Raw genomic sequence first — 52,388 nt, forward strand, 5'->3', positions numbered from 1 at the left:
GCAGATCGATCGATTTGTCCGAATAGATCGGCCCAAGCGCCCAGATAAGGATGCGAATTTCGAGCTCGGGATTTTCCGCTGCCAGCGCATGCAGCAGGTCGGCCAAGGTTTCGTCGGACTTTTCGGGCTCCATCCGAATATTGGGATGGAAATCCCACCCAATGATCCACACATTGCGGCGGGCCTGCCGCAGCGCCTGCGAAACTTCGGCGAAATATGTGTTGCCATTGATCAGAAAGGCGGCTTTGTCCGCACGTCCCTGGAGCCGCAATGCCGTAGATCCCTCTTTTTCGCCGCTCGGATGTTGCGCTTTTGTTCGGGTTAGGTACGGTTGATCGGACATGGTTTGAAGTGCGGTCATGTTTGCCTCTGCGATTTGACTGAATGCAAACGCCTGAAATTTCGCGCGGTTCCGATCAGGACGCTGCTGCCGGGGCGGACGGGCATAGAAGATGTAGGAAAAGAAATGTCACGACGAGCAGGCAGTGCCGACCTTCCCCTTCACGGGGGGCGCGTGCCGCATTGGCTTGGCGACCGGATGACGCGGCTGGGAACGCTGATCACAGAAGCGATCGTTCATCATTATGGCCGCGATGAATTCCTGCGCCGGCTCGCCCACCCTTTCTGGTTCCAGTCCTTCGGCGCGGTCATGGGCATGGATTGGCATTCCTCCGGCATTACGACAAGCGTTCTCGGTGCATTGAAGCGCGGGCTGAAGCCGCGCGCCGGCGAGCTCGGCCTGCATGTCTGCGGCGGACGCGGGGCGCATTCGCGCAGAACCCCGCAGGAGCTCGTCTCGATCGGCGAGCGCGTCGGTCTCGACGGCGAGGGGCTTGCGACGACGAGCCGCCTCATCGCCAAGGTCGACAGCGCCGCGCTTCAGGACGGCTTCGACCTTTATCTTCACGGCTTCATCGTCGCCGATGACGGCCACTGGGTGGTGGTGCAGCAGGGCATGAACGGTGACAGACGGCAGGCGCGGCGTTATCACTGGCTCTCCGAAGGGCTTGAAAGTTTCGTCGACTCGCCGCATGCAGCAATTGAAGGCAGAAGTCAGGGCGAAATCGTCAATCTCGCCGACAAACGCGCAGAGCGCTCGCGGCGCGGCCAGCTGGATCTGCTCGCGACCCTCGGCCCCGACAGAATCATCCGCGAGGCGGCCGCGCTGATGCGTGTGGAGGAGCCGGCGCCCGAACCCGCTGCACAGCCGATGCTGCCGCATCTCATCATGCCCGCTCATCACGACGTGCGCGAGAGCGATGTCCACATGCGCCGCCTGCATGGAAATCTGGCGGCAGCGGCCGACCGCGGGCCGGTGGATTTTCAGGAGTTGCTCCTCGTTCCAGGCGTCGGCGCCCGGACGGTGAAGGCGCTGGCGATGGTGGCGGAAGTGGTACACGGCGCGCCCTGCCGTTTTTCCGACCCGGCGCGCTTCTCGATCGCCCATGGCGGCAAGGATCGCCATCCCTTCCCGGTACCGCTCAAGGTCTATGACGAAACGATCGGCGTGATGAAATCGGCGGTGCTGAAGGGCAGGCTCGGGCGTGAAGAGGAGCTGCAGGCGCTGAAGCGCCTGGACGAGCAATCGCGGCAGATGGAACGCTATGTCACGGGTCCCGATCTCAAAGAGATCATCGCCGGCGAATTCCGCCAATCCGCCGATTTCGGCGGCCGCAGCGTCTTCGGCTGGGAGCCTCCCGGGGGTGAGGATTAGGGCATGACGGCGAATGTCTCAGCGATTTCGGGCGGCATCATGCCATCGATTCGGATTTTCAGGCCGATGCGCTGTTCAATCGCCCGGTGAAGGCACACCCTCACGGATCACTTTCGAAAAATCGTCGGAGGCGCCGGCACCTTTTGCCCGTGCGGCGATATGCGCCGCCGCTTTCAACTCCTCAAAAGGTAGCTTCATGTCGAGTGCTTTCCGGTCATAGGCGAATTCCGGAAGGTAACCGTTCACGATCAGCCGCCAATCGAACGGAAATGCAGCGCCGACGGCCCGCATCATTTTGGCGGCAGTCGTGGTGCAGTTGGTCGTGAGCGAGTTGTAGAAGCGCGGGTGTTCGGCGAGCGTGTTCGCATCGCTCACATATTGCAGGAGAAGGCGAGTGGCATTGGCCGGCGGAACGCCCATGCGAAAAAGCTGAACGTCCTCGCCGCGTATGTTGGATCGAACAAGAATGACGTCGCTTTCGGTGGCCGCGATGATGACGAGGGGATTGCTTTTGAAGAGGTCGCCGATCGGAGAGAATTTACCCCCCGCCGTCCTCCGCACTTCGATCGACCATGCCAGGTATTGGTCGTCGTCGAACCCGAAACTCAGGATCATGTGTGCCATCTCAGGCCCTGCCCAATATGACATGAACAAATCGAGGCTCCTGAGCGTGTTCAGGTCGTAGGTGCGCGACTCCCATTTCTCCACAAAACCGCCATCCGTTTTCCAGGTGAAATTTCTGACATTGGTCAGCGTGAGGATGTTGTCGTTGACCGTGCCTGTCACCTGCCTGGCGACGTCTCCCGCCCAGTCGGACGTCACCGGCGGCTTGATTGAGTTCCACCACACGGCGATGCCTGCAAAGCAAAGGACGAAAGGAAGGATAACCAAGGAGCGTGGCTTCCAGATTATGGAAACTGCCGCGGCTACACCGACCGATGCGAGGACTCCTGCTGCGACCTGTCGGATCGGCAGGGAAACAGGCAGACGATAAAACAGCGCGAGAGAGGCCCATATGGTCGCCAGCAGAAACGCTAACCAGAAGACAGCCTTTGCAGCCCAGAACATTATGCGAACGAGCAGGGGCGCTTGCCGCCGTCCGCGGCCTGCAGATCTTGATGCACTTTGGCTGTTGTTGAAACTCATGACGCCTTCCTGGCCTTGGTTGAAGGTCAATCGATGAATTCGATGTCCCGGGCATGTGACGAGGGCCGAGAAGGCGTATTTATCCGGAGACGCGGCTCTCGTGACGGGCAGAACAATCTGTCTTGAACCGAGGACGCTTGTCCAGTCCGCATTGGACAAAACAAAAGGGTGTTACGAGCGGACGACCATCGAATATATCCGGGCGATATGTCCGTGCCCGTCGGAGCGGCGTCAGCAAGAGATGATCCTTCCCGGCAAGACGCCGATCCGGTTCGTCAATGCCCGTCCGGGGGGACGGCTTCCGCCGGCACTGTCTCCTTCAGGTTCTTTCGGTGGAAGATGAACAGGCCGGCAAAGACGATGATTGCGGCGCCGACGACGATCTGCATATCGGGAATATCGTTGAAGAAGATGTAGCCCAGTACGATCGCCCAGAGCAGCAGCGTATATTGGAGCGGCGCCAGCAGCGACGCCGGCGCGAGCTTGAGCGAGCGGGTGATGAGCAGATGCGCGCAGGTGGCGACGATGCCGAGCAGCAGCATGCCGGCCCAATCGATTGATGTTGCCGGCTGCCAGTTGCCGATGCTGAGCACGATGCCGGTGGCAAGGGCGGCGACCGTTTGCCATGTCACCAGCGTCGTGTCGCTGGTCGAGCGAAGGTAGCGGCTCATCACCAGTGACAGCGCGAAGGAAAAGCTGCCGGCGAGGCCGAAGAGCGAGGGAAGCGACAGCATCGCCGTCGAAGGGCGCAGTGCGATAACGACGCCGGCGAAGCCAACCAGAACGGCGAGCCAACGGCGCCAGCCGATCTTTTCCCCGAGAAAGAAATGCGAGAGCGCCGCAATGTAGATCGGCCCGGCCATGTAGAAGGTCATGACGTCGGCGAGCGGCAGATAGGCGACGGCCGCGTAGAACATCGCGACATCGGCGGTCGCCAAGACCACCCGCATGAACTGCAAGCCTTTCTGCTCGACGCGGATGAGCGCCATCGGTCCCTGCCCCAGGATCATCGGCCCGAGCACGATGAAGGCCCCGACCGAGCGGATCACCAGCACCTGGCCGACGGCAAAGCTCGCCACCAGCCATTTGCCCATCGCATCGTTCAGCGCAAACAGCAGATCCCCGAGCAGCATCAGCGCGACGCCCGTCATGATCAGGTTTCCGGCATTGGCGACAGCCGCCTTCGTCTTCATCTCTCGCATCCTCGCAAAAACGGCCGCGCGTGCGCGGCCAGGTGCGGATTCGACCCTAACGCTGCCGATGTCAACCATCCTGCGCTGCATTAGCGCATAGGTTCGAAAGGCGGAATCGGTTTTCGGAAAACACGATGCGTTGTTCTATAATATTAGAGCGTCCATCGTGCGTCCGAAGGACGCACGGCGCTTTATGCTGGCCAAACTGCGCCAGTGTCCGCCAGGTTGAGCGCGAGCGGGAGGCCCGGCCTGTCTTCAGTATTTCCAGCTTGTGTAATCGTCAGCAACGCATCCGAACGGAGCTCGATCCTGGCCGAACCGCTTCCGCAATTGAATGCATCCCCATTTGTTCAATGGTGTCGGCATGAGATTGTTGATATCCATCCCCGGCGACTGGAAAGGTGTGCTGGCACTCGTCACATGCCAAAGCCAGAAACCGATGAAGCCGGCCAGGATCAAAAAGAGGGTGCCGAAAAACAGCCGCAGCCGGCCCGCGACTGACATCGTTTTTCCGCGCTTGCCGATCAAGACCGGCACAGTCTGGCCACCGCCGTGCTGGGAGAATTGCGCAAGCGCAACCTTTCGCTCGTCATCCGTCAGCCCAATACGCTGCAGACGATCATCCAGAAGCACTGGCAGCGCTGTCCTGCCATGCCGGACCGCCAAGCCCACGGCTTTGCCGTTTGCCTCCCCCACAATCAAAGGCTCCTGACCTCCCTTCATCTGGGTGTAGGCTGATCGACCAGTCCGACCGTTGGCGATCTTGTCATTGTAGGTGACGGAAAGAATGTTGCGCTTGCGATGAAACGCAGCAATTTCCACCGGTATGGTATCCAAGAACGCCGGCTGGCGCAGATGCCGTTTGACCCTCCATATCCGCAGGGCCTGGAACAGTGTTCCAAGGCTCATGCTGCCAAGAAACAGGGCAAATACGATGAGGGTTATGATCCGGTTCCAGAGCTTGTCCAGACCGAGGCTCATTGTCGCCAATTCCGGATGATCGGCCGAGATCACCACGCCGGCTTCATAGTCGCCGGTATGAAAATCGACGAACATCACTTCGACTTCCGTGTCGTATTTGCAGCCGTCGTAATTGTAGACGATGCGCGCCTCACAGTCGGTAAAGAAGAGCTTGCGTGTCGTGCATCTCCCGCTTTGGACGTCACCATTCTCAAGGGCCAACGGATTTTGGCTGATCTGAAAATCCCTGATGATGCCGGGCGCTTGCCAGGTGACTATAAACACCGCCAGTGCCGCGATGACGGGAGTGGCCCAGAAGTAAGCCCGCGGCGTGGAGATCACATCAGGTGCAAGCGATAAAGGGCGGCTGGGAAGAACGAGGGCAGGCACGAGAATGACGTCTTTCGAATATTGAGGCTGAGGATACGCCCGATAAGAATTTTGATCGAAGCGGGTGACAGCTTCGCGGTAATGATCGCATTGATACATTGTGCGCGGGTCAAGTGTCACTCTGGTTGTCTCTCGAGGCCGGCACCTCTTCACAAAAAACTGAGGGCACTATGGAGCTACGCGGGCGGTCACCGTTGGGGACTGTGCACTGAGGCTGAAGCGGACTGCTAGCTTTTCTCTGGAAGAGGAGGAGAGCTAGACCCGACCATACATACGGCTAGCCCGCAGCAAGCGTAGCGAATAGGGATGTTCGACCGCGCCTTTCACAAGGCTTCAATATAGACCTGTTCGACGATCTCACCCGTTTCCATGATGGCGACGCGGCTCCACTGCGAAATCGGGATCGCGCTTCAGGATCGGCAGCCGGGTCGGCGGATACTCGATCTTCGGCAGGGAAGCCGGCAGCCCATGCGTATAGGGGTGCGGGAATGATGTTCGAATTCAGCCCGCTGCCTTGACGTCCCGCCAGTCTGTTTGGATATCGCCTTCGGCCTCCCAGCCTCGAAGCAGCCGATGCAGTTCGTCGCGATCCTGCGCGTCGAGCCGCGTCAATCCCGGCACGCGCACCGGGCCAGCATCGAGGCCGGAATAGGTGACGGCCTCTTTGACGACGGTGACGTTCGCGCCGTTGCGGAATTTGGTGCGCATCCGCTCGAAGGGTTCAAGCTTGTTGACGATCGCTCTCGCCGCGGCGAAATCGCCTTTTTCAAGCGCTTCGTGGACGGCGAGCGAAAGCTTCGGGGCGACGTTGACGAGGCCTGAGGTGAAGCCGCGCGCGCCGGCTGCGGTGAATGTCGGCGCCCAGCTCTCCGCCAGGCCGCAGACGAATAGCGCGCCATCCGGATGGGCGGCGGGGATCGCCCGCGACAGCAGCATCAGATCAGTCGTGGCGAACTTGATGCCGGCAATATTGCCGTGGTTGGCGAGGCGGACGATCTCGGCGACGGTGAAACCCTCGGCCCTGACGTAAGCGACGAGCGGCAGGGCGGATGCATCGGCGAGATTGCAGAAATAATCGATCTGGGCCGATGGTGCCGCGAAAGGATCGACGGGCTGATGCGACATGACGGCGGAGGCGCCGATCGCGGCTGCATCCCTGGCCATGCCGATCGCCTCGCGCAGCGACCGGCCGATCGCCGCCGTCACCGGCGCGCGGCCGTCGACGCCCGAAACCGCCGCCTCGTGGACGATCCGGATCTCCTGCGGCGTCAGGGCATAGAATTCCCCGGTATTGCCGGCTGCGACGATGTTGTGAATGCCGGCCGCGGCTACCCGTTCATAAACCTTCGCGGTAATCCGGGCCTCGACTTCGCCCCCGGCGTCATAAGCCGTGACGGGAACGCCCGACACGCCCCTAAGCGCCTTGCGCATGATCGCGATGCTCATTTTTCTCCCCCGTCGCTTTCCATCAGGATGATTGTTTGGCGAAGCGGAAAGGCGGCAGGCCCTCCGCATCCACGTCGAAGGCGATGACCGTGCCAGCCTCGAAACGTCCGGTGCGGTCTGTCGACAGGCTCGTGACGTAGAGGGTCCTGAAATCAGGCCCTCCGAAACACGGCATTGTCGGCGCTGCGACCGGCAGAATGTAGATTTCGACGATCTCGCCTTCGGGCGATATCCGGTTGAGACGGCCGGCAGAGACGCCGGCACTCCAATAGAACCCGTCGCGATCGGTGGTCGCCCCGTCGGGACGGCCTTGCTCTTCGGTGAAACTGCGCAGCTGCCGAGCCTCGCCGAGTTCGCCCGTCTCGGGATCGAAATCGAAGACTTGGAGGAAGCACTGCCGGCTGTCGGAGTGATACATCCGCCGGCCGTCCGGCGACCAGGCAAGGCCGTTGGAACTCGTCAGCCCCGTTGCCGCGGTCCGCGTGCTGCCATCGGGCCCGACACGGAAGAGCGCCGCGTCATTCACCTGCGGCTTGGCCTCGCTGATCGAGCCGACCCAGAAGTGGCCGTCCGGCCCAACCTTGCCGTCGTTGAGGCGGCCAATCATCTCGCGTCCGACCGGATCGCACAAAAATTGGAGATCACGGGACACGGGATCGAAGAGATGGATGCCGGTCCGGAGGCCGACAACGATCCGGCCGTCGCGGCAAAGTCCAAGACTACCGACCGCGGAAGGCATGTCGAAGCGTTCCACCTTGCCGTCTGCCGAGCACCGGATCACCGCCGGCGCGAGGATATCGACGAGCCAGAGTGCCCCGGTCTCCTCGTCCCACACGGGCGATTCACCGACCGTCAGCGGTTGCTGCAGGACCGAACGAGCCTTCGGCTCGATGAGCCGGGGCGCCGTCATGAGATTTTCTCCAGGTCTTTGACGAGGCCCTCGGCATCGCGCATGCGGATGTTGCCGTCGTGATTGAATTCGCAGAAACCGCCGCCCTGGAATGCAAGGGCGACCCGCCCCTCCGCTCGGTCCTCGATACGGGCGCGATCACGCGGCCGATCCTGCGGCTGGTAACCAAGCCGTGTCGCCAGATCGTTGTTCCACCATTTCGTGTCGGTATCGGAAACGCCGTAAACAACCGTTGCGGCGATCTGCGGGTGGGTGAGGCCGATCAGCACCAGTTGCGCCAGATCGCGGGCGCTGATCCAGATCGCGATCGAGCGCTCGCTGTTCGGGTAGGTGCCGGCGTTGCCGATGCGGATGGAAAGGGAGCGGATGCCCGATGTGTCATAATAGAGACCCGCCACCAGTTCGCCCCAGCATTTTGACAGTCCGTAGGGGCTGTCCGGCCGCATGGGATCGAGCGGCGAGATGACTTGGCCGCGCGGGTAAAAACCCGTGGCATGGTTGCTCGAGGCGTATACCATCCTCTCGACCTTGTTGATCCGAGCCGCCTCGTAGAGATTGTACGTCCCGAGCACATTGGCCTGCAAAATGGCATTCATGTCGACGCCGCTGGCGATGCCGGCAAGATGAACGGCCCCGTCGACACCGCGCAAAGCGGCCGTGGCCTCGTCAAGCTTCGACAGATCGGCACGGACGAAGCTCTCATTCTCGGCCAGTTCCTCGGGCTCATGAATGTCGATGAGGCTGAGATGCTCGAAATGCTGCCGGAGAAACGGGCGCAGCAGCGTCCCGACACGTCCGGCGGCGCCCGTCATTGCGATCCGTCTCATCGTCCTTCCTCCCATTGTCGCTCAAACCCCCTGGAACATGCGGGCGCGCGCATTCAGTATGTGTCTCTTCATCGCGTCGTGCGCTTCGGTTTCCCGCCGTGCGAAGATCGCCTCGACGATCACCGCATGCTCGTCCTGGACGCTGCGGATCTGCTCCGGGGTCCGTTTCAGGCTCAGGCTTCGCGTTACGGAATGGCCGATGGCGAAATGCGGCTTGAACCATTCGCGCACGGTGATGTGAAACTGATTGCCCGTCGCCATCGCAATCGCATCGTGCAGGGCCTGGTCTTCGTCGGCGCCGAGCTCGCCGTTCTTCAGACATTGCTCAATGGCAAGAAGCGCCTCGGTGATCCGCTCCTTATCGGCCGGCTGCCAGTTTCGCGCGGCAAGCTCTGCAGCTTCGGCCTCGAGACCGGCGCGGAATTCGAAGAACCGCTGGACATCGGCGAGCGAGCCGACCGGAACCATTTTCAGCATCGACGAATCCGGCCGTTGCCGGACATAGGAACCGGAGCCCTTGCGTGAAACGACGAGACCATCGGCCCTCAGGCGTTCGAGCGCTTCACGCACGACGGGTCTTGATGCGCCGAAATCGGCGGCTAGCCTTGTTTCCGACGGCAGCCGCTCGTTAACCGGAAAATGGCCGTCCGCGATCATTTCCACGATCTTCTCGTAGATGATATCGCTGAAGCGTGTTGCGCCCCGGTTAGAAACGGCACCGACTGCAAACGACATTATCGCTCTTTTCTCTCCCGCCAAGTGGCAAATTCACCCCCATCGGCTCTTCCGGCGAATAGAAGCCGGATATGCCTTCCAGACCATGCGCCGGCATGGCGTCGCCCCGTCGCCGGCCGTGATAAAACCCGTTTACAGCATCTGACAGCTTGAGCTTCATCTGCCAGTCACGGTAGAAGTTCCAATGGCTTGGCGCCTGGTTCGATATTACATCGCTATAGAATCTGTAATTATCTGTCAACTCTTGTAATCATTTGAGAACGTGTCTATGGTTTCGTCCTAGCGCCGAGGAGGGCGCAAAATGGCGGTCGGGAGCCCGCCGCACCAGCCGGGAATAGCCTGTACCGGCATAAAGGGGAGGAATCGATGCCCAATGAATTTCTGTCTCGCGGTGTCACCCGCCGCGCCGTTCTCGGCGGCATGGCTGGTGCTGCAGCATTGTCCATCGCCGGTCGCGCCTTCGCGGCTGGCGGCGAAGCGCCTGCGCTGGCTCAGCTGGTCAAAGACGGCAAACTGCCGCCTCTTACCGAGCGCCTGCCGAAGAAGCCGATGGTCGTCACGCCGTTCGAGAAGGTCGGCACCTATGGCGGCACGCTGCGCCGCGGCCTGCGCGGCTCATCCGACCACAACGGCATCCTGCGCATGGTCGGCAACCAGAGCCTCGTGCGCTGGAATCTGGAGTTCACCGCCGTGCAGCCGAACCTTGCCGAGCGCTGGGAGGTCAGCGACGACGCGACGCAATTCACCTTCCATCTGATCGAAGGTGTGCGCTGGTCCGACGGCCAACCTTTCACGGCCGACGACATCGTTTTTGCGATCGAAGACTGCGTCAAGAACACCGAACTTTACAGCGCGACACCGTCGCAGCTCTCCGTTGCCGGCAAGCCGGTTACTGTCGAGAAGATCGACGATTATACGGTGAAGTTCACCTTCGCGGCGCCGAACGCGCTTTATCTCGAAAATCTCGCCACGCCGCTCGGCCAGCATCCGACGCTCTTCCCGAAGCATTACTGCAGCCAGTTCTTGCCGAAGTACAATCCCAACATCGAGGCCGATGCGAAGAAGGCTGGCGTTACCAGCTGGACGGAGCTCTTCCGCAGCCGCTGCGGCGATATCGAGATCCCGACGCGCTGGGGCAATGTCGACAAGCCGACGCTCGATCCCTGGGTCGTCAAGGAGCCCTATGTCGGCGGCGCCACGCGCGTCGTCATGGCTCGGAACCCCTATTTCTGGCAGGTCGATACAGCAGGCAACCAGCTTCCCTACATCGATGAGATCAACTTCGGCATCTCACAGGATGTCGAATCGCTGATGCTGAACGTCATCTCCGGAAAGATCGATATCCAGGAACGTCACATCAGCGTGCTGGCGAACAAGCCGACGCTGTCCCAGAACATGCAGAAGGGCGATTATCGACTGCTGACGCTCGTTCCTTCCGCCTCGCAGCAGTGCCAGATCTATTTCAACATCACCCATAAAGATCCTGCCCTGCGCAAGATGTTTGCCGACAAATCTTTCCGGCAGGCGCTCTCGATCGGCATCAATCGCCAGGAACTGATCGACATCGTCTATTTCGGCCAAAGCGAGCCCTATCAGGCGGGGCCGCGTCCCACCCATCCCTGGTATCACGAGAAATACGCTCGGCAATTCACCGAATACGACGTCGATAAAGCCGGCGCGATGCTAGATCAGGCTGGCTACAAAAAGGGGCCCGACGGCTTCCGCCTTCGGCCGGACGGTCAAAAGGTGTTCTTCTCGGTCGACGTCATTCCGACGCTTTATCCCGATCTCGTCGATGCCCTGGAGCTGGTCAAGACGCATTGGTCGCAGATTGGCATCGACATGAAGGTCAATACGATCGAGCGGGCGCTCTATTATACCCGCGGCGACGACAATGCCCATGATGCGCAGGTGTGGCCGGGGCCGGGTGGTCTCGATCCGATGCTCGACCCGCGTGATTTCTTCGCCTTCCATCCGCAGGGTTCGCGTTACGCCATTCCGTGGACGCTCTGGTACACATCCAACGGTGCGCGTGGCGAGGAGCCGCCGGAAAGCCAAAAGATGCGCATGAAGCTGTTCGACGAAGCGCGTTCGACGGCCGATCTCGACAAGCGCGGCGCGATCATGAAGCAGATCTTCGACATCGCCGCGGAGGAATTCGAGACTGTCGGACTTTGCCTCGCCGTCGGTGGCTTCGGCATCATCCGCAATAATCTGCGCAATGTTCCCGAGAAGCAGCCGGATAGCTGGTCCTGGCCCAATCCGGGACCTGCGATGCCGCAGCAGTTCACCTTCACGAGCTGATTTTGATCGAGCGCCGTACCGACGGTCCGGCGCTTTCTTCGGTTCGCCTTCCGAGATGCTTTGCCGGCGATGAGAGCTGGTAAGGCCCGGAGGGCGGTACTCAATGCAAGAGGCGCCCATGCTGGTCTTTATCGCCAAACGTTTGTTGTGGATGATTCCATCGCTCTTTGCCGTCAGCTTCCTCGCATTCGTGCTGATCCAGCTGCCGCCGGGCGACTACGTCACGACCTATATCGCGACGCTGGCGGCTTCCAACGAAATCGTCGATCAGAACACCGCGGCACAATTGCGCGAACGCTTCGGACTCGATGACCCGATGCTCATCCAATATTTCAAATGGATCTGGGGAATCCTCTCGCGCGGCGATTTCGGCATTTCCTTCGAATGGCAGCAGCCGGTGTCCGACCTGATCTGGGAGCGTATGGCGCTGACCCTGGTTCTCGCTCTTTCGACATTGATCGCCACCTGGGCAATCGCCCTGCCGATCGGCGTCTTTTCCGCCGTCCGCAAATATTCGATCGGCGACTACTTCTTCACCGCCTTCACCTTCTTCGGCCTGGCTATTCCGTCCTTCCTGTTGGCCTTGGTGCTGATGTATGTCGCCGCGGTCGAATTCGGTCAGGATGTCGGCGGGCTGTTTTCGTCGCAATACGAGAATGCGCCCTGGAGCTTAGAGAAGATGGTAGATCTGTTCTCGCATCTTTGGCTTCCCGTCATCATTCTTGCCGTGTCCTCGACGGCAAGCCTCATCCGCGTGATGCGCGCCAACATGCTCGACGAACTGCCGAAGCCCTACGTGACGACGGCGCGGGCAAAGGGGCTCTCGGAGTTTCGGCTGCTGATGAAATATCCGTTGATGATCGCGCTCAATCCGTTCATCTCGACGATCGCCTGGTTGCTGCCCAACCTCATCTCCGGCTCTGTCGTCGTCGCCATCGTGCTTAATCTGCCGACGGCCGCCCCCTTGCTGCTACAGGCGCTGATGGCCCAGGACATGTATCTCGCCGGTGCCTTCGTTCTGCTGATCTGCGCGCTGACGCTGATAGGCTCTCTGATCAGCGACATCATGCTTGCGCTGGTCGATCCCCGCATCCGGCTGGAATAGGAGGCTCACGTGGCCGATATCACCGTTACAAATATTCAGCCGGACCGCGCCGCCGTCGCATCGCAGTGGCAGTTGATCTGGTGGGCTTTCCGCCGGCATCGGCTCGCCATGGTGGCGCTCGTCGTCACCGTGCTGATGTATATCGTTGCCCTGGTTCCCGGCTTCTTCGCCATCAACGATCCCAACCTGCAAAATGCGCGGGCCACTTTTCACCCGCCGCAGAAAGTGCATCTGATCGATACCGAGAACGGGTTCTCGTTCGGCCTGCATTACTATCCGATGAAGCTGACCCGCGATCCGGAAACGCTCGCCGCCATCTTCAAGGAAGACACGACGAAGCGGATCGATGTCCAGTTCTTCGGGCGTGGCTATGATTATTCCGTATTTGGCCTGTTCAACACCAACATCCATCTGATCGCCTCGCCCGACAAGACGACGCCGCTGCTTCTCTTCGGTGCTGACCGGCTTGGGCGCGACGTCTTCAGCCGGACGGTGCAGGGTTCGCAGGTGTCGCTGTCGATCGGCCTCGTCGGCGTCTTCCTGTCGTTGATGCTCGGCATCGTGATCGGCGGCATCTCCGGATATTACGGTGGCCGCATCGATTTCTTCATGCAGCGTGTGATCGATTTCGTGCTGTCGCTGCCGACGATACCGATCTGGCTCGCCATGGCTGCGGCCCTGCCGCAGGATTGGCCGGCGACGCTGCAATATATGATGATCACGATCATCCTGTCGCTGACCGGCTGGGCCCAGCTTGCCCGCGTCGTTCGTGGTCGTTTCCTGTCGTTGCGCACCGAGGAATTCGTCGCTGCCGCCAGACTGGATGGCGTTCGTGAAGGCCGCATCATCTTTCGCCACATGCTGCCGAGCTTTGCCAGCCACATTATCGCGTCGATCACCCTCGCAGTGCCGGCGATGATTCTGGCCGAAACCTCTCTTTCCTTCCTGGGGCTCGGGCTGCAGCCGCCGACCATTTCCTGGGGCGTGCTGCTGCGCGAGGCCCAGAACATTCGTTCGATCGCCACGGCGCCCTGGCTGTTCCTGCCGGGCTGCGCCGTCGTGGTCGCCGTCATGGCGCTCAATCTCCTCGGCGACGGTCTGCGCGACGCGGCCGACCCCTACAACAAATGAGGCCGGCATGATCGACATCGTTCCCATTGCCGGCAGGCCGCTGCTCGAAGTGAAGAACCTCACCGTCGAGTTCCCGCTGCGCACCGGCGTCTTTCGCGCCGTCAACGACCTGTCCTTTACAATAGAGCCGGGCAAGACGCTCTGCGTGGTCGGTGAGAGCGGATCCGGAAAGTCGGTGACGGCGCGCTCGATCCTGCAGATCGTCGATGCGCCCGGTCTCATCGCCGGCGGCTCGATCACACTGAACCATCCGAAGGGCGGCTCGATCAATCTAACCAGCCTCAATCCGCGCGGGCGCCAAATCCGCGCAATCCGCGGCCGCGATATCGCCATGATCTTCCAGGAGCCGATGTCGTCGCTGTCGCCCATCCATACTGTCGGCAACCAGATTATCGAGGCGCTTCGCCTTCACACCAGGATGAGCAAGGCCGAAGCGCGAGCGGAAGCCATATCGCTGCTCAAACAGGTTGAAATTCCTGCGCCTGAGAAAGCGCTGGATCGATATGCCTTCCAATATTCCGGCGGCATGCGCCAGCGCGCGATGATAGCCATGGCGCTCGCTTGCAAGCCGCAGCTGCTGATCGCCGACGAGCCGACCACGGCCCTCGACGTGACGACGCAGGCCGAAATTCTCGACCTGATCGCCCGGCTGCAGAAGGCCAACGGAATGGCCGTTCTCTTCATCACGCATGATATGGGCGTCGTGGCGCAGATCGCCGACGATGTGCTTGTGATGCACAATGGCGTTGCCAAGGAATATGCACCGGTCGAGCAGATCTTTCACGCCCCGAAAGACGACTATACCCGCATGTTGATCGGCTCCGTGCTGAAGCTTGAGCAGAAGGCCGAGATTCGCCTGGCGCGGGCGCCGCTCGATCGGACGGCGGCGCCGATCCTGCAATTGCGTAATCTTTCGATGGATTTCGGCGAGGTAAAAGCACTCGACGACGTCTCCATTTCGCTGCTGCCGGGCGAAACCCTTGGCATTGTCGGGGAGAGCGGATCCGGTAAGACGACCATGGGTCGCTCGATTATGCGGCTGCTCGATCCAACCGCCGGGGAAATCCTCTATCGCCGGGCTGATGGCGGCATCATCGACCTTGCAACGGCAAAAGGCGAGATGCTTGCCGCCGCGCGCCGCGAGTTGCGCATGGTGTTCCAGGATCCCTTCGGATCCCTCAATCCACGTATGACCGTCTCCCAGATCATCGGCGAACCGCTGCTGGTCAACGGCATCGCCAAGGGACGGGCGCTGGACGAGCGGGTCTGCCACCTGATGGAGCAGGTCGGCCTTGATCCGAGGGCGCGCGAGCGGTATCCGCACGCCTTCTCCGGCGGCCAGCGCCAGCGCATCGGCATTGCCCGCGCTATTACGCTCAACCCCCGCGTCATCGTCGCCGACGAGGCGACCTCGGCGCTCGACGTCTCCGTGCGCTCGCAGGTGCTCGATCTGCTGATGCGTCTGCAGGATCAGCTCGGGCTTGCCTATATCTTCATTAGTCATGACATCGGCGTCATCCGCTACATGTGCGACCGCGTCGGCGTCATGTACAAGGGCCAGCTCGTCGAAGTCGGCGAAGCGGAGAAGGTTTGCCGCACGCCCGAGCACGCCTACACGCAAGCGCTCATATCAGCCATTCCGCGCCCCGATCCACGGGACCGCGATCATTCGCGGCGCTTCCGCTATGTCGCTCCAGACAGTCTGAGGAACGGGAGCTCGCAGCGATGAAGATCACCGGCATCAGAGCTTTTCTCATGCATGTCGGTCAGCCGAGCGGCGGCAATGTCTCCGTGCCGGTGCCGGAGACCTCGGGTTCCGACAATCCAGAAACCTATAACGAGCAGGTCTACGTGCAGACACGCGTGGCGCGCCACTGCTATTTCAATCGCTAGAAGGACAGACTGATGAAGATCGACCGGATGCGGGTGTTCATGACCCGCGACAAGGACCGTCCCCGCGTAATCGTCGCACTCGACACGGACGACGGGTTGACGGGCTGGGGCGAATGCTACAACCACGGTCCTGATAAGGCGCTGCCGCCGCTGCTCGACTATCTCTATGGCTTTCTCTCCGGCCAGGATCCGACACGCGTCGATTATCTCGTCAACCTGCTGATCCAGCAAAGCCGTTTCCCGCCGGGCGCACTCGGCCTTGCCGCGATTTCCGCGCTCGACCATTGCCTGTGGGATCTGGCGGCCAAGGCCGCGAATGTTCCCGTATACAAACTGCTGGGTGGCGAGGTGCGCGACCGCATCAAGGTCTATGCCGGGGTCTATACCGCCCCCGACGCGCCCGCTGCTCGCGACGAGTTCGATCGCCTGAAAGAGGAATGGGGGTTCACGGCCTTCAAACTCAGCCCCTGGCGTATCGACATGCATGCCCATCGTTGGGGGAATGTCGTGAAAGCCTCGGCCGATTATTTCCGCTCACTTCGCGAGACGGTCAATGACGAATACGAGATCGCCTTCGATGCTCATGCAAAGATTTTCGAACCGATCGCCGCAAGGCAGCTCGGCAATGCACTGGCGCCCTATGATCCGCTGTTCTACGAAGAGCCGCTGCGTCCGGAGAATATCGATGCCTGGGGCGATCTGAAACAGGGGCTCAACTGCGTGCTGGCCACCGGCGAGTCGCTTTATAACAGGAACGAATTCCTGCGGCTGCTGCAGGTCAAGGGCGCCGACCTGATCCAGCCCGACATCTGCGTGGTCGGCGGCATCAGCGAAATGCGCCGCATCGCCACGCTTGCCGAAGCCTATTTCGTCGGTGTCGCTCCGCACAACCCGATGGGACCGCTGGCGACGGCGGTCAATGTGCATTTTTCGGCCGCGGCCCAGAACTTCCGCATCCTCGAATACCGGCTGCCAAAGGGCCAAGCCTATGTCTACGGCGGCCTCGATATCGAGAAGCGGCAGGGGGAAACCCGCTATGTGGTCGATCCCTATCTGCCGAAGAACGGCTATCTCGAGCTGCGCCCCGACCGGCCCGGCTGGGGCGTCGAGATGGACGAGAAGGCAATGGAGGAGGAAGGCTATATCCACTGGCAGCGGCGTGTGCCGAAGCGGCCGGATGGCTCTTACGCCTTCGCTTAGAGACGCCGCTCGAAAGAACCGGGACAGGCTGCTGCCGCATGGCAGCAGCCTTTTCCTTGGTTATCAGGCGAGACCGACCTTAGGCCTGATGATGGCATTCTCCAACATCTCGCATGTTAGAGGACCCAGTCATCGCGATTTTGGACTTCGGCAGCTCTGTCCTCGCGGCAAATCGTTTCCAGCGCCAACGAGGCGCGGCTGGAGTGTCTTTGTTTGTGCCGCAGGATTGCGAACTGGCGGGACGGCAAGGGAAAACGCGCCTTTACCAACAGACCTTGCATCAAGAGCGGCGCGGCCACTGCTCCGGAAACAACCGTTGCGCAGAGGCCTTCTCTTGCTGCCGATATGACGGCTTCGTTCGATGGCAGCTCAAGCGCGACAGTCAGATCTCCGGAGCCAATGCCAAGATTGGAAATCGCCGCCTCGAAAGCCGACCGGGTTCCGGACCCCTTTTCCCGCATGACCCATTTTGTGCCCGAAACCAGCTCGGCCGGGTCGATTGGTTTGCCACGCGCCCAGGGATGGCGCGGACCGACAACGACAAGGAGTTCGTCCTTGGCAAGCGGCTGAACATTCAGTGCCGGCTCATCAACACTGCCTTCGACGAAACCGACTTCCGCCAATCCATCGAGAACCGCTTTTGCCGCCGTGGTCGTATTGCCGATCACCAGCTTCAGGTCGATGCCCGGATAGCGGGTCTTGAAACGCATCAGCATCGCTGGCAGCCAATAACTTGCGATCGTCTGACTGGCAAAAACAACGAGCTCACCCTTTTGCAGGCCGCCGAGATCGGACAAGACGAGCGCTGCGGCTCTTGCGCGCGCGAGTGTGGCTCTTGCCTCCCCCAAAAACACCCGCCCTTCATATGTCAGCTCTATGCGCCGTCCGACACGGTGAAAAAGCTGGACTCCATAGGAGGCCTCGAGATTGCGGATGGCCGAACTGACGGCTGATGGCGTGAGGCCGATCGCCGAGGCGCCGTTGGTCAGGTGCTCGCGTTCCGCAACCGCGACGAAAATGGAGAGCTGTTCGAAGGTCATGACGCAATCGTTCGATTTTAACGAATGAACTATCTTAGACTATTCAATGGAAGGCGACAATCGAGTATTCGACAGTGAAGCATTCCGCAAGGTCTTGCCCATGCTCGTTTCCGTCTCACGTTTCCCGTCGCTTCCTGCTGTCCTGCCGGGACTTTTCTTTTGCGCGGCACTCGCGATCATTGCGCAGTTAGTCGAGCGGTTGCAGCTGATGATGTTCGGCTCGCACTGGATCGAGAGCCTCGTGCTGGCCATTCTAATCGGCATTGCCGTGCGCTCCTCGATCCGTCTTCCGCAGACTTTCACTCCAGGTATTAACTTCGCCGCCAAGACGCTGCTCGAGATTGCCGTCGTGTTGCTGGGCGCCTCGCTCAGCACGGCTGCCATCCGGCAGGCCGGATTGCCGCTTGTCGGCGGAATTGCCATCCTGGTTGCTCTGTCCCTGGCCAGCAGCTTTCTGCTCGGGCGGCTATTGGGGCTGTCGACCGGCCTAGCGACCTTGGTTGCCTGCGGCAACTCGATCTGCGGCAATTCAGCGATTGCCGCTGCAGCCCCTGTCATCGGCGCGAAACCGGAGGATATCGCTGCCTCGATAGCCTTTACCGCGCTGCTCGGCGTTGGTGCGGTGCTGGCGCTGCCGCTTCTGCATCTGGTCCTGGGGCTCAGCACCGTACAATATGGCGTTTTCGCAGGGCTGACAGCCTATGCCGTGCCGCAGGTGTTGGCAGCCACAGCCTCTGCCGGAGCCGTCAGCACCCAGGTAGGCACGCTCGTCAAGCTGATCCGCGTGATGATGCTCGGACCCGTCATTCTTGTGCTCGGCGCAGTTCATCGCCGCCGTCCCGGTGGCTCCGCAGTCAATCTCCGCCATCTTCTGCCATGGTTCATCCTCGGTTTTGCAGCCATGGCGGCGCTTCGCTCCTTTGACGCAATCCCGGCGCCGCTGCTGGCCGGGATGTCGGCTGTCTCCGCTGCCTTCACCGTCACCGCCATGGCCGCGCTAGGTCTCTCCGTCGATGTGAGATCCATCACCCGTGCCGGCGGCCGGGTCCTTGCAGCGGCGGCGCTGTCACTGCTGGCTCTGGCGGCTCTTGGGCTTTGCTTGATGGGGCTGCTTGACATCGGCTGATCGAGGCGATCTGCCCAATATACCGGCAAAGATTCCGGTTGCCTTCCAAACGATCGGCCGTTAGCCTGTATATACAGGTCGGTTGGAAACAAAGATCGTCATGCGGGTCATCTCTTCACAGCAAGCTGCGGATCTCCTCGAAGACGGGATGACGGTCGCTGCTTCGGGTTTTGGAGGATTCTGCCACCCCGAGGCCATCACGGCTGCGGTGGAGGAGCGTTTCGTCGCCTCTGGAAAACCCCGCAATCTCACGCTCTTGTTTGCTGCCAGCACGGGCGATCGTCAGACGCGCGGCATGGGGCATTTTGGCTATGAAGGGCTCGTCGCCTGCGTGATCGCCGGGGGCTGGCGAGGAACGCCGCGCCTTGGCAGGCTGGCGATCGAGGAAAAGATCGAAGCGCATTGCTGGCCGCAAGGCGTTATCGCCCAGCTCTATCGAGCGATTGCCGCCGGTCAGCCTGGGGTGATCACCCATATCGGGCTCGGTTCTTTCATGGATCCGCGGCATGGCGGCGGCCGCATGAACGCGACGACGCCGCGCGCGCTTGTCGAGCGTGTGTCGTTGCGCGGCAAGGAATGGCTGCTTTATCCCTCGATGCCGCTCGACTGCGTGCTTTTGCGCGGTACGACGGCCGACGAAGACGGCAACATCACCCTCGAGGACGAAGCCTTTCCCCTCGACGTGCTTGCCATGGCACAAGCAGGCCGAAATTCCGGCGGTATCGTCATCGTGCAGGTCAAGCGGATTGCGGAGCGTGGCTCGCTGCAGCCGGGCGATGTTCGCATCCCGGCGGCGCTGGTCGATTATGTTGTCATCTGCGAAAATCCGGCCCAGCACGGCGTCAATTTCGCCGAGAAGGACAATATCGCCTATACCGGGCGCGTCCGGATGGCGGCGAGCCGTCTGCAGCCGGCGCCGCTGTCGGCCGATAAGATTATTCAGCGCCGCGCCTTCCTAGAGCTGGCGCCGCTCCATCGCCCGACGATCAACCTCGGCATTGGCATTGCCGCCGGGATCGGCCGTATCGCCAGCGAAGAGGGATTTGACGATTATACGGTGACGATCGAATCCGGCGTCATCGGTGGCGTGCCGGCCGAGGAACTATCCTTCGGCGCTGCCGTCAATCCGACCGCGATCGTCCCACAGGCTTCGCAGTTCGACTTTTACGACGGCGGCGGCCTCGATATCGCCTTTCTCGGCATGGCCGAGGTGGATAGGTACGGTGCGGTCAATGTCAGCCGCTTCAACAAATCCATCGTTGGGGTCGGTGGCTTCACCAACATCTCGCAGACGGCGAGGCGTGTTGTCTATCTCGGCGCGTTTTCGGCTGGCGGCGCGGAAATTGCGGTTGCCGACGGCAGGCTCGACATCATCCGGGACGGCAGAGTTTGCAAGATCGTCGACCAGGTCGACCAGATCAGTTCGAGCCCGGCCTTTGCGCCGGAAGGGCAGACACAGCTCGTCGTCACCGAGCGGGCGGTCTTTCGCGTGATCGACGGATGCCTGACGCTGACGGAGTTTGCCCCCGGCATCGATCTGGCCGCCCACGTTCTCGACCGCCTGCCGAAGGGCGTCGCGGTGTCGGACCAGCTGAAACAGATGGATGCGCGCCTGTTTTCCACCCACGCAATGAAGGACTCTGCCCCATGAAAATCGATGGAGCCGTCATCATCGTCACGGGCTCGGCAACAGGCGTCGGGGCCGCAAGCGTGAAGCAGTTCGCCGAGGGCGGTGCCCGGGTGGTGGTCAATTACAGCCGCAGCAAGAAAGAGGCCTATGAAACGGCCGATATCTGCCGCAGCCTGGGCGCGCAGGTCGAGATCGTCCAGGCCGATGTTGCCGACGATGCGGCCTGCCGCCGGATGGTTGCGACGGCCGTTAAACGGTGGGGGCGGCTCGACGCCCTGGTGAACAATGCCGCAACGACGGTCAAATCGGATCCTTTCGATCTCGAGACATTGTCGGCAGAGGATTTTCAGAGTGTTTTCGGCGTCAATGTCATCGGCGCCTACCAGATGTGCCGGGCGGCGGTGCCTGCGATGCGTGACAGCGGCGGCGGTGCGATCGTCAATGTCTCATCCAACGTTGCCTTTACCGGCGGCGGCAGTTCGCTTGCCTATACGGCCTCCAAGGGCGCGCTCAATGCGCTGACCCTGGCGCTAGCGCGCACCTGCGGTCCCGATATCCGGGTGAACGCGGTTTGCCCCGGCATCATCGATACGCGCTGGATGCGCGATACGCTCGGGCCGGATGCCTATGGCGCCATTGCCAAGCGATTTTCGGAAACGGCGCCACTCGGCCGGGTCGCAACACCGGAAGACGTTGCCGGCGCCATTGTCTGGCTTGTTCAGGGGGCAGACTTCGTCACTGGCGAATTGCTTTCCGTCGACGGCGGCATCCGCCTGTCCGGTGGCATTCGCAAACCCGTCGCATCCAGCGGAGCCGCATCGTGACGCTGTCGGCCCAATCCATTCTCGATTTCCCGGTGCCGCAAGCGACGCATGTGGTCACCGCAAGGGATGCCATCCTCTACGCCCTGTCGGTCGGCTACGGAACCAACCCGCTCGACGAAAACGCGTTGAACTACGTCTACGAACGCGATCTGGTCACTGCGCCGACGCTTGCCAATATCGTGGCGCATCCGGGCCCGTGGATGCAGCAGACGGGTGTCGACTGGGCGCGTCTCATGCATTCTGAACATCGCCTGGCGATCCACCAGCCGGTCCCTCTCGATGTGCCGCTGATCTCCCGGTCGCGCGTCTTGTCAGTGGTCGATCGCGGCGTTGAGAAAGGCATGTTCGTCAGCTTCGAGCGCATGATCGCAACCGTGGACGGTGACGAGCCGATCGCGACGATCGTGCAGACGAACGCCTGCCGCGGCGACGGTGGCTGCGGTTCGGCGGGATCGGCGCCTGAACCTCTGTCCAAAGTCCCGGACAGAGAGCCGGACGTCGAATTCAATGTCGACATCCCCGGTAACGCCGCGCTGCTTTATCGCCTGAACGGCGATCGCAATCCGCTGCATGTCGATCCACGGGCAGCGGGCAGCAGCGGCTTCGATCGGCCGATCCTGCATGGGCTATGCAGCTTCGGTTATGCGGGCTACGCCATCATCGCCGCGATCGATCCAGGGATGGCTACCGGTTTGAGCGCGATCGCGGCGCGGTTCAGCGCACCGATCTTTCCCGGAGAAACGATCACCCTGCAGATGTGGCGCAACGACGCTGAAATTCGCTTCCGGGGGATCGTTGCTTCCCGGGGCGTGACCATCCTCGACAATGGCATTGCGAGGCTGTCATGACAAAAGCGGTCAAGCCGGCTGCCAGCGAGGCGCGCCAATATATCAGGATCAAGGAGCAGATCCTGGCCGAGATCGCCGAGGGCAAGCTGCAGCCGGGAGACCGGGTATCCTCCGAAAGCGAACTGGTGGCGGCATTCGGCGTCAGCCGCATGACGGCGAACCGGGCGCTGCGGGAGTTGATGTTCGAGGGTGTCCTCAAGCGATCCGCCGGCATCGGAACCTTCGTGTCGCCAAAGCACCTTGACGTCGATCTGCTTCAAATTCGGAACATAGCCGACGAAATACTGGAGCGGGGTCACACGCATAAGGCGGCGGTTGTCCAGGCCGGTTTGATGAAGGCGGATGCCAATGTTGCCGACGCGCTCGAACTGACCCTCGGCGCTGAGGTGATGCATTCGCTGATCGTGCACCTGGAAAACGACCAGCCCATTCAGGTCGAGGAGCGCTACGTCAATCCGCTGGTCGCGCCAGACTATCTGTCGATCGATTTCAGCAGCATGACGCCGAACGAATATCTGACGAAGGTGGCGCCGATAACGGCGTTCGAACATATCGTCCAGGCCGTCAAGCCGGACACGACGATCCGCAAATATCTTGGCCTGAAGAATGATCACCCTTGCCTGCGCGTCTTTCGAAGGACCTGGTCGGGCGAGGCCGTCGTGACCTGCGCGCTGTTATACTATCCCGGCGCGCAATATCGGCTGGAAGCGCGGTCCACCAAGGGTCCTTCGAAGCCCGTCGCCATTCTCGGAGAGAAGCAGTGAGCGCCACCCATTCTCCATCGATCACCTTCAGCGCGTCGCCGCCGACGATCGAGGACATCGCGGCAATTGCCCGTCGTCACGCCAGGATCGAAATCTCCGCCGAGGTCGAGGCCCGGATTATGGCGGCGCGCGCCGTCGTCGATCGCTATACGGAAAGGGATCTGCCGGTTTACGGCCTGACGACGGGACTGGGAGCGGGGGTTGATACACGACTTGCAACGGAAGATCTGGTGGCGTTTCAGATGCGCGTGCCGCAAGCTCGCGCGGTCGGCGTCGGAAAGCCGCTTGCCCAGGAAACCGTGCGGGCGATGATGGCCGTCAGGGCTGTCGGCATGGCGGCGGGCGGTTCCGGCATTTCGCTGAACGTGTTCCGTGGTCTGATCGCCGCCATCAATGCAGGTGTCCATCCTGTCGTCCCGTCATTGGGCTCGATCGGTGCGGCGGATTTGGCTCCGCTTGCCCATATGAGCCGGGCGCTTCTCGGCTTCGGCGAGATCGAGCTTGGCGGCGAAGTGCTGCCGGCCGGCATCGCCCTGGAAAGGGCCGGCGTGAAACCGCTCGAATTGGCGCCGAAGGACGGGCATGCGCTTGTCGTGGCCAACAGCCTGTCCATCGGCCTCGCCTGCCTGGCGCTTGAGGATATCGAGCGGCTTTTCGATTGGTCTCTGAAGGCGATTGCCGTTAATTTCGAAGCGTTCAGGGCCAATGTCAGCGTCTTCGACGACCGCGCTCTGGCTGCGAGACCGGCCTTCGGGCAGCGCCGCGTCGCCGCTCAGTTGATGGACTTGCTTTCGGGAAGCTCCTTGCTCGCCGCCGATGCCGCAAGACGTCTCCAGGATCCATTGAGCTACCGCTGCACGCCGCAGGTCTGGGGTGCGTTGAGGCATGCGATCGATGAGGCAAGGCAGGCGACGGAGATAGATCTCGTCAGCTCCAGCGACAATCCTGTCGTCATCGCCTCAGAGGGCGTCATTCTTGCACACGGCAATTTCGACATGACCGCTTTTGTCCTCGCCTGGGAACGGCTGGGGCAGGCGATGGCGCATTGTGCGGCAGGCACCGCCTATCGGATCATGAAGATCATGTCGCCTGGCATGTCCGACCTTCCACGCTTCCTGACCCCAATGGGCCAGAGCCGGACCGGTTTTGCGACAGTGCAAAAGACCGTCTCGGCCATGGAAGCCGAAATCCGTCATCTCGCCATGCCGGTTTCGCTTTCGCCCTTTCCCGTTGCCGATGGCGTCGAAGATCAGGCGTCGATGGCGCCGAGCGTTTTGGCAAAGACGCAGGCGATCGTCGAGCGCCTGCGTTATCTCGTAGCCATCGAACTGATTGCCTCGGCACAGGCCCTCGAGCTGCGCGGCGTCTCAGGCGAATTGGGCAAGGGATCGGCTGAGGCCTATGCATTCGTCCGCAGCCATGTCCCGGCGCTTGAAGAGGACCGCGCGCAGGGGCCGGATTTTGCGACGATCGCCGCATTGATCGGGCTTGGCCCGCAATAAGCCCGGTTCGCCACTGCCCCACCAAGAAGGGCAGGGCGCCGACCGGTCATGCCGACGGTTATTCTGGGGAATGCCGCCGGTTCCTTCATTGAAAAGTCAACAAGAGGGAATGATTATGAAAAATTGGACAAAGGGCATATTTGCAGCCGGTATCATGGCAGCCGTCATGTTCCAGTCTGCATCCGCAGAGACCATCAAGGTCGGCAGCAAGAATTTTACCGAGCAGTTCATTCTCGCTGAAATGTATTCAGCCGTTCTGGAAAACGCCGGCTTCACGGTCGAGCGCAAGATCAATCTCGGCGGCACGCTGATTGCGCACCAGGCATTGGTGGCCGGCGAGATCGATCTCTATCCGGAATATACCGGGACGGCGCTCGCGTCTGTCGTCAAGGGCGAGATGTCGACCGATGCCGACAAGGTCTACACCCAGGTCAAGGACTTCTACGCCAAGCAATTCAACCTCACATGGCTGAAGCCGAGCGGCATCAACAACGGCTATGTCATCGTCGTCCGGCAGGAAACGGCGCAGGCCAACAATCTGAAGAGCTTGTCGGATCTCGCCAAGGTCTCCAAGACACTGGTCTTCGGCGGCGGTGCTGAATTTCCGGATCGCGCCGACGGCCTGCCCGGCCTGAAGCGCGTCTACGATGCCGAGTTCAAGGAGTTCAAGCAGTTCGCCAAGCTCGGTCTTCGTTACGATGCGCTGGAACAAAAGGACATCGACGTTGCCAACGGTGCAGCGACCGACTGGCAGATCGGCTCGAAGAACCTCGTGCCACTGGCAGACGACAAAGGTCTGTTTCCGCCTTACTACGTGGCGCCCGTTGTCCGCCAGGACGTGCTGAAGGCCAACCCGAAGGTTGCCGAACTGCTGGAAGCGGTCGGCTCCCATCTCGACAATGAGAAAATGCGGGTCCTCAATGCCAAGGTCGAGACCGATCACGAGGAGGCCAAGGACGTGGCGGTCGACTTCTTGAAGGAAAACGGCCTGCTGCCGAAATGATTGTCATGCCTCCGTGGCCGGATATCAATCCGGCCGCGGTCTGGCTCTGCGATTCTTTCAAGGGTTTGTTCGAAAGTCCGTCCGGTCGGCAGCCGGGCAGGAATGTGGAGAAGCGGGAAATGCAGGAAATCTGGATCGATTATCTCAACGCCCTCGATGCCAAGGCGCTGGCGCTGACGAATGACGAGATTCTCGATGCGGTGTCGAAGGCGCTGGATGCGCAGGGCAGGGGTGAAACCGTCATCGAGCCGCGGGTTCATCTTGTGCCGGAGAGCTCCGACAAAGGCCATTTCAATGTGCTTCGCGGCTATGTCAAAGCGCTGAATTATGCCGGCGTCAAAGTCGTCGGCGACTTCGTCGACAACTACAAGGTGGACCTGCCTTCGGAGCTTGCGGTCCTCAACCTGTTCGACCCGAACACCGGCGTGCCGAAGGCCATCATCGACGCGACTGCCATCACCGACATGCGCACCGGCGCCGTCACCGCTCTTGGCGCAAAATATCTTGCTCGGAGGGACAGCAAGGTGCTCGGCCATATCGGTGCGCGCGGAACCTCTTACTGGAATGTCCGACTTCTCGACCATCTCTTCGACTTCGAGGAAATCCGCGTGCATTCGCGCCGCCCGGAAAGCCGCAATGCCTTCGCCAAGCGTCTTGAGGCCGATCTCGGCAAGAAGATCGTCGTTACCGACAATTGGGAGGATTGCCTCAAGGACGCCGACATCATGGTCGAGGCCAGCCGCCTGCCGGAACCGGCGCCGCTGTTCAAGACCGAATGGGTCAAGAAGGGAGCCTTCGTTGTGCCCTATGGCACGATGAGCGCACTCGAATTCGATCTCACCGACATCATGGACAAGGTCGTCGTCGACGATTGGGGACAATGCGGCCCCGGCAAGCCTTTCGGGGCGCTTCGCCGTCACGTCGACGAGGGCAAGGTGACGGCCGAGAACCTGCATGCCGAAATCGGCCAGATCATTTGCGGCAGGAAGCCCGGCCGCGAGAGCGATGAGGAGACGATCCTGTTCTGGCACCGCGGCCTCAGCACCACCGATGTGGCGCTCGGCGCCGCCATGGTCGACAAGGCAAGAGAGATGAACATCGGCCAACGGCTGCGGTTCGCATAATTGCCATGGTGATGTCCAAGCCGATCGCCAGTTCGAGAATGTATAATCTCAGTCCGCGCATTCGCGGCCTGTGGGATGCGCTGTTTGCGCAGGTCAGTCTGCAGTCCGGCATCGAACTCGAGATCATCGCTCACGCAGCACCGGCACCGTTGTCGAAGCTGTGGGCGAGGCCGGACATGGGAGCGGTCTTCATGTGCGGCTATCCGTTTTCGCACATGTCCGAGGCTGCGCGACCGACGGTGCTTGCCGCACCCGTCTCGAGCGAGGCATGGTCTTTGGACCAGCCGCTCTATGCCAGCCACATTCTCGTCGCCTCCACCGGGCCGGTAAACGCTGTGGAGGATCTCGCAGCGGCACGCTGGGGCTGGACTGTGCGCGATTCCCAATCGGGCTACCACGCGGCGCGTTCTTTCCTTGCCGACCGGTTTGCCGGGAAAATGAAGCAGAGCATGACGGTCGGACCGCTGCTCAACCCGTCGGGCATCGTCGCCGCCCTCAAGGACGGCAGGATCGATGCGGGTGCGATCGACGCTTACGCCTTCCAATTGTTGCGGATGCACGAACCCGATGCGATCGATGGTCTGCGTATTCTGGCGACGACCGATCCGCTTCCGGCGCCGCTGCTGGTTGCCGCGCAGACATTGCCGTCGGACATCGCCGCAGCGTTGCAGCAAAGCCTCGTGACATTGCATGAAACGGCTGAGGGAGCGGCGGTTCTGGTGCAGCTCGGCCTCAGGCGGTTCTCAACGGTCGTTCCCTCGGCCTACGATATTCTGCCGCAGAGAGCCGACGACGCCGATCGCAGATTGGGGATCTCATGGTAGACAGGCGGAAGAGCGCCCCGATGCGGAGGCCTCGACGATGAAATGGGTCCCTAAACATCTCGACCGGCTATTCGAAGCGCTGTTGGAGCACCTCTATCTCGTTTTTTCCTCGGTCGGCATTGCCCTGGTGATCTCGCTGATCGTCGGGATATGGGCGGCAAGGCGGCCGCGGAGCTTTGCCGTGATCGTCATCTTCACTGGTATCCTGTTTGCGGTGCCGAGCCTGGCGCTGTTTGCGCTTCTCATTCCCATCATGGGCATCGGTGCGGCACCCGCCATAACCGGTCTTGCCGCCTATTCGCTGATGATCCTGATCCGCAATATCGGCATGGGATTTCAGGCTATTCCGCGTGACATATTGGAGGCCGCCGATGGCATGGGCTACGGCACGGCACGGCGGATCTGGGAAGTCGAACTACCGCTGGCAGTGCCCTATATCGTCGGCGGGCTCCGCATCGCCATGGTGACGGTGATTGGCATTGCGACTGTTGCCGCCTATATCAATGCCGGCGGGCTCGGCGTCATCATTTTCGAAGGCATCGACCAGCGCTTTCCTGAAAAGATCATCGCAGGCGGGCTGCTGACGTCGTTTCTGGCGCTCTTTGCCGACTACTGTTTTGCCTCCCTCGAAAAGCTGCTGCGCCGGCGCAGTGGAGGGAAGGTAGCATGATCGTTATCGATGCATTCAGCTGGATCTTCAACAATTCCGGCACTTTCTTCAATGCGTTCAATCGCCATCTGCTGATGTGTGCCCTGTCGCTCGGCATCGCCTTCGTCATTGCGGTGCCGCTCGGATTTGTCGTCGCGCGGGCGCCGCGCGCCGCTTTTGCGGTGGTCAATATTGCTGGCGCCTTGCGCTCCATCCCAAGCCTTGCGATCCTGTCGGCGACGATGCCCTTTCTCGGCATCGGATTGCTGCCGTCGGTGATCGCCCTCATCGTCCTGGCCGTGCCGCCGCTATTGTTGAATACGATCATCGGCATCCGCGAGATCGACGCCTCGGTGATCGATGCGGCGGATGGAATGGGTATGAGCGCCGGACAGATGCTGTGGGAGATCGAACTTCCCCTGGCCGTTCCCGCGATTCTGTCGGGCGTCAGGACGAGCGCCATCCAGGTCATCGGTGGGGCGGCGCTGGCCTCCTTCATCGGCGGCGGCGGGCTTGGCGATTTCATCAACGCCGGCATTGCGATCATGAACATGCCGCGCCTTCTCGTCGGAGCGGTGCCGATAGCCCTGCTCGCAATCTTTGCGGAATTGGCCTTCGGCGCCCTGGAGCGCCTCTTCACTCAACGGCGCTGAGCGGCCGAAAGCGGATATCAGGATGATTCATCTCGATCATGTTACCAAGAAATACGACGGAAGCGGCCCGCATGCGGTCGACAATCTCGATCTGCTGATCGAGACCGGCACGACGGTTGCCCTGATTGGTCCTTCTGGCTGCGGCAAGACCACGACCATGCGGATGATCAATCAGTTGGAGACGCCGACGGCGGGACGCGTGCTGGTCGACGGAAGAGATATAGCCCGGGTCGATCAGAAGGAGCTCCGCCGCAGCATCGGCTATGTCATCCAGCAGGTCGGTCTGTTTCCGCATATGTCGATCGCACGCAATGTCGCGACCGTCCCGCGGCTTCTCGGTTGGGACAAGGCGCGCAGCGATCGCCGCGTCGACGAGCTCCTGGATCTCGTCGGCCTTGATCCGGCCGTCATGCGGCAGCGCCTGCCGCACGAATTGTCGGGCGGGCAGCGTCAGCGCGTCGGTTTCGCGCGTGCGCTCGCAGCAGACCCCGCAATCATGCTGATGGACGAACCGTTCGGCGCGATCGATCCGATCACCCGTGTTAGGCTTCAGGACGAATTCCGCGATATTTTGAGGAAGGTGAAGAAGACCGTCGTGATCGTCACGCATGATCTCGACGAGGCCATCAAGATGGGCGATCGCATTGCGATCATGCGGGATGGCCGCCTTCTGCAATATGATAGCCCGCAGGAAATTCTTGCGCATCCCGTCAACGACTTCGTCGAGAACTTCCTCGGCCCTGACCGAGCCATAAAGAGGCTGAGCTTGATTGCCGTATCGACGATCATGACCGCGCCGGAACCGTCCAACGGCGATGCCGAGATCGCCGCTGACGCCACGGTTCACGATGCCTTGGCGCTCATCCTCTCCGGCGAGATGCCGGGCCTCCATGTCAGGTCGGCCGATGGGACGCTTGCGGGATATCTGTCGCGAGCCACCTTGTTGCGCGCCAATCGGCTGTAGAACAATTCCGGCTACGTCCGCAGCGGTTTTGCTCGACGTGAACAAGTCCACCTGCCCTTGCCGAAGGCTTAATACGCCAATGCTACCCACGCGTGCTGAAAGGATTTGCCGATCGTCCGTTTCAGACTGTCGATGGGTTTAACACAATGGATTGTGTAAGGCCGGCTGGATTGGCGTCAATTCCGCTCGTTCATTCTCTGCGATGTCTGAAGCTTTCCCAGCGCACTGCTGTCACATGAGGGGACCTGCACCATTGCGTGGTCATGGCGTTCTCCAGTATCCCGCATGATAAAGGACATATCATGCGCGGAATTCTCGACGAGGTCTCTGTCCTTTGGGTTCAAGCAACTATTCGCCGATAAACGTGACCGTCTCGGCCAGTGGGGCGCGGCCCGTACGGGCGTAACTTACCGCAGGGTCTTCGTAGCCGATCGACATGCCGCAGAAGAGGATCAGCCTATCGGGCGGCGACACTACCTCGGCGACCGTCTCGCGAACCTGCGACCATGCCATCTGCGCGCAACTGTGCAGTCCTTCGGCGCGAAGCAGCAACATGATGGTCTGCAGATACATGCCGACGTCGGCCCATTGAGGTAGGCCAAGATCGCGGTCGATGTAGCAAAACAGAGCGGCTGGCGCGCCGAAGCAGTTCCAGTTGGCGATTGCTGCCCGCTGGCGTGCCTCCCAGTCCTCGCGCGCAATGCCGAGCGCGCTGTAGCGTTCCTTGCCGAAGACGGAGCGGCGCTCGCCGTAGGGGGCTTCAGCACGGAGGGGCACATCTCATACTGCCCTTGTCCCAGGCGTCGCCATGCGCCACGCGCTCGACGGCTGATGTCTTGAGTTCGGCCAGCGGCTCACCGGTCATCACGTAGGTATTCCACGGCTGGATGTTCGATCCTGACGGGGACCAAGCCGCGGCGGCCAGCACCCGCTCAAGTATTTCCATCGCCACAGGCTGGTCTTTAAATCCGCGCACCGACCGTCGGCTTGTGACTGCCTCATATACGTCCATGATCGCCTCCATGCGCCGTTCGTTCCGTTCCCGATGTGGTTCATTATCTCCATTCGCAATGGAGGCGTAATCACACCGTGGTCTAGGAGGCGTACATCAAACGTACATCAGCGATCAATGCGGTCGAAGGGCATGTCAGCAGAGTTGGAGACCAATCATGAGCGGCAAGATCAGCGTTCCGCCATTGGCGTCAGGTGCCGACGGCTCGGGCACGTTCTGCCGCCGTACGGCGATGCGATCCGAAGATGTCCGCGAGCGTATCGAGCATTGCCCTGACCCCGTCAGATTGAAGTGAATAGTAGATCGTCTGCGCAGCCCTTCGTGTTTGCACGAGTTCCTGGTCTCGGAGAATTGCCAGATGCTGAGACGTCGAAGATTGGCTCAATCCCACTTCGTCAGCCAGGACGGTTACGGACATTTCTCCTTCGCTCAACAGATGCAGAATGTGAAGCCGTTTGGAATTCCCGATGGCCGACAGGAAGATTGCTTCGGTGTCGAAGGCATTGGTTTTAGGGGAAGGCGCGACTGACGATTGATTGTTCAAGGCGAGATCTCCTTTGGGGAACCGAAGCGGTACGGTGTCATATCCCCGAACTTTAATTTAGAGATAACGCAAGCGCGCGGGGCCGAAAGCCATTGATGGCGCCGAATCGTCTTTTTTGGCGTGAATCGGATACGGCGTGCATCAAATGGACAGCCGGCGTTTTTGGCGCCTTGATTAAAAGCTAACGCGCCCCCGCCTGACGCACTGCACCGGCAATGTTTCCCTGGCTCGGATCAGCTCGCCGATAGAGGCGGCCCCCATCTTGTGCATGACGTTGCTGCGATGCAGCTTGACCGTCACTTCGCTGATGCCAAGGTCGAAGGCGATCTGCTTGTTTAGGCGCGCCCGCGTGCCACTTCGTGCAGAACCTCCCGTTCGCGCTGCGTCAGCGTCTCCAGCCGTTCGATATTGCGATTGGCGATCGCCGCTTCCGCTCGTCGTTCGCCGTCCATAGAAATGGCGGCGGTTACGGCATCAAGCAGCGTCTGATCCCGCGCCGGCTTGGTGAGGAAATCCACGGCGCCGGCTTTCATCGCCTGGACGGTCATCGGGATATCTCCATGGCCGGTCAGGAAGATGATCGGCTTGGCAATGCCGTTCTCGGCCAGATGGCTCTGCAGATGGAGACCGCTTGCCCCCGGCATGCGCACATCGAGGATCAGGCAGCCGGGTCTGTTCAATATATCCGCGTCGAGCAGTTCGCGCGTCGAAGCAAAGCTGACCGGCTGAAAACCGGCCGACAGGATCAGCTCCGACAGCGCCTCGCGAATGGATGCGTCGTCGTCCACGATCATGACGAGCGGCTGATCCTCTTCACGTTCACGCTGCGCTGACAAAGGCGCCGATCTACGAACGAACGGCTGGTCAACCCTCATGTCACCCTCCATCTCTCGATTTGTGTAAGGCATTGGCGATGGCCGCGATCAGGGCCTGGGCATCGAATGGCTTGCGGAAGAGTGGCTCTACCGATCGATGGAGGCTTAGCGGCCATCTTGAATTCTGCCGAATGAAGTAATACCTTCTTCTTGGAGAGTATTACAAAGGCGCTCGCTATGACCACCACCGTTACTGCGAAAGGGCAGGTGACGATTCCGAAGCCTGTACGGGACATGCTCGGCATCGTTCCTGGCAGCCAGGTCGATTTTCATCGTGCTGCCGACGGCAGTGTGGTTCTGACCCGCGCCGACAAGAAGCGGCCGGCGAGCCGCTTTGAGAAACTGCGCGGCCATGCCGGCAAGGGCCTCGATACCGACGCTATCATGGCTTTAACGCGCGGCGAAACGTGACCCTTGTTGATACCAATGTGCTCCTAGACCTCGTAACCGACGACCCGGAATGGTCGGGCTGGTCTATTGCGCAGCTGGAAGCCGCGAGTATCGAGGGCCCCCTCCTCATTAACGATGTAGTCTATGCCGAACTTGCGGTTCGATACGACAGGATCGAGGCGCTGGAGGCCTTTGTTGAACAGGCTGCCCTCGAGATGACGCCGATGCCGAGATCCGCTTTGTTTCTCGCCGGCAAGGTTTTCACGCAATATCGCAAAGCAGGTGGTACGCGCACCGGCGTACTTCCCGCTTTCCTCATCGGCGCTCATGCCGCCGTGCAGCAGCTGCCGATCCTGACGCGAGATGTCGGCCGCTATCGCAGCTATTTCCCCTCGTTGAAATTGATAGCGCCCAGTTCGTGAGGCGAAGACCCTTCAACAAATCTCCTGCAGCGGCGGCTCAAGCTTTTGCGCGGCTCCAACACTGTCGGCCGGTTTGGCCTTCGCACCAAAGGATTTTGACCTCGATCTTTCCATAGCTTGGAGACAGGATGTCGCTTCCGCGGTTGTTCCCGCCTACGACCTCTCCGTCGGTGGCGATGGCGACAGCGAGCTCGGCGAGAAGCTGATGGCTGATGCTGTCATATCGCTTTATGCGGTTGGCCGTCCGCAGGATGTTGTACATCTCTGCAGCGTCATCGCGGGCATGTATTGCCTTCAATTGGAACTCCATTTCACGGTTTTACGGCTTGGTATTTGGCGTGCCTGAACTGATGGCCGTGAATCAGGAACACTCGCTTCCCGTTGCTCAAGCTCCCACCTTCCTTTTTCGTCTGCAGACCGGGATGTGTGGTCGAGGTTACGTTGAACCTGACGACGCCCGCGTCAAAGTCGGGAAGGGGAGTGATGAGCGCGATTTCCATGACAGTGCCTGCTGGCAAGGTGACTTTCGATCTAAACATCGGCTGCCAAAGGGCCTCGAGTTCCTGATCGAGGACTTTCATTCGCTTCTTGTCGCCGGGGCCAGGCTCCTTCGCGAGAATTTTGGTGGTCCAGCCGCCGTCATCGGTCGGTAGCTGAACTGGACCTCTTGGCCCCGCTCCACGTTCAAGGATGGCATGTTTCTCCGCTATCAGTTCTCGCCATCGGACATTCGCTGAAATGTAGTCAGGGTCAGATCCACAGTTAGCGGCATCCCATATCCTGCTGCTGATCCGGTTGTTCTCCACCGTAAACGTCCAGTCCTCATTGAGTGATATCTGCGACCCGACCTGAAATGGATGTGTATTCGGCAAATGGGAATCTCCGGCTATGCACAGACTGCTATTAGTCCACCTTCCGTTTCGCTTGAAGACGGATTGCTGATCTGATCTGACTTGTCCTCCTCTACTTCCGGAATTGCTCTGCCCGAACAGGAGATGATGTTGACGGAGAAGGTTATGCCATTGGCCGAGCGGCTGGCTGCCCTCGAACAAGTGGAACGAGGGCTCGTCCGCGGCGCGTCCGGCGTGCTTACGACAGGGGTCAATCTGACCGTCGTCGACACGTTCATTCTCGGCGCGATTAAACGCACGCTGTCGCAGTCGCTTGCGTTCCGAACCCTGGTGAAGGGCTGGAACTTTTCCTCGGCCGCCGTGATGGTTCGGACCCAGCTCGATACCGCGATGCGGATCAACGGCATTCGGTACATGACCGATATGGAAGCGAACATCGCTGACATTTTCTACGGCAGGACGACTTACCGGAATCTGAGGTCCAAGGACGGCCAGAAGATGACGGATGCCTACCTGAAGCAGAAGCTGACGGAGGAACACGCGTGGGTAGGCCCATTTTATGATGAGCTGTCCGACTTCGTGCATCTGTCGTTTCGCCACTTCTGGCCTGTCCTCGCGGGCACCAACGACGGCGAGAAGACGGCCTACATTGCGATTCATGGCGAGGATCCGAAGAAGGACGAGGCGAACTACTACGACGTGACCGACGGATTCACGAGGGTCACCACTCTGACATCGATGCTGCTCGTCAGTTTCCTGATGGTCAGGCATAACGTCGCACCGACCGACTACAAGTCGATCTGGGGAGTAGAAGAAGAGGAGGAAGGCACTGAGCCGACAGACGCTCCCGCTTGAGGAAATCATGGAACTGCTCAGATGGCAAAAAGAACCCCGACCGTGTGAGGGCCGGGGTTAAGGCAGAGATAGGAACGGAAGATGCCGGGAGCTTGCACTGAGGCCGTCTTCCTCGGCCCGTTGTATCCAGTGTTGCCGTCGGCGGAACCTAGCACAAGTCCCGATTTGCAGCCGACGCCCGAAAGCCTTATGTTATGTGCAGTGACAGGAGATCGATGATGCTTTTGCAGAAGTACCACGAAAACAAGGAGGCCCTGATGCAAATCGGCAAGGAAGCTCTTGCCGAGAGCCGTCGGTTGGGCCTGCCGATTTCTGCCAAGGATCTTGAAAACGAGCGCAAGGATCGCGTAGAACACGAGCATGAAGAGCGCATTCCCGCTGCCATAAGGCAGTAATCGCTTCATGCCGGAATTGTCGTGCATCATCCTCGGAGGCCCGAACGGCTCCGGCAAATCATCTGCATTCGCAAAGCTGAAGCTCGAAGGCGTTTGGATCAACGCCGACGAAATCGCCAAGGCGCTCCCCGAATTCGACGACGGAAAGTCGAAGGAACGGCGAGCCTCCGAAGCTGCGCTCCGCAAGATCGCGGAGATGATCGAAACCCGGCAATCATTCATCTTCGAAAGCACACTGAGCAGCCAGCAGTCCATCCGACTGATGCGCGAAGCGAAGGCGGCCGGGTTCAAGGTCGGCCTCTACTATGTCGCCCTGGATTCCGTCGAGACGAACATTGAGCGCGTCAAGCGCCGGGTCGAAAAGGGCGGTCACGACATTCCGGAAGCTGACATCCGCAGGCGACACAAGGGATCGCTGGAAAAGCTGACCGAAGCCTTGAGGATCGCAGACGAGGTGATCCTCATGGACAATAGCGGCCTGACGCCGCGCGAGGTCTTCGAGATCCGCTCTGGCGTAGTCCTGTCCTTCGACATCGACGATCGGCAGGAGCTGCACCGCCAGTTCTCGGCCAAGGTCTGCGAGGCCTATGGTCTCGTGCGATACGACCGCGGATTCCGGAAAGTGCCGAAGCTGGCAGCTCGTCGGGGCGAAGACGTTGCTTCGGATGCCTCGAAGCCGTCACCTGGACACAGGCCCAGGCCTCCGGGCATGAAGTGAGAGCGGCATGTTCGAACTGATCAACTGCTCGAAACCGTGTACCGGACCATCTCTGCCGATCTCGAAGTATGGATTGAGCAGTTTCCTGAGGGTCTGGCGTGGAACGTCTTTTCCGATTACTGCATCGGAGATCCGAAGAAGGCGAATGACACCTTTGCCTTCGCGATAGTTCTCAACCACGACAAGCAGTTGAACATCGAGGAATACATCGCGGCTGTAGCGCCTAGCGACATCAAAGGATCCCGGTCGTCGTCGGAAGGCCCCATCGAGTACCTGGGCTGCCTCGTTGTCTTCAGCGTCAGCTACTTGGTCGACAAGAAGTCGAAGTTGCTTCGTGACTACATGACCGACGAGAACATCAGCGGCGCTCTGCAGGACATGCGGGAAGTCGTCGAACAGATGGCGAGCATGATCCCGGAGAAGGTTGATTATTACCGGGTAGTGAACAAGCGGCTGGCGAGCTTCCAGACCGAGATGCGAAGGCGCCCCCGATTCTAATCTGGCTCGACAGATTTTTCTCTGTGCGGCCTTCGCCTCGGTTGTCTGTCGGCATCTGGCAGTCAAGAAGAAGCCAAAATTCATCCGCTGGATCAGCGATTGGGATGCCATGTTCGACAAGCACAACAAGGTGGTCTTCGATCTCGCCTTCCTCTATTTCCATCTCCACCGGATGATGAATGGTCAGGATGCTCTCGAGCCGGAGTTCCATTTCGGTCTGCCCGGATGGGACGGAAAGAACAAGTACGCTGAATTTATTCGAGTTGCTGATTACCTCGCGGGCACGCTCGCTGACATCAAGCTTCCAGAGATGACGTTCTCCCATGCGAAGTTCGAACCCATCTTCCGTAATCTCTTCGTCAACGGCCCGGACGCCGCCCTCGTCGAGCTCCTCGCCCGAGACGGAGGTGGGGTCTCGTCCCTACGGCGCCGATCATCTAGTAAAGAAAAAGGCTGCCTCCGGTTGGCAGCCTTTTGTGTCGCGCAACGATTTCGACCACGAACCCTCGCGGTCAATGAACTGCCTCCGTGAAAGGCTTGCCGTAAGGGAAATCTATCCGGCGTGGGGTCCGTCTCCACAGTGAACATGATTGTCGCCGGCGGCGGCTAGGTGGTAGAATGATGCAGACCGAGACGCGGGATCATGCTCCATCCGTGCAGTGCCCCGTCGGCTCGACCTCCAGTCTATCGCGGCCCATGCGCCCCATCGAAGATATGCCGCGCCTTGGCCCTCGGCGCAGCGACGGAATGACGATTGACCAGCGAGCATTCGAGCTTCGTAATTGGATAGCGCTTGCCGGGCATGGTCTGCAGGTTGAGATGTTCAATCGCCCACTGACCCATGGCGAGGTGCGGAAGGACCGAAGTGGTCAACGCCGGTACCAGATGTCTCGAAATTTCTTCGTCGTCGTAACCGACCACCGACATGTCCTGGGGAATGCGAAGCCCGGCATCTTTGAGCGCTTCGTAGCATCCCACTGCAGTGCGGTCGTTCTGGCAGAAAATGGCGGTCGGGGGTTCCTGCAAAGCAAGCAATTGCATCGTAGCGGCGTAGCCGGCACCGGCCGACCAGTCGCCTTCAACGACCAATTCTGGATCGAAGGGTATATCGGCGGTCGCTAGTGCACGGCGGTATCCCGTCAGCCGGTCTTGTGCAGCCTGCATCCAGATTTCACCGGTGATCGTCCCTATGCGATGGTGGCCGTGCGTGATCAGATGCCGGGTGGAGCTCTGGCCTCCGGCGATTTCACTTGGCACTACGGCTGGAAAGGCATGATCCGCCGTGTAGCAGTTCAACAATACCGTCGGGATGTTGAGTTCACAGACATAAGAGGGGAGTTGGACCTCTCTGGTATAGATTGTCATGTATATGAGTGCGGATATGCCCCCGTTCGTCAGCGCCCTGATTGCTTTTGGCTCCATGACGGGATCACCGAGCGTTTGGGTAACCAGCAGCACGTTGCCCGTATTCCACGACGCTTGGCGGGCGCCCTCGATCGCGACGATCGCTTCCGGGCTGGTAGCGAGCTGATCCACGGCGAAACCGATCACGTTGTCCAGGCCCGAATAAGAGGCCTTCATGGTATAGCTTGTCCCCATGTAGCCGAGGGCGCGCGCTGCCTCCAATACGCGGTCGCGAGTCTGCTGCGAGATGCGGGTGCCGGGCGTGTCGTTGAGCACGAAGGAAACAGCAGCCTGTGAGCAGCCGGCCGCCGCGGCAATGTCCATCATGGTCACGCGGGCGGGCTTATCCATTTCAGGATTCTTTTGGGTCTTAGGCTTTCGCATTCGGGGGAAAGATCTCCGGATCTTGGAAGAAGTTACGTTTTAGGTAATTAATATTAGCACTTATCCGAAAGTGCTGGCAATCGCGCGAGTACCTGCAACGATTGGCAATCCTCACTTTGGAACTTCATTCTCGCTATCCCGCGATGAAATGTTTTGATGCGCATTGATAATACTATTTACTAATTAAGATTCTTGTATACCGTCAGAGGGCGATCGGAACCTATGCCACTCGTCGCTTTTGCGGCGGCCCTAGGAGGGGGCGCGCATTCGGCCGGCCGTAAATCGCAAACGGGCCCATGCGACTGCGGCCCCTCGGGAGGTATATTATGAAACAGCTGAAACGGAATGCAGCCTTGTTCCTTGCCGGGCTGATGCTGAGCGCGGCGCCGATTGCAGTATCCAATGCCGCCGACAAACCGACTCTTGCTTTCGTCGTCAACGGAGCGTCTGACTTCTGGAAAGCTGCGGAAGCGGGCGTGAAGAAGGCTCAGGCCGAATTGCCAGATTACCAACTGGAGCTTAAGTACCCTGAGCAGGCATCGGTAGCCATCCAGCAGCGCCTGATGGAAGACCTGGTCAGTGCTGGCGTCAAGGGGATCATGGTTTCCGCAGTCGATCCCAAGACTCAGACCGAGGGCTTGAACAAGATCGGCTCACAAACAGCTCTCTTCACGACCGACAGCGACGCGCCGCAGACCAACCGCGTCGCTTATATCGGCTCATCCAATATCGACGCCGGTTTGCAGGCGGCCGAAATCGCGAAGAAGGCAATGCCGGATGGCGGCAAGTGCATCGGTTTTGTCGGGCTCCTCGGCGCCGATAACGCCAAGGAACGCATTCAGGGCATGAAGGACGGACTTAAGGGCACGAAGATCGAGCTGACGGATGTGCGCGGCGACGATATCGACCAGACACGCGCAAAAAAGAATGTCGAGGATGCGCTGGTGGCCAGCCCGGACGTGACCTGCATGGTCGGCTTCTACTCTTATAACACGCCACGCATCTATGAGGCGCTGCGCGACGCCGGAAAGCTTGGTCAGATCACTGTCGTCGGCTTTGACGACGATCCGATCACGCTCGGCGGCGTCAAAGAAGGCACGGTCGCGGCAACCGTCGTGCAGCAGCCATTCGAATGGGCTTATCAGGGGATGAAGCTGATGGCCGCCTACCTCAAGGGCGACAAGTCCGGTATTCCCAGCAACGGCTTGATCATCATTCCGACAGTGATCATCGGCAAGGATGACGTCGATAAATATGCCGCCAACCTGAAGGCCATGGCTGGAAAGTAATTCTCTTTCGCGGCGGGGGTACTCCCCGCCGCGAAAGATGTTTCATGCCGCAGCACCCGCAGTCATGGACAGGCAATGAATCATAGCTCAGACATCCCGTCACCGGACGCGCCTGCAACGCCGTTCCTTTCGCTTTCCGGCGTTGGCAAGACTTTTCCAGGCGTCGTGGCGCTTGACGGGTTGTCGCTCGACATCGTGCCGGGAGAGGTCATCGGCTTGGTCGGCGAGAACGGGGCCGGAAAATCGACGCTGATGAATATTCTTGGCGGCGTGATCGCTCCGGATCGGGGCACGATCCTGCTCGATGGCGCAGAGCTTCGCCACCTCACCGTGGAGACGAGCATCGCATCCGGCATCGCTTTTGTGCATCAAGAACTCAACCTTTTTGACAATCTCGACGTCGCCGCCAATATCTTCCTGGGCCGTGAGCCGTTGAAAGCGGGACCTTTCAAGTTTGTCGATCGCGCTCGGCTTCGCGAGATGGTGACCCCGCTCTTGAAGCGTGTAGGGGCACATTTTTCCGCCGATACACCCGTTGCTGCGCTTTCCCTTGCCGAACAGCAGATGGTGGAAATCGCCAAGGCACTGTCGATCAAGGCCAGGCTTGTCATCTTCGACGAACCCACGTCCAGCCTACCCCTGGCCGAAACCGAGCGGCTCCTGAACATCATCAAATCGCTGAAAGCGGATGGTATCAGTGTGATCTTCATCTCGCACCGTCTCCACGAGGTTGAGCGCGTAGCGGACCGGGTAGTCGTATTGCGCGATGGCACGCTCGTCGGTACGCTCGCCAAGAAGGACATTGGCCATGATCAGATGGTCAAGCTGATGATCGGCCGGTTGCTCGCGGCCCGGACGGCAAAACCGCAGCGTTCGCCAGGCCCGGTCGCATTGAAGGTAAATGGTGTGCGCACCGAGGCCTATCCCAGCCGTCCCGTTGACCTGGAAATCAGGTACGGAGAAATCCTGGGGCTTGCAGGCCTCGTCGGATCTGGCCGCACCGAGCTTGCAAGGGTACTCTTCGGCATCGACCGGAGTTACGGCGGAGCCATTCTGCAGGACGGACGCCAAATTGCGATCGGTTCTGCTCGGGACGCTGTTGCCCGCGGCATCTTTCTGGTGCCGGAGGATCGCAAGCGCAATGGCATTCTTCTTGATCTTCCGATCGCCCAGAACATCACCCTTGCCGATCTTCCCAGGATTTCTAGCCGCTTCATGGTCTCCGCTGAAAGGGAGATCGAGGCCGCTGAAAAGCAGCGTGTTCGTCTCGGTATCAAAGCGCCCTCCGTTTCGACGCGAACCGGCACTCTGTCCGGTGGCAACCAGCAGAAGGTGGTTCTGGCCAAATGGTTGTCGATGAGCCCGAGGGTAATGATCTTCGATGAGCCAACACGCGGCATCGATATCGGCGCGAAGAACGAAATCTACGGCCTGATGCGAGCGCTTGCGGATGCCGGTGTCGCGATCCTGATGATCTCCAGCGACATGGAAGAGGTGATTGGCGTTTCTGACCGCATCGCCGTCATGCACGAGGGCCAGATCGCCGGCATTCTCGAAGAGGACGAATTCAGTCAGGAAAGCGTCCTTTTGCTTGCTGTCGGCAAAAGCGTAAAATAGCGGCTGCGGCCATTATGGTATCGGGGATGGGTCTCGAATGATCAAGAAAGATCTTGGACTGCTGCTTTTGATCATCGTTGTCGGCGTCGTCGTCGCCATCATCAACCCACGCTTCTTGCTGCCGATCAACCTTGCGAACACCGCCAACCTGATCGGCCTGTTCGGGATCCTGTCAATGGGGCAAGCTTTTGTCATTATTACGGGCGGTATCGAGCTTTCGGTGGGCTCGCTCGTAGCGCTTCTTGGCGTACTGTTCGTCGATTTCATTGCCGTTCAAGATATGCCCTGGACGTTGGCGTTGCCGCTCATTCTCCTGCTTGGCGCAGTCATGGGCGCCGTCCACGGTTGGCTCATCACCCGGCTCAACTTGCAGCCCTTCGTCGTCACCCTTTGCGGTCTCCTGATCTATCGCGGGGCGGCGCGCTTCTATACGGCCGACGGAACGGCGGGATTTGCCTTCGGTCAGAATTTTCCGGAGCTTGAGTTTCTGACCGCGGGGCGGTTCTATGGCATTCCGAGCACCTTCATTGCTATGGTCGTCATTGCCGTAGCCATGTGGCTGGTGCTTCATCGCTCTGTCTTCGGACGTTATCTTTACGCGATTGGAAAGAACGAAGAGGCTGCTCGCTATTCAGGTATCCGGACCGACCGTTTGATTATGACGGCCTATGTCATCTGCGGACTGCTTACGGCGCTTTCGGCGATCTATTTCGCCATGTATACGCGCTCGATCTCGCCGGCCAGCCATGGCCAGTTCTACGAGCTCTACGCGATTGCCGCCGCCGTGCTCGGCGGCTTTTCACTCCGCGGCGGTGAGGGATCGATTGTCGGGGCCGTGCTGGGCACAGTCCTGTTGCAGGAGTTGCAAAACCTTGTGAACCTGCTCGGCATTCCCTCGTCGCTGAACTTCGCTGTCATGGGTGGCGTGATTCTCATCGGGGTCCTGATCGACCAACAATGGCATTCGATCCGCGCAAAGCGACGCCTTGCCTCCGCCGCACGGCAGACTGAATCCCGTCTGCCAAACGAAGGAAGCTTGCCGGTGGTTGCTAACCGGGACTAAGAAGCAGCCAGGCGGATTGTCGGCTGCTCATCAAGGACATAGTGCCATGACCACCGGTATATCGCCGCAAGCGTGGCGTTGGCCGACGCTATTTGGACGAAAGCGATCGCCCATCGCCGCGGTGAAATTGCCGGTTTGCCGTACGAACGGCAAGACGGAAAGCCCCAAGCATTCTCGAACCGCACGACGCTTTGATGTGTCGTGCTGATCAACGGCAACAAAACCTGAAGGATGACCGGCTACCGTTACCTTGAGCCTGTCTGTGCCGCGGGAGCGTGCCGCAAAAACGCAATGAATTCCAAATGCATAACGAGAATGAAGGCCTTGCCCGTCGGCATCGCGAGCGGTGCGAATCACCGCCGTCCAATCCGCCAAACCTCCGCGTTTCGGAGCCCGTTTTACTGGCTCTGATGCGTGTTTTGGTTAAGCATTTGTAATCCAGCCACGAATCGCGGCATATAGTAACTGCGCAACTGAGGCGCTTTCGTTCAAAATTGCGCAGTTATTTGGGAAAACCAATATGCAGCCGAGGCTTGCTCTCCAAGACGATCAAGAGCATCTCCCGTCACTTCTGGCAACAGATGCGCAGGAGTTGTCCTATCAACTTCAGCAGCATCAGGCGAAAATCTTTCCCCCTTTGTCGCAAAAGACGATCAGGACATTTTCTCCGGCGGAGGCTGCGGCCTTCATCGGCATCGGTGAAGGTTATCTCCGGCAGGTGGCCGCTGATGGCCATGGTCCGGATCCGCTGGCAAACGGTCGACGGCTCTATAGCGCAACCGACATGGACCGGATCCGCCGGGTCCTCGACGAGCGAAACGGCACGCCGAAATATGTGCCGGCCCGCAGGCCGGGCGAAAAGCTCCAGATCGTCTCCGTGATGAATTTCAAGGGCGGCTCGGGCAAGACCACGACCGCGGCCCACTTCGCGCAATTCATGGCGCTCCGGGGCTACCGCGTCCTTGCCGTTGACCTCGACCCGCAGGCGTCCCTGTCTGCTTTGTTCGGCCATCAGCCGGAATTCGACGTCGGTGAGGGCGAAACGATCTACGGCGCGATCCGCTATGACGATCCGCGCCCGATCGCCGACATCGTGCGCGCCACCTATACGCCGAACCTGCATCTCATTCCCGGCAATCTCGAACTGATGGAATTCGAGCACGAGACACCGAAGGCCATGACGTCGGGTAGGGCCGAGACGATGTTCTTTGCCCGCATCGGCGAGGTGCTGACCGATATCGAGAGCCTTTACGACATCGTCGTCGTCGACTGCCCGCCGCAGCTCGGCTTCCTGACAATGTCGGCGCTCTGCGCCGCGACCTCGGTGCTGATCACGGTTCATCCGCAAATGCTCGACGTCATGTCGATGTCGCAGTTCCTGACGATGACCAGTGAACTCATGTCTGTCGTCGAGAAGGCCGGCGGGCGCACCAGCTATGACTGGATGCGCTATCTCGTGACGCGGTTCGAACCGAATGACGGGCCGCAAAGCCAGATGACCGGCTTCATGCGGGCGATCTTCGGCAATCGCATGCTCCACAACGCGATGGTGAAATCGACGGCCGTTTCCGATGCCGGCGTCACCAAGCAGACACTCTACGAAGTCGAGCGCTCGCAGTTCACACGCGGAACCTATGATCGGGCGCTGGAGTCGCTGAACCTCGTGAACGGTGAGATCGAAGCGCATATTCGCTCCACCTGGGGAAGGAGATAGGATGGCGCGCAAGAACCTGATCGAATTTTCCGCACCGAGCCCGGCAAGGGCGGAAGCGGTCGCGCCGCGCGAAAATCGTCCAATTGCCGGCTTCGTGCCGCAGGAGCGCAGTGGCGGGCCGGTCGGCGGCATTACCAAGACGCTCGGCAACATCACCGAGAAGATGGAGCGCGCCAGCGCGCTGGAGCGGCAGCTTGCCGCGGGCCAGATGATCGTCGAGCTCGATCCCGGCCTGATCGACGCGTCTTTCGTCAGCGATCGCCTGGCGATCGATGCTGGCGAACTCGCCGAGTTGGTCGAACAGATCCGCGAGCATGGGCAGCAGGTCCCGATCCTCGTGCGTCCGCATCCGGAAGCCAAAGGCCGCTATCAGGTCGCCTATGGCCATCGCCGCCTGGCGGCCACGAGAGAGATCGGCATCAGAGTCCGCGCGGTCGTCCGTGACCTGACCGACGGCCAGCTGGTCGTCAGCCAAGGCCAGGAAAACAGCGCCCGCACCAATCTCTCCTATATCGAGCGCGCGCTCTTCGCGTCGCGGCTCGAGGAACGCGGCTTTGCCCGCGACGTCATCATGGCGGCGCTGAGCGTCGATAAGGCGGCGCTGTCGAGGATGCTGATCGTAATACGGCAGGTGCCGTTGGCGCTCATCAACGCCATAGGTGCTGCGCCTGATATTGGCCGGCGGCGATGGCTGGAACTCGGCGAGCAGCTCGAAAATGCCGATGTCGAGAAGATCATCGCGGAGTTGTCCGCGGACGACGCGCGGAAGATGACGAGCGACGAGCGGTTTCACCGGGCTTTCGTTCTGGCAAAGAAAAAGGCCGCGGCATCGAAGCCGGCAGTCGTCAAATCCGAGGTCAGCGGCGTGCCGGTGACCGTTAAAAAAACAGCATCCGGCGCCACCTTTGTCTTCGACGGCAAGACTGCGCCCGGTTTCGACCAATTTGTCCAGGAACGGCTACAGGGCCTGTTCCAGGAGTTTAAAAAGCACAGAGGAGCGTAGCGCGCAAAAGAAAAAGGCCCCAACGACGCCGTCGTGGAAGCCCTTCTCAGATCTTAAGCACATCGAGAATCGCATTTCCACGAATCACAGTCAAGCGTCTTAGGCACCAAAGTGGTGGACTGATTTCTTTTGCCTGAACGAAGGTGAAGGCAAATGGAGAGTGGATATGTGACGACGCCCTTTGGGCGGCGGCCGATGTCGCTTGGCATGCTGGCAAGCCAGCAACTGGCCGACAGCATCGAGCCCGGGATAAGACGTAGCAAGTGGAAACTGTTCAGGGCGATCTGCGAGGCGCGGCCGGCGCTTGGTGTGACCGATCGGGCGCTGACGGTGCTCGATGCGCTGCTGACCTTCTATCCCGATGACGAGATTTCCGAGGAGAAGGGCCTGATCGTCTTTCCCTCGAATGCGCAGCTTTCGCTTCGCGCCCGGGGTATGACGCCGGCGACGCTGCGGCGGCATCTTGCCGTGCTGGTCGAGGCTGGCTTGATCCTCCGCAAGGACAGCCCGAACGGAAAGCGCTATGCGCGTCGCGACAGGGAAGGGGAGATCGGTGAGGCGTTCGGCTTCAGCGTCGCGCCACTGCTGGCGCGCGCGGTCGAAATCGAAAACCTGGCCGCCGAGGTGGTTGCCGATCGAGAACTCATCCGGGCGACCAGGGAGCGCCTCACCGTGTGCCGGCGGGATATCTCGAAGCTGATCGCAGCAGCGATCGAGGAAGGTGTGCCTGGCGACTGGGAGCAGATGTCGCTGATGTTTCGCGGTCTCGTACGCAGGATTCCACGCGTCGCGGGGGCCGAGGAATTGGCTTTACTGCTCGACGAGATGGGGCTGCTGCGCGACGAAGCCGTCAACCTGCTGGAAAGACATATAAAATTACAAAAATTAGGCGTCAATGAGTCTCAAACTGAGCGCCACAAACAGAATTCAAACCCCAACTCCACATCTGAATTTGAACCAAGCTTCGACACGAAGCAGGGCGCGAAGCCGGTGGCCGACAATAGACCTGTCGCCGGGCCGCAAGACGAGCAAAGATTGAAACATCCGGCATCTGTCGGCGCAATGAGCGGCAGGAAATTCGGCGCGGCTGAACCGGCGGCGGGACAGACGCTGAAATCCTTCCCGCTTGGCCTCGTCCTCCAGGCCTGTCCGCAAATCCTCGCTTATGGGCCGGGTGGAACGATCGGCAATTGGCGCGACCTGATGTCGGCTGCCGTCGTCGTCCGCTCGATGCTCGGCGTCAGCCCCTCGGCCTATGAGGAAGCCTGCGCCGGCATGGGGCCGGAAAACGCCGCGACGGTGATCGCCTGCATTCTGGAAAGGGGCGGACATATCAATTCGCCGGGTGGTTATCTCCGCGATCTCACCCGCAGGACCGAGAGAGGCGAATTTGCGATCGGTCCGATGCTGATGGCGCTGGTGCGAGCAAATGGTGGAGTGCGGCGCGATGCCGGCTGATGGACTCCGGCTGCAGCACAGTCGGCCATCGAGTGATTGCTCGGTCAGCGCGGCGGCGTGGTACTTTCCCGCAGGATCAATTCGACGGGCCACAATTCATGGATCTCGTCTGCGGGGCGGCCAGCGATGAGCTGTAGTGTCAGCTCGGCGCAGCGTGTGCCCGCGGCACGCATGGAAGATCGTGTGGTCGAAAGCGACGGGACCATATTCTCGGCCGTCAGATAGGGGAAGACGTCGTCATGGGCGATGACGGAAACATCCTGTCCGACCGTCATCCCAAGCGAACGGACGGCTCGGTAGACACCAAGAGCTGTCATGGTGGAACCGGCAACGATGGCGGTCGGGGCATTGGCGCTCTCCAGAAAAGAGCGGGCGTGGCGAAAGCCGCTCTCGTCGGAAAATTTATCGCAGACCATCAGGCTGGGATCTGCGGTGAGCCCACGCTCCTGATGGGCTATCCGAAAACCCTGTTCGCGATGGATTGAATAGGTCTTACCACGTAGGCCATTGATCATGCCGATGCGCCGGTGCCCGAGATCGAGCAGGTGTTCGGTCACTCTGCGCACGGCATTTTCATTGTCGATATCGAGCCAGGCATGAACGTGCTCGGTCTCCGAGCGGCCGTGGACCAGAAAAGGCACGCCGAGGCTGTTCAGCATCTCGATCCGTGGGTCCCTGGGACGGGGCGAATGAATGATCACGGCGTCTACCCTGCGGCTTTCGACCAGGCGCCGGTAGGCCTGTATCTCGTCGTCGTCATTATGCGCGGTAATAGGTGTGATGAGAATATCCGTATCGGTCGTTTCCAGGCGCTGCGCCATCCCCGACACGAATTCGGCAAAATGAATTTCTCCTGAACGCCCCATCATGACGCCGATCGCTCCGGCTCTTCCAGTCTTCAGGCGCACGGCATTGATATCGGGGCGATAGCCAAGCCGCATTGCTTCGCTCGCAACCCGCGCGCGCGTGGCTTCGCTCACCTCCGGATAGCCGCTAAGTGCGCGGCTGACCGTGGTCGGAGAAAGCCCAAGCTGCTTTGCAAATTCACGAAGTTTCATCGATGTCTTCTTTGTCCGGGAAATCAATGGACGATGCGTTGATGATGCGCAACGGGCAAGTGCTGATTCAGTTCAAATTGAAACCGGTTTCAATTTTGTGACGTTGAAATGTCGGCTGCGGATGCCGAATATACGCCCTTATCCGCGCAGCTTGGCTATTATTATCATACAAATACAACCTCCAGAAGCTGGTTTTGGTGTCTTGACGTCATCAAAGCCTTCTGCGATGTTCCGTGTGCCAAATCGATTTCAATTTCTGGGAGGAGATTATGAAAAACTTTGCTCTGGCTTTATCCGCGATTGGACTTGCTCTCGCGGCCGGCCCCATCCACGCCGCAGAAATTTCGTTTGCCGCGAACACGACCGGGAAAAACGTCGAATTCCTGAACAAGCAGCTCGCGATTTTTGAGAAGGAGACCGGCAATCAGGTGAAGCTCGTCACCATGCCATCGTCGAGCAGCGAACAGTTCTCGCAATATCGCTTGTGGCTTGCCGCGGGGAACAAGGACATCGACGTCTATCAGACCGATGTCATCTGGGCGCCGCAGCTTGCCGACCAGTTCATTGATCTGAAGGAGGCCACCAAAGATGTGGCTGGCCAGTTCTTCCCGTCGATCATCGCTTCGCAGACCGTCAATGGCCGGCTCGTGGCGCTGCCGTTGTTTACCGATGCTCCGGCGCTGTTCTACCGAAAGGACCTGCTCGAGAAATATGACAAGCTGCCGCCGAAGACCTGGGACGAGATGGCCGCAACCGCCAAGGAGATCCAGGATAAAGAACGGCAGGCCGGCCAGAAGGATCTTTGGGGCTACGTCTTCCAGGGCAATTCCTATGAGGGGCTGACCTGTAACGCTCTGGAGTGGGTGAAGTCGTCGGGGGGCGGCCAGATCGTCGAGCCGGACGGGACGATCTCGATCAACAATGAGAAGGCGGCATCGGCGCTCGAACGCGCCAAGGGATGGATCGGCACGATTTCGCCGCCGGGCGTGCTCGCCTATCAGGAAGAGGAATCGCGTGGTGTCTGGCAGACCGGCAATGCCGTCTTCATGCGCAACTGGCCCTATGCCTATTCCCTCGGCAACGGCGCCGACAGCGCCGTGAAGGGCAAATTCGACGTGATGACGCTGCCGGTTGCGGCCCCCGGCGACAAGCCATCCTCGACACTCGGCGGCTGGAACCTGGCGGTGTCGAAATATTCGGAAAAGCAGGAAGCAGCCATCGCGCTCGTGAAATTCCTGGCGTCGAAGGACGTGCAAAAGGCTCGCGCCATCGAGCTGTCCAATCTGCCGACACTGACCGACCTTTATGACGACAAGGATATTGCCGCCGCGCAGCCCTTCATGCCCAACTGGAAACCCATCTTCCAAGATGCGGTGCCGCGTCCTTCGGCGACAGCCAAGGTGAAATACAACGAAGTGTCCTCGAAGTTCTGGACGGCAGTGCACAATACGCTGTCCGGCAGCGGCTCGGCCGCCGAGAACCTCGAGCTCCTGGAAGCCGACCTGACGACCCTTAAGGGCGACGCCTGGTGAGTAGCGGGACCGGCGGCCGAGAGGGCGTCGGTCCAGTCTCCGGAGGGCTAAACGGAAAGGCGTTTCATGACTGAAATCGTAGTTCCACAAGCAATTGAACCCAAGGTTTCCAAGCTCAGAGCCTCTACCGAGCTGCGATCCGAGCGCGTCCGGTCCGCCTGGATTTTTCTGGCGCCGACGCTGTTGATCCTGGCAGTTGTCGCGGGCTGGCCGCTGTTCAGAACCATCTATTTCAGCTTTACGAATGCGTCGCTCAACGACCTTGGCAATGCTGAGTTCGTCGGCTTTGCCAATTATTTGTCGTGGGTGACGCTGAAGAGCGGAAAGACCATCTATCGCGGCCTGCTGTCCGATCCGATCTGGTGGACTGCCGTCTGGAACACTGCCAAATTCACCCTCCTTTCGGTCGCGATCGAGACTGTGCTCGGATTGATCGTCGCACTGGTGCTGAACGCGCAGTTCGTCGGGCGTGGCATCGTTCGGGCCGCAATCCTCATTCCCTGGGCGATCCCGACCATTGTTTCGGCCAAGATGTGGGCCTGGATGCTCAATGATCAGTTCGGCATTCTCAATGATATTTTGCTCGGCTTCGGCCTGATCAGCGAGAAGATCGCCTGGACCGCCAATCCGGAAACGGCGATGGTGGCCGTGCTGATCGTCGACGTCTGGAAGACGACGCCCTTCATGGCGCTTCTGATCCTTGCCGGATTGCAGATGGTGCCGGGAGATATTTATGAAGCGGCCAAGATTGACGGCGTCAACCCGGTCAAGGTTTTCTGGCGTCTGACGCTGCCGTTGATCCGGCCGGCCATCATGGTTGCCGTGATCTTCCGGATGCTGGATGCGATGCGCATCTTCGATCTGATCTATGTTCTGACGCCCAATAATGCGCAGACGAAGACCATGTCGGTCATGGCGCGCGAGAACCTGTTCGACTTCGACAAGTTCGCCTATGGCGCCACCGCCTCGACGGTGCTTTTCCTCATCATCGCCTCTGTCACCGTCCTCTATATCTGGTTCGGCCGCGTTAAGCTCGGCGGGGAGGAACGCTGATGCTGCTTTCGATCACCAGGAACACGCTTTTCTACCTGCTCGTTACGACCATCGTCATCATTGCAGTTTTCCCGTTCTACTATGCGATCCTCACCAGCCTGAAGACCGGCACGGCCCTTTTCCAAGTCGATTATTGGCCGACCTCGATCTCCTTCGGCAACTATGCTTCCGTCATGGGGCAGGGCAGTTTCGTTCGCAGCCTTGCGAATTCCGCGATGATCGCCTGCGTCGTCGTTTCAGCATCGCTGCTGCTCTCGATCACCGCTTCGTTCGCTTTGGCCCGGGTTCACTTCCGCGGACGGGCACTCTTGATGCTGACCATCCTGTCGGTCTCGATGTTTCCTCAGATTGCCGTGCTTGCGGGCCTCTTCGAACTGATCCGCTGGATCGGCATCTTCAACACGCCCTTCGCGCTGATCTTTTCCTACGTGATTTTCACCCTGCCATTCACTGTCTGGGTGCTGACGACCTTCATGCGGGAATTGCCGATCGAGATCGAGGAGGCGGCGATCGTCGACGGCGCCTCGCCATGGGTCATCGTCACTCAGGTCTTCATGCCGCTGATGTGGCCGGCGCTGGTGACAACAGGGCTGCTCGCTTTCATCGCCGCCTGGAACGAGTTTCTTTTCGCGCTGACGTTCACATCGTCCGATACGCAGCGGACGGTGCCGGTCGCCATCGCCCTGCTGTCGGGCAACAGCGCGTTCGAAATTCCCTGGGGCAACATCATGGCGGCTTCGGTGATCGTCACCGTGCCGGTTGTCGTGCTCGTTTTGATATTCCAGCGCCGGATCATTTCGGGGCTGACTGCCGGCGGCGTCAAGGGTTGAGGGAGTAGAACATGGCAGAGATCCGACTGGAGAACATCCGCAAGAGCTTCGGCGCTTTCGAGGTGATCAAGGGCGTGACGATGGAGATCCGCAGAGGCGAGTTCATGGTGTTCGTGGGCCCGTCCGGATGCGGCAAGTCTACGCTGCTCAGGCTTATCTCCGGGCTCGAGGACATTACCTCGGGAACCCTCGCCTTCGACAATGAGACGGTAAACCGACACGCGCCGTCGAAGAGAGGGATCGCCATGGTCTTCCAGTCCTACGCGCTCTACCCGCATATGACGGTCTTCGACAACATGGCGTTCGGCATGAAGCTTTCCGGGAGCAACAGAGACGAATGCCGCCGGCGCGTCGAGCAGGCGGCCGGCATGCTGCAGCTCTCATCCTATCTGGACCGCTTGCCGCGACAGCTTTCCGGCGGACAGCGTCAGCGCGTCGCAATCGGCCGGGCGATCGTGCGCGATCCCAAGGTCTTTCTCTTCGACGAGCCGCTGTCCAATCTCGATGCGGCGCTTCGCGTCGCGACAAGGCTTGAGATCGCCAAGCTTCATCGCAGCATGCACGGTACGACGATGATCTATGTGACGCATGATCAGGTCGAGGCCATGACGCTGGCCGATCGGATCTGCGTGCTGAGGGACGGCGTCGTCGAGCAGATCGGCACGCCGCTGCAACTTTACGAAAGCCCGAACTCGGTCTTCGTCGCCGGCTTCATCGGTTCGCCGAAAATGAACTTCCTGTCGGGTGGGCTGGCGCAGCCCTATGACAGCCATACGATCGGCGTGCGCGCGGAGCATGTTCGCATTACGGCCGAGTCTCCTGTTTGGAGAGGCACGGTCATCCATTCCGAAATCCTCGGTTCCGATAGCTTTGTCTATCTGGATATCGGGGAGGATGAGCCGCTTGTCGTGCGGGAGGCCGGCGTCGCCCGTCATGAGCCGGGCCATACGCTTGGCCTCGCGCCACTTGCCGGTCACATCCACCGTTTCAGCCGGTCGGGCCGGGCGCTCGAACGTGAATCCATGCGGGCAGCCTGATCTTCCAGGCATCGATGTCTTTCCCGAAGCTCGATCCGCTTCAACTACAAGGAGAAAACGACGTGACCATACGCACCGTTGTCTGGGGTGAAAACATCCATGAGAATACCAACTCGATCGTCCGGGGCATCTATCCGGAAGGCATGCATACGACCATCGCCAATGCGCTGAATACCGATCTTGGCATCTCGGCGACGACGGCGACGCTGCAGGAGCCGGAACATGGCTTAAGCGAAGCCCGGCTTGCCGAAACCGATGTCTTGACCTGGTGGGGCCACAAGGATCACGGCGCGGTGTCAGACGTCGTCGTCGAGCGCGTCGCCAAACGCGTCTGGGAAGGCATGGGCCTTCTCGTGCTGCATTCCGGCCATTTCTCGAAGATCTTCAAGCGGCTGATGGGAACACCCTGCGCGCTGAAATGGCGCGAGGCGGGTGAGCGCGAGCGGCTGTGGACGATCAACCCGCGCCATCCGATCGCCGC

At 60.1% G+C, this 52,388-nt stretch carries 50 protein-coding genes and 5 pseudogenes (1 of these 55 only partly in view); 37 read left to right on the plus strand and 18 right to left on the minus strand.

What is annotated here, in order from left to right:
* Positions 1–361 carry the beginning of a phospholipase D-like domain-containing protein gene (locus CO660_RS22525; RefSeq protein WP_097600575.1) on the minus strand. 1,175 nt of this gene lie to the left of the window's left edge, so only the first 361 of its 1,536 coding nucleotides appear in the window; its start codon is at positions 359–361; its stop codon lies beyond the left edge, outside the window.
* 105 nt (positions 362–466) lie between these two features.
* Here CO660_RS22525 and CO660_RS22530 point away from each other — a divergent pair, with 105 nt between their 5' ends.
* Positions 467–1,714, plus strand: coding sequence for a DUF763 domain-containing protein (locus tag CO660_RS22530; protein ID WP_097600576.1), 1,248 nt, complete (start codon positions 467–469; stop codon positions 1,712–1,714).
* A gap of 75 nt (positions 1,715–1,789) precedes the next feature.
* Here CO660_RS22530 and CO660_RS22535 read toward each other — a convergent pair whose 3' ends face one another.
* The 8 genes and pseudogenes from CO660_RS22535 to CO660_RS22570 form a co-directional block, all read right to left on the minus strand.
* The gene (locus CO660_RS22535) at positions 1,790–2,782 is read right to left on the minus strand and encodes a DUF4105 domain-containing protein (protein ID WP_245421358.1); all 993 of its coding nucleotides are present in this window, start codon (positions 2,780–2,782) and stop codon (positions 1,790–1,792) included.
* 353 nt (positions 2,783–3,135) lie between these two features.
* A complete protein-coding gene (locus CO660_RS22540) occupies positions 3,136–4,053 on the minus strand; it encodes a DMT family transporter (RefSeq protein WP_097600625.1) in 918 nt (305 codons plus the stop codon).
* Between the two features lie 255 nt (positions 4,054–4,308).
* Positions 4,309–5,403 (minus strand): hypothetical protein, encoded by a 1,095-nt coding sequence (locus CO660_RS22545; protein WP_097600626.1) that lies wholly within the window; start codon positions 5,401–5,403, stop codon positions 4,309–4,311.
* 255 nt (positions 5,404–5,658) lie between these two features.
* Positions 5,659–5,789: pseudogene (locus tag CO660_RS33945) on the minus strand (ABC transporter ATP-binding protein); the annotation flags it as partial.
* 115 nt (positions 5,790–5,904) lie between these two features.
* A complete protein-coding gene (locus CO660_RS22555) occupies positions 5,905–6,849 on the minus strand; it encodes a dihydrodipicolinate synthase family protein (protein ID WP_097600578.1) in 945 nt (314 codons plus the stop codon).
* 22 nt (positions 6,850–6,871) lie between these two features.
* The gene (locus tag CO660_RS22560) at positions 6,872–7,759 is read right to left on the minus strand and encodes an SMP-30/gluconolactonase/LRE family protein (protein ID WP_097600579.1); all 888 of its coding nucleotides are present in this window, start codon (positions 7,757–7,759) and stop codon (positions 6,872–6,874) included.
* Complete coding sequence (locus tag CO660_RS22565) at positions 7,756–8,586, minus strand: NAD(P)-dependent oxidoreductase (protein ID WP_097600580.1); 831 nt, start codon at positions 8,584–8,586, stop codon at positions 7,756–7,758. Before CO660_RS22565 ends, CO660_RS22560 begins: the two co-directional genes overlap by 4 nt.
* 21 nt (positions 8,587–8,607) lie before the next feature.
* Positions 8,608–9,321 carry a FadR/GntR family transcriptional regulator gene (locus CO660_RS22570; protein WP_097600581.1) on the minus strand — a complete coding sequence of 238 codons (714 nt, stop codon included), beginning with the start codon at positions 9,319–9,321 and terminating at the stop codon, positions 8,608–8,610.
* Between the two features lie 366 nt (positions 9,322–9,687).
* Between CO660_RS22570 and CO660_RS22575 the strand changes: the two genes are divergently transcribed.
* The 6 genes and pseudogenes from CO660_RS22575 to CO660_RS22600 all read left to right on the plus strand — a co-directional run bounded on the left by CO660_RS22575 (position 9,688) and on the right by CO660_RS22600 (position 16,954).
* Positions 9,688–11,625 carry an ABC transporter substrate-binding protein gene (locus CO660_RS22575; protein ID WP_097600582.1) on the plus strand — a complete coding sequence of 646 codons (1,938 nt, stop codon included), beginning with the start codon at positions 9,688–9,690 and terminating at the stop codon, positions 11,623–11,625.
* Between the two features lie 118 nt (positions 11,626–11,743).
* Complete coding sequence (locus CO660_RS22580) at positions 11,744–12,730, plus strand: ABC transporter permease (protein ID WP_097600583.1); 987 nt, start codon at positions 11,744–11,746, stop codon at positions 12,728–12,730.
* A gap of 9 nt (positions 12,731–12,739) precedes the next feature.
* Positions 12,740–13,861: an ABC transporter permease gene (locus CO660_RS22585; RefSeq protein ID WP_097600584.1), complete on the plus strand. Its 1,122-nt coding sequence runs from the start codon at positions 12,740–12,742 to the stop codon at positions 13,859–13,861.
* A 7-nt stretch (positions 13,862–13,868) separates the two neighbouring features.
* Positions 13,869–15,590, plus strand: a complete 1,722-nt coding sequence (locus CO660_RS22590) for an ABC transporter ATP-binding protein (RefSeq protein WP_097600585.1) — start codon at positions 13,869–13,871, stop codon at positions 15,588–15,590.
* Positions 15,591–15,631: 41 nt separating this feature from the next.
* Positions 15,632–15,754, plus strand: a pseudogene (locus CO660_RS22595) (mandelate racemase/muconate lactonizing enzyme family protein); the annotation flags it as partial.
* 12 nt (positions 15,755–15,766) lie between these two features.
* Positions 15,767–16,954 carry a galactarate dehydratase gene (locus tag CO660_RS22600; RefSeq protein ID WP_097600586.1) on the plus strand — a complete coding sequence of 396 codons (1,188 nt, stop codon included), beginning with the start codon at positions 15,767–15,769 and terminating at the stop codon, positions 16,952–16,954.
* 116 nt (positions 16,955–17,070) lie between these two features.
* Here CO660_RS22600 and CO660_RS22605 read toward each other — a convergent pair whose 3' ends face one another.
* Complete coding sequence (locus tag CO660_RS22605; protein ID WP_097600587.1) at positions 17,071–17,994, minus strand: LysR substrate-binding domain-containing protein; 924 nt, start codon at positions 17,992–17,994, stop codon at positions 17,071–17,073.
* Positions 17,995–18,094: 100 nt separating this feature from the next.
* On the opposite strand from CO660_RS22605, the gene CO660_RS22610 reads away from it, so the two are divergent.
* The 12 genes from CO660_RS22610 (at position 18,095) to CO660_RS22665 (ending at position 29,905) form a co-directional block, all read left to right on the plus strand.
* Positions 18,095–19,120 (plus strand): putative sulfate exporter family transporter, encoded by a 1,026-nt coding sequence (locus CO660_RS22610; protein ID WP_097600627.1) that lies wholly within the window; start codon positions 18,095–18,097, stop codon positions 19,118–19,120.
* Positions 19,121–19,220: 100 nt separating this feature from the next.
* Entirely contained in the window at positions 19,221–20,771 is a 1,551-nt protein-coding gene (locus CO660_RS22615) for a CoA-transferase (protein ID WP_097600588.1), read from the plus strand.
* Positions 20,768–21,574, plus strand: coding sequence for an SDR family oxidoreductase (locus CO660_RS22620; protein WP_097600589.1), 807 nt, complete (start codon positions 20,768–20,770; stop codon positions 21,572–21,574). The genes CO660_RS22615 and CO660_RS22620 overlap by 4 nt, the downstream gene beginning before the upstream one ends.
* Entirely contained in the window at positions 21,571–22,422 is an 852-nt protein-coding gene (locus CO660_RS22625) for a MaoC family dehydratase (protein ID WP_097600590.1), read from the plus strand. Before CO660_RS22620 ends, CO660_RS22625 begins: the two co-directional genes overlap by 4 nt.
* On the plus strand, positions 22,419–23,186 hold the full coding sequence (gene hutC / locus CO660_RS22630; protein ID WP_097600591.1) for a histidine utilization repressor: 768 nt from the start codon (positions 22,419–22,421) through the stop codon (positions 23,184–23,186). The genes CO660_RS22625 and hutC overlap by 4 nt, the downstream gene beginning before the upstream one ends.
* Entirely contained in the window at positions 23,183–24,688 is a 1,506-nt protein-coding gene (gene hutH / locus CO660_RS22635; RefSeq protein WP_097600592.1) for a histidine ammonia-lyase, read from the plus strand. The genes hutC and hutH overlap by 4 nt, the downstream gene beginning before the upstream one ends.
* Before the next feature lie 70 nt (positions 24,689–24,758).
* A complete protein-coding gene (locus CO660_RS22640; protein WP_176536350.1) occupies positions 24,759–25,691 on the plus strand; it encodes a glycine betaine ABC transporter substrate-binding protein in 933 nt (310 codons plus the stop codon).
* Between the two features lie 119 nt (positions 25,692–25,810).
* Entirely contained in the window at positions 25,811–26,815 is a 1,005-nt protein-coding gene (locus CO660_RS22645; RefSeq protein ID WP_097600629.1) for an ornithine cyclodeaminase family protein, read from the plus strand.
* 5 nt (positions 26,816–26,820) lie between these two features.
* Positions 26,821–27,639: a PhnD/SsuA/transferrin family substrate-binding protein gene (locus tag CO660_RS22650; protein WP_097600593.1), complete on the plus strand. Its 819-nt coding sequence runs from the start codon at positions 26,821–26,823 to the stop codon at positions 27,637–27,639.
* A 37-nt stretch (positions 27,640–27,676) separates the two neighbouring features.
* Positions 27,677–28,309 (plus strand): ABC transporter permease, encoded by a 633-nt coding sequence (locus CO660_RS22655; protein WP_085781643.1) that lies wholly within the window; start codon positions 27,677–27,679, stop codon positions 28,307–28,309.
* On the plus strand, positions 28,306–28,941 hold the full coding sequence (locus CO660_RS22660; protein WP_047619135.1) for an ABC transporter permease: 636 nt from the start codon (positions 28,306–28,308) through the stop codon (positions 28,939–28,941). The genes CO660_RS22655 and CO660_RS22660 overlap by 4 nt, the downstream gene beginning before the upstream one ends.
* A gap of 22 nt (positions 28,942–28,963) precedes the next feature.
* Complete coding sequence (locus CO660_RS22665) at positions 28,964–29,905, plus strand: ABC transporter ATP-binding protein (protein WP_097600594.1); 942 nt, start codon at positions 28,964–28,966, stop codon at positions 29,903–29,905.
* 348 nt (positions 29,906–30,253) lie between these two features.
* Here the strand turns inward: CO660_RS22665 and CO660_RS34505 are convergent.
* The 4 genes and pseudogenes from CO660_RS34505 to CO660_RS22685 all read right to left on the minus strand — a co-directional run.
* Positions 30,254–30,917: pseudogene (locus tag CO660_RS34505) on the minus strand (nitroreductase).
* A gap of 190 nt (positions 30,918–31,107) precedes the next feature.
* Entirely contained in the window at positions 31,108–31,461 is a 354-nt protein-coding gene (locus CO660_RS22675; protein WP_097600595.1) for a metalloregulator ArsR/SmtB family transcription factor, read from the minus strand.
* A gap of 181 nt (positions 31,462–31,642) precedes the next feature.
* Positions 31,643–32,336, minus strand: a pseudogene (locus CO660_RS22680) (response regulator transcription factor).
* Position 32,337: 1 nt separating this feature from the next.
* A pseudogene (locus CO660_RS22685) lies at positions 32,338–32,415 on the minus strand (response regulator); the annotation flags it as partial.
* 98 nt (positions 32,416–32,513) lie between these two features.
* Here CO660_RS22685 and CO660_RS22690 point away from each other — a divergent pair.
* Together CO660_RS22690 and CO660_RS22695 are read left to right on the plus strand one after the other, a co-directional pair.
* Entirely contained in the window at positions 32,514–32,747 is a 234-nt protein-coding gene (locus CO660_RS22690) for an AbrB/MazE/SpoVT family DNA-binding domain-containing protein (protein WP_064693019.1), read from the plus strand.
* Positions 32,744–33,148, plus strand: coding sequence for a type II toxin-antitoxin system VapC family toxin (locus CO660_RS22695; protein WP_097600596.1), 405 nt, complete (start codon positions 32,744–32,746; stop codon positions 33,146–33,148). The genes CO660_RS22690 and CO660_RS22695 overlap by 4 nt, the downstream gene beginning before the upstream one ends.
* A gap of 37 nt (positions 33,149–33,185) precedes the next feature.
* On the opposite strand, the gene CO660_RS22700 is transcribed toward CO660_RS22695, so the two are convergent.
* The gene (locus tag CO660_RS22700) at positions 33,186–33,410 is read right to left on the minus strand and encodes a hypothetical protein (RefSeq protein WP_141504896.1); all 225 of its coding nucleotides are present in this window, start codon (positions 33,408–33,410) and stop codon (positions 33,186–33,188) included.
* A gap of 49 nt (positions 33,411–33,459) precedes the next feature.
* The gene (locus CO660_RS22705) at positions 33,460–34,020 is read right to left on the minus strand and encodes a hypothetical protein (RefSeq protein WP_097600598.1); all 561 of its coding nucleotides are present in this window, start codon (positions 34,018–34,020) and stop codon (positions 33,460–33,462) included.
* A gap of 129 nt (positions 34,021–34,149) precedes the next feature.
* Here CO660_RS22705 and CO660_RS22710 point away from each other — a divergent pair, with 129 nt between their 5' ends.
* The 5 genes from CO660_RS22710 (at position 34,150) to CO660_RS22730 (ending at position 36,997) form a co-directional block, all read left to right on the plus strand.
* The gene (locus CO660_RS22710; protein WP_141504898.1) at positions 34,150–34,854 is read left to right on the plus strand and encodes a hypothetical protein; all 705 of its coding nucleotides are present in this window, start codon (positions 34,150–34,152) and stop codon (positions 34,852–34,854) included.
* Positions 34,855–35,069: 215 nt separating this feature from the next.
* Positions 35,070–35,249, plus strand: a complete 180-nt coding sequence (locus CO660_RS22715; RefSeq protein WP_097600600.1) for a hypothetical protein — start codon at positions 35,070–35,072, stop codon at positions 35,247–35,249.
* 7 nt (positions 35,250–35,256) lie between these two features.
* Positions 35,257–35,967 (plus strand): zeta toxin family protein, encoded by a 711-nt coding sequence (locus CO660_RS22720; protein ID WP_097600601.1) that lies wholly within the window; start codon positions 35,257–35,259, stop codon positions 35,965–35,967.
* A gap of 36 nt (positions 35,968–36,003) precedes the next feature.
* Positions 36,004–36,465 (plus strand): hypothetical protein, encoded by a 462-nt coding sequence (locus CO660_RS22725; RefSeq protein ID WP_097600602.1) that lies wholly within the window; start codon positions 36,004–36,006, stop codon positions 36,463–36,465.
* Positions 36,466–36,574: 109 nt separating this feature from the next.
* Entirely contained in the window at positions 36,575–36,997 is a 423-nt protein-coding gene (locus CO660_RS22730) for a hypothetical protein (protein ID WP_097600603.1), read from the plus strand.
* Between the two features lie 152 nt (positions 36,998–37,149).
* Here CO660_RS22730 and CO660_RS22735 read toward each other — a convergent pair whose 3' ends face one another.
* Positions 37,150–38,253: a LacI family DNA-binding transcriptional regulator gene (locus CO660_RS22735; RefSeq protein ID WP_097600604.1), complete on the minus strand. Its 1,104-nt coding sequence runs from the start codon at positions 38,251–38,253 to the stop codon at positions 37,150–37,152.
* 326 nt (positions 38,254–38,579) lie between these two features.
* On the opposite strand from CO660_RS22735, the gene CO660_RS22740 reads away from it, so the two are divergent.
* The 6 genes from CO660_RS22740 (at position 38,580) to repC (ending at position 46,397) form a co-directional block, all read left to right on the plus strand.
* Positions 38,580–39,542 (plus strand): sugar-binding protein, encoded by a 963-nt coding sequence (locus CO660_RS22740; protein ID WP_097600605.1) that lies wholly within the window; start codon positions 38,580–38,582, stop codon positions 39,540–39,542.
* Positions 39,543–39,617: 75 nt separating this feature from the next.
* On the plus strand, positions 39,618–41,159 hold the full coding sequence (locus CO660_RS22745; RefSeq protein ID WP_085781631.1) for a sugar ABC transporter ATP-binding protein: 1,542 nt from the start codon (positions 39,618–39,620) through the stop codon (positions 41,157–41,159).
* A 37-nt stretch (positions 41,160–41,196) separates the two neighbouring features.
* Positions 41,197–42,222 carry an ABC transporter permease gene (locus tag CO660_RS22750; RefSeq protein WP_097600606.1) on the plus strand — a complete coding sequence of 342 codons (1,026 nt, stop codon included), beginning with the start codon at positions 41,197–41,199 and terminating at the stop codon, positions 42,220–42,222.
* 520 nt (positions 42,223–42,742) lie between these two features.
* Positions 42,743–43,936, plus strand: a complete 1,194-nt coding sequence (repA, locus tag CO660_RS22755) for a plasmid partitioning protein RepA (RefSeq protein ID WP_097600607.1) — start codon at positions 42,743–42,745, stop codon at positions 43,934–43,936.
* A gap of 1 nt (position 43,937) precedes the next feature.
* Positions 43,938–44,939, plus strand: coding sequence for a plasmid partitioning protein RepB (gene repB, locus CO660_RS22760; RefSeq protein WP_097600608.1), 1,002 nt, complete (start codon positions 43,938–43,940; stop codon positions 44,937–44,939).
* A gap of 153 nt (positions 44,940–45,092) precedes the next feature.
* Positions 45,093–46,397: a plasmid replication protein RepC gene (repC, locus tag CO660_RS22765; protein ID WP_097600609.1), complete on the plus strand. Its 1,305-nt coding sequence runs from the start codon at positions 45,093–45,095 to the stop codon at positions 46,395–46,397.
* A gap of 44 nt (positions 46,398–46,441) precedes the next feature.
* Here the strand turns inward: repC and CO660_RS22770 are convergent, their stop codons facing one another.
* Positions 46,442–47,455, minus strand: coding sequence for a substrate-binding domain-containing protein (locus CO660_RS22770; protein WP_097600610.1), 1,014 nt, complete (start codon positions 47,453–47,455; stop codon positions 46,442–46,444).
* 269 nt (positions 47,456–47,724) lie between these two features.
* Between CO660_RS22770 and CO660_RS22775 the strand changes: the two genes are divergently transcribed.
* From CO660_RS22775 to CO660_RS22795, 5 genes are all read left to right on the plus strand, one after another.
* Positions 47,725–48,987: an ABC transporter substrate-binding protein gene (locus CO660_RS22775; protein WP_097600611.1), complete on the plus strand. Its 1,263-nt coding sequence runs from the start codon at positions 47,725–47,727 to the stop codon at positions 48,985–48,987.
* A 66-nt stretch (positions 48,988–49,053) separates the two neighbouring features.
* On the plus strand, positions 49,054–50,040 hold the full coding sequence (locus tag CO660_RS22780; RefSeq protein ID WP_097600612.1) for a sugar ABC transporter permease: 987 nt from the start codon (positions 49,054–49,056) through the stop codon (positions 50,038–50,040).
* Complete coding sequence (locus tag CO660_RS22785; protein ID WP_097600613.1) at positions 50,040–50,870, plus strand: carbohydrate ABC transporter permease; 831 nt, start codon at positions 50,040–50,042, stop codon at positions 50,868–50,870. Before CO660_RS22780 ends, CO660_RS22785 begins: the two co-directional genes overlap by 1 nt.
* Positions 50,871–50,881: 11 nt before the next feature.
* The gene (locus CO660_RS22790) at positions 50,882–51,907 is read left to right on the plus strand and encodes an ABC transporter ATP-binding protein (RefSeq protein WP_097600614.1); all 1,026 of its coding nucleotides are present in this window, start codon (positions 50,882–50,884) and stop codon (positions 51,905–51,907) included.
* 62 nt (positions 51,908–51,969) lie between these two features.
* The coding region (locus CO660_RS22795) for a ThuA domain-containing protein (protein ID WP_176536351.1) at positions 51,970–52,388 on the plus strand (419 nt) is incomplete at its 3' end.

Source organism: Rhizobium sp. L9, from assembly GCF_002531885.1.
GTDB lineage: Bacteria > Pseudomonadota > Alphaproteobacteria > Rhizobiales > Rhizobiaceae > Rhizobium.

Excerpts from the sequence above, each read along its gene's own strand:
- CO660_RS22530 (WP_097600576.1), top strand. The coding sequence starts at position 467 with ATGTCACGACGAGCAGGCAGTGCCGACCTTCCCCTTCACGGGGGGCGC.
- CO660_RS22535 (WP_245421358.1), bottom strand. The coding sequence starts at position 2,782 with ATGTTCTGGGCTGCAAAGGCTGTCTTCTGGTTAGCGTTTCTGCTGGCG.
- CO660_RS22540 (WP_097600625.1), bottom strand. The coding sequence starts at position 4,053 with ATGAAGACGAAGGCGGCTGTCGCCAATGCCGGAAACCTGATCATGACG.
- CO660_RS22555 (WP_097600578.1), bottom strand. The coding sequence starts at position 6,849 with ATGAGCATCGCGATCATGCGCAAGGCGCTTAGGGGCGTGTCGGGCGTT.
- CO660_RS22560 (WP_097600579.1), bottom strand. The coding sequence starts at position 7,759 with ATGACGGCGCCCCGGCTCATCGAGCCGAAGGCTCGTTCGGTCCTGCAG.
- CO660_RS22565 (WP_097600580.1), bottom strand. The coding sequence starts at position 8,586 with ATGAGACGGATCGCAATGACGGGCGCCGCCGGACGTGTCGGGACGCTG.
- CO660_RS22570 (WP_097600581.1), bottom strand. The coding sequence starts at position 9,321 with ATGTCGTTTGCAGTCGGTGCCGTTTCTAACCGGGGCGCAACACGCTTC.
- CO660_RS22575 (WP_097600582.1), top strand. The coding sequence starts at position 9,688 with ATGCCCAATGAATTTCTGTCTCGCGGTGTCACCCGCCGCGCCGTTCTC.
- CO660_RS22580 (WP_097600583.1), top strand. The coding sequence starts at position 11,744 with ATGCTGGTCTTTATCGCCAAACGTTTGTTGTGGATGATTCCATCGCTC.
- CO660_RS22590 (WP_097600585.1), top strand. The coding sequence starts at position 13,869 with ATGATCGACATCGTTCCCATTGCCGGCAGGCCGCTGCTCGAAGTGAAG.
- CO660_RS22600 (WP_097600586.1), top strand. The coding sequence starts at position 15,767 with ATGAAGATCGACCGGATGCGGGTGTTCATGACCCGCGACAAGGACCGT.
- CO660_RS22605 (WP_097600587.1), bottom strand. The coding sequence starts at position 17,994 with ATGACCTTCGAACAGCTCTCCATTTTCGTCGCGGTTGCGGAACGCGAG.
- CO660_RS22610 (WP_097600627.1), top strand. The coding sequence starts at position 18,095 with ATGCTCGTTTCCGTCTCACGTTTCCCGTCGCTTCCTGCTGTCCTGCCG.
- CO660_RS22615 (WP_097600588.1), top strand. The coding sequence starts at position 19,221 with ATGCGGGTCATCTCTTCACAGCAAGCTGCGGATCTCCTCGAAGACGGG.
- CO660_RS22620 (WP_097600589.1), top strand. The coding sequence starts at position 20,768 with ATGAAAATCGATGGAGCCGTCATCATCGTCACGGGCTCGGCAACAGGC.
- hutC (WP_097600591.1), top strand. The coding sequence starts at position 22,419 with ATGACAAAAGCGGTCAAGCCGGCTGCCAGCGAGGCGCGCCAATATATC.
- CO660_RS22640 (WP_176536350.1), top strand. The coding sequence starts at position 24,759 with ATGCCGCCGGTTCCTTCATTGAAAAGTCAACAAGAGGGAATGATTATG.
- CO660_RS22645 (WP_097600629.1), top strand. The coding sequence starts at position 25,811 with ATGCAGGAAATCTGGATCGATTATCTCAACGCCCTCGATGCCAAGGCG.
- CO660_RS22650 (WP_097600593.1), top strand. The coding sequence starts at position 26,821 with ATGGTGATGTCCAAGCCGATCGCCAGTTCGAGAATGTATAATCTCAGT.
- CO660_RS22655 (WP_085781643.1), top strand. The coding sequence starts at position 27,677 with ATGAAATGGGTCCCTAAACATCTCGACCGGCTATTCGAAGCGCTGTTG.
- CO660_RS22660 (WP_047619135.1), top strand. The coding sequence starts at position 28,306 with ATGATCGTTATCGATGCATTCAGCTGGATCTTCAACAATTCCGGCACT.
- CO660_RS22665 (WP_097600594.1), top strand. The coding sequence starts at position 28,964 with ATGATTCATCTCGATCATGTTACCAAGAAATACGACGGAAGCGGCCCG.
- CO660_RS22690 (WP_064693019.1), top strand. The coding sequence starts at position 32,514 with ATGACCACCACCGTTACTGCGAAAGGGCAGGTGACGATTCCGAAGCCT.
- CO660_RS22700 (WP_141504896.1), bottom strand. The coding sequence starts at position 33,410 with ATGTACAACATCCTGCGGACGGCCAACCGCATAAAGCGATATGACAGC.
- CO660_RS22715 (WP_097600600.1), top strand. The coding sequence starts at position 35,070 with ATGATGCTTTTGCAGAAGTACCACGAAAACAAGGAGGCCCTGATGCAA.
- CO660_RS22720 (WP_097600601.1), top strand. The coding sequence starts at position 35,257 with ATGCCGGAATTGTCGTGCATCATCCTCGGAGGCCCGAACGGCTCCGGC.
- CO660_RS22730 (WP_097600603.1), top strand. The coding sequence starts at position 36,575 with ATGTTCGACAAGCACAACAAGGTGGTCTTCGATCTCGCCTTCCTCTAT.
- CO660_RS22735 (WP_097600604.1), bottom strand. The coding sequence starts at position 38,253 with ATGCGAAAGCCTAAGACCCAAAAGAATCCTGAAATGGATAAGCCCGCC.
- CO660_RS22740 (WP_097600605.1), top strand. The coding sequence starts at position 38,580 with ATGAAACAGCTGAAACGGAATGCAGCCTTGTTCCTTGCCGGGCTGATG.
- CO660_RS22745 (WP_085781631.1), top strand. The coding sequence starts at position 39,618 with ATGAATCATAGCTCAGACATCCCGTCACCGGACGCGCCTGCAACGCCG.
- CO660_RS22750 (WP_097600606.1), top strand. The coding sequence starts at position 41,197 with ATGATCAAGAAAGATCTTGGACTGCTGCTTTTGATCATCGTTGTCGGC.
- repA (WP_097600607.1), top strand. The coding sequence starts at position 42,743 with ATGCAGCCGAGGCTTGCTCTCCAAGACGATCAAGAGCATCTCCCGTCA.
- repB (WP_097600608.1), top strand. The coding sequence starts at position 43,938 with ATGGCGCGCAAGAACCTGATCGAATTTTCCGCACCGAGCCCGGCAAGG.
- repC (WP_097600609.1), top strand. The coding sequence starts at position 45,093 with ATGGAGAGTGGATATGTGACGACGCCCTTTGGGCGGCGGCCGATGTCG.
- CO660_RS22770 (WP_097600610.1), bottom strand. The coding sequence starts at position 47,455 with ATGAAACTTCGTGAATTTGCAAAGCAGCTTGGGCTTTCTCCGACCACG.
- CO660_RS22775 (WP_097600611.1), top strand. The coding sequence starts at position 47,725 with ATGAAAAACTTTGCTCTGGCTTTATCCGCGATTGGACTTGCTCTCGCG.
- CO660_RS22780 (WP_097600612.1), top strand. The coding sequence starts at position 49,054 with ATGACTGAAATCGTAGTTCCACAAGCAATTGAACCCAAGGTTTCCAAG.
- CO660_RS22785 (WP_097600613.1), top strand. The coding sequence starts at position 50,040 with ATGCTGCTTTCGATCACCAGGAACACGCTTTTCTACCTGCTCGTTACG.
- CO660_RS22790 (WP_097600614.1), top strand. The coding sequence starts at position 50,882 with ATGGCAGAGATCCGACTGGAGAACATCCGCAAGAGCTTCGGCGCTTTC.